This is a genomic window from uncultured Photobacterium sp. (assembly GCF_947502415.1).
GTDB lineage: Bacteria > Pseudomonadota > Gammaproteobacteria > Enterobacterales > Vibrionaceae > Photobacterium.
Genome location: NZ_CANMZV010000008.1, coordinates 115344 through 172491 on the forward strand (window position 1 = coordinate 115344; position 57148 = coordinate 172491).

61 protein-coding genes (2 of these 61 only partly in view) are annotated in these 57148 nt (G+C 43.1%); 39 read left to right on the forward strand and 22 right to left on the reverse strand.

Annotation, left to right across the window (positions count from 1 at the left end):
• The 3 genes from Q0852_RS10630 to Q0852_RS10640 form a co-directional block, all read left to right on the forward strand.
• Nucleotides 1–359, forward strand: partial view of a hypothetical protein gene (locus Q0852_RS10630; RefSeq protein WP_299018000.1) — the 3' portion only. Its footprint begins 355 nt before the window's first position; the window shows 359 of its 714 coding nt (coding positions 356–714); the start codon falls outside the window, past its left edge; its stop codon occupies nt 357–359.
• An 82-nt stretch (nt 360–441) separates the two neighbouring features.
• Nucleotides 442–1629, forward strand: coding sequence for a cystathionine beta-lyase (locus Q0852_RS10635; RefSeq protein WP_299018001.1), 1188 nt, complete (start codon nt 442–444; stop codon nt 1627–1629).
• A gap of 225 nt (nt 1630–1854) precedes the next feature.
• Nucleotides 1855–2190, forward strand: coding sequence for a hypothetical protein (locus Q0852_RS10640; RefSeq protein WP_299018002.1), 336 nt, complete (start codon nt 1855–1857; stop codon nt 2188–2190).
• Nucleotides 2191–2413: 223 nt separating this feature from the next.
• Here Q0852_RS10640 and Q0852_RS10645 read toward each other — a convergent pair whose 3' ends face one another.
• A complete protein-coding gene (locus Q0852_RS10645) occupies nt 2414–2701 on the reverse strand; it encodes a hypothetical protein (protein WP_299018003.1) in 288 nt (95 codons plus the stop codon).
• Between the two features lie 429 nt (nt 2702–3130).
• On the opposite strand from Q0852_RS10645, the gene Q0852_RS10650 reads away from it, so the two are divergent.
• The 8 genes from Q0852_RS10650 (at nt 3131) to Q0852_RS10685 (ending at nt 11666) form a co-directional block, all read left to right on the forward strand.
• Nucleotides 3131–3718 carry a DNA-3-methyladenine glycosylase I gene (locus tag Q0852_RS10650; RefSeq protein ID WP_299018105.1) on the forward strand — a complete coding sequence of 196 codons (588 nt, stop codon included), beginning with the start codon at nt 3131–3133 and terminating at the stop codon, nt 3716–3718.
• Between the two features lie 59 nt (nt 3719–3777).
• Entirely contained in the window at nt 3778–4701 is a 924-nt protein-coding gene (locus Q0852_RS10655) for a cation diffusion facilitator family transporter (protein ID WP_299018004.1), read from the forward strand.
• Nucleotides 4702–4867: 166 nt separating this feature from the next.
• A complete protein-coding gene (locus Q0852_RS10660; RefSeq protein WP_299018005.1) occupies nt 4868–5254 on the forward strand; it encodes a hypothetical protein in 387 nt (128 codons plus the stop codon).
• Between the two features lie 190 nt (nt 5255–5444).
• On the forward strand, nt 5445–6779 hold the full coding sequence (gene astB / locus Q0852_RS10665) for an N-succinylarginine dihydrolase (RefSeq protein WP_299018006.1): 1335 nt from the start codon (nt 5445–5447) through the stop codon (nt 6777–6779).
• A gap of 260 nt (nt 6780–7039) precedes the next feature.
• Nucleotides 7040–7420 (forward strand): hypothetical protein, encoded by a 381-nt coding sequence (locus Q0852_RS10670; protein ID WP_299018007.1) that lies wholly within the window; start codon nt 7040–7042, stop codon nt 7418–7420.
• Complete coding sequence (locus tag Q0852_RS10675) at nt 7417–8907, forward strand: LruC domain-containing protein (RefSeq protein WP_299018008.1); 1491 nt, start codon at nt 7417–7419, stop codon at nt 8905–8907. The genes Q0852_RS10670 and Q0852_RS10675 overlap by 4 nt, the downstream gene beginning before the upstream one ends.
• 198 nt (nt 8908–9105) lie before the next feature.
• On the forward strand, nt 9106–9627 hold the full coding sequence (locus tag Q0852_RS10680) for a DUF2058 domain-containing protein (protein WP_299018009.1): 522 nt from the start codon (nt 9106–9108) through the stop codon (nt 9625–9627).
• A gap of 329 nt (nt 9628–9956) precedes the next feature.
• Nucleotides 9957–11666, forward strand: coding sequence for a phospho-sugar mutase (locus Q0852_RS10685; RefSeq protein ID WP_299018010.1), 1710 nt, complete (start codon nt 9957–9959; stop codon nt 11664–11666).
• Nucleotides 11667–11773: 107 nt separating this feature from the next.
• Here Q0852_RS10685 and Q0852_RS10690 read toward each other — a convergent pair whose 3' ends face one another.
• Nucleotides 11774–12229 carry an exoribonuclease R gene (locus Q0852_RS10690; RefSeq protein ID WP_299018011.1) on the reverse strand — a complete coding sequence of 152 codons (456 nt, stop codon included), beginning with the start codon at nt 12227–12229 and terminating at the stop codon, nt 11774–11776.
• 247 nt (nt 12230–12476) lie between these two features.
• Between Q0852_RS10690 and mrcB the strand changes: the two genes are divergently transcribed.
• From mrcB to Q0852_RS10720, 6 genes are all read left to right on the forward strand, one after another.
• Nucleotides 12477–14804 (forward strand): penicillin-binding protein 1B, encoded by a 2328-nt coding sequence (mrcB, locus tag Q0852_RS10695; protein WP_299018012.1) that lies wholly within the window; start codon nt 12477–12479, stop codon nt 14802–14804.
• Nucleotides 14805–15016: 212 nt separating this feature from the next.
• A complete protein-coding gene (locus tag Q0852_RS10700) occupies nt 15017–16687 on the forward strand; it encodes a galactosyl transferase (protein WP_299018013.1) in 1671 nt (556 codons plus the stop codon).
• Between the two features lie 79 nt (nt 16688–16766).
• Nucleotides 16767–17309: an NUDIX hydrolase gene (locus Q0852_RS10705; RefSeq protein ID WP_299018014.1), complete on the forward strand. Its 543-nt coding sequence runs from the start codon at nt 16767–16769 to the stop codon at nt 17307–17309.
• A gap of 470 nt (nt 17310–17779) precedes the next feature.
• Complete coding sequence (locus tag Q0852_RS10710; protein ID WP_299018015.1) at nt 17780–19417, forward strand: methyl-accepting chemotaxis protein; 1638 nt, start codon at nt 17780–17782, stop codon at nt 19415–19417.
• 157 nt (nt 19418–19574) lie between these two features.
• Nucleotides 19575–20171: a YceI family protein gene (locus Q0852_RS10715; protein WP_299018016.1), complete on the forward strand. Its 597-nt coding sequence runs from the start codon at nt 19575–19577 to the stop codon at nt 20169–20171.
• 187 nt (nt 20172–20358) lie between these two features.
• Nucleotides 20359–20574, forward strand: coding sequence for a DUF3820 family protein (locus tag Q0852_RS10720; RefSeq protein WP_299018017.1), 216 nt, complete (start codon nt 20359–20361; stop codon nt 20572–20574).
• A gap of 60 nt (nt 20575–20634) precedes the next feature.
• Here the strand turns inward: Q0852_RS10720 and Q0852_RS10725 are convergent, their stop codons facing one another.
• The 3 genes from Q0852_RS10725 to Q0852_RS10735 all read right to left on the reverse strand — a co-directional run bounded on the left by Q0852_RS10725 (nt 20635) and on the right by Q0852_RS10735 (nt 23272).
• Nucleotides 20635–21057, reverse strand: coding sequence for a DUF3010 family protein (locus tag Q0852_RS10725; RefSeq protein WP_299018018.1), 423 nt, complete (start codon nt 21055–21057; stop codon nt 20635–20637).
• 94 nt (nt 21058–21151) lie between these two features.
• A complete protein-coding gene (locus tag Q0852_RS10730) occupies nt 21152–22741 on the reverse strand; it encodes an EAL domain-containing protein (RefSeq protein WP_299018019.1) in 1590 nt (529 codons plus the stop codon).
• A 24-nt stretch (nt 22742–22765) separates the two neighbouring features.
• Nucleotides 22766–23272: a YgjP-like metallopeptidase domain-containing protein gene (locus tag Q0852_RS10735; RefSeq protein ID WP_299018020.1), complete on the reverse strand. Its 507-nt coding sequence runs from the start codon at nt 23270–23272 to the stop codon at nt 22766–22768.
• Between the two features lie 242 nt (nt 23273–23514).
• Here Q0852_RS10735 and Q0852_RS10740 point away from each other — a divergent pair, with 242 nt between their 5' ends.
• Both Q0852_RS10740 and Q0852_RS10745 read left to right on the forward strand, forming a co-directional pair.
• Complete coding sequence (locus Q0852_RS10740; protein WP_299018021.1) at nt 23515–23967, forward strand: isoprenylcysteine carboxylmethyltransferase family protein; 453 nt, start codon at nt 23515–23517, stop codon at nt 23965–23967.
• 241 nt (nt 23968–24208) lie between these two features.
• Nucleotides 24209–25495, forward strand: a complete 1287-nt coding sequence (locus Q0852_RS10745) for a serine dehydratase subunit alpha family protein (RefSeq protein ID WP_299018022.1) — start codon at nt 24209–24211, stop codon at nt 25493–25495.
• Between the two features lie 77 nt (nt 25496–25572).
• Here the strand turns inward: Q0852_RS10745 and Q0852_RS10750 are convergent, their stop codons facing one another.
• Nucleotides 25573–26358, reverse strand: a complete 786-nt coding sequence (locus Q0852_RS10750) for a phosphoribosylglycinamide formyltransferase (protein WP_299018023.1) — start codon at nt 26356–26358, stop codon at nt 25573–25575.
• 234 nt (nt 26359–26592) lie between these two features.
• A complete protein-coding gene (locus Q0852_RS10755) occupies nt 26593–27375 on the reverse strand; it encodes a phosphoribosylglycinamide formyltransferase (RefSeq protein WP_299018024.1) in 783 nt (260 codons plus the stop codon).
• A gap of 272 nt (nt 27376–27647) precedes the next feature.
• On the opposite strand from Q0852_RS10755, the gene Q0852_RS10760 reads away from it, so the two are divergent.
• Nucleotides 27648–27977, forward strand: coding sequence for a hypothetical protein (locus Q0852_RS10760; RefSeq protein ID WP_299018025.1), 330 nt, complete (start codon nt 27648–27650; stop codon nt 27975–27977).
• A 108-nt stretch (nt 27978–28085) separates the two neighbouring features.
• On the opposite strand, the gene Q0852_RS10765 is transcribed toward Q0852_RS10760, so the two are convergent.
• The 3 genes from Q0852_RS10765 to Q0852_RS10775 all read right to left on the reverse strand — a co-directional run bounded on the left by Q0852_RS10765 (nt 28086) and on the right by Q0852_RS10775 (nt 30080).
• Entirely contained in the window at nt 28086–28436 is a 351-nt protein-coding gene (locus Q0852_RS10765; RefSeq protein ID WP_299018026.1) for a HopJ type III effector protein, read from the reverse strand.
• 129 nt (nt 28437–28565) lie between these two features.
• Nucleotides 28566–28958 (reverse strand): DUF2750 domain-containing protein, encoded by a 393-nt coding sequence (locus Q0852_RS10770; RefSeq protein ID WP_299018027.1) that lies wholly within the window; start codon nt 28956–28958, stop codon nt 28566–28568.
• A gap of 120 nt (nt 28959–29078) precedes the next feature.
• Nucleotides 29079–30080 carry a transporter gene (locus Q0852_RS10775; RefSeq protein WP_299018106.1) on the reverse strand — a complete coding sequence of 334 codons (1002 nt, stop codon included), beginning with the start codon at nt 30078–30080 and terminating at the stop codon, nt 29079–29081.
• 463 nt (nt 30081–30543) lie between these two features.
• Between Q0852_RS10775 and Q0852_RS10780 the strand changes: the two genes are divergently transcribed.
• The 6 genes from Q0852_RS10780 (at nt 30544) to Q0852_RS10805 (ending at nt 35267) form a co-directional block, all read left to right on the forward strand.
• Complete coding sequence (locus Q0852_RS10780) at nt 30544–31146, forward strand: hypothetical protein (RefSeq protein ID WP_299018028.1); 603 nt, start codon at nt 30544–30546, stop codon at nt 31144–31146.
• A 41-nt stretch (nt 31147–31187) separates the two neighbouring features.
• Entirely contained in the window at nt 31188–31520 is a 333-nt protein-coding gene (locus Q0852_RS10785; protein WP_299018029.1) for a carbon storage regulator, read from the forward strand.
• 198 nt (nt 31521–31718) lie between these two features.
• Nucleotides 31719–32291, forward strand: a complete 573-nt coding sequence (locus Q0852_RS10790; RefSeq protein ID WP_299018030.1) for a hypothetical protein — start codon at nt 31719–31721, stop codon at nt 32289–32291.
• A gap of 154 nt (nt 32292–32445) precedes the next feature.
• A complete protein-coding gene (locus Q0852_RS10795; RefSeq protein WP_299018031.1) occupies nt 32446–33120 on the forward strand; it encodes a C39 family peptidase in 675 nt (224 codons plus the stop codon).
• 8 nt (nt 33121–33128) lie between these two features.
• Entirely contained in the window at nt 33129–33644 is a 516-nt protein-coding gene (locus Q0852_RS10800; RefSeq protein ID WP_299018032.1) for a hypothetical protein, read from the forward strand.
• Nucleotides 33645–33923: 279 nt separating this feature from the next.
• Nucleotides 33924–35267 (forward strand): sigma-54 dependent transcriptional regulator, encoded by a 1344-nt coding sequence (locus Q0852_RS10805; protein ID WP_299018033.1) that lies wholly within the window; start codon nt 33924–33926, stop codon nt 35265–35267.
• A gap of 71 nt (nt 35268–35338) precedes the next feature.
• Here Q0852_RS10805 and Q0852_RS10810 read toward each other — a convergent pair whose 3' ends face one another.
• Together Q0852_RS10810 and Q0852_RS10815 are read right to left on the reverse strand one after the other, a co-directional pair.
• Complete coding sequence (locus Q0852_RS10810) at nt 35339–35470, reverse strand: hypothetical protein (RefSeq protein WP_299018034.1); 132 nt, start codon at nt 35468–35470, stop codon at nt 35339–35341.
• Between the two features lie 141 nt (nt 35471–35611).
• Complete coding sequence (locus Q0852_RS10815; RefSeq protein WP_299018035.1) at nt 35612–36589, reverse strand: endonuclease/exonuclease/phosphatase family protein; 978 nt, start codon at nt 36587–36589, stop codon at nt 35612–35614.
• Nucleotides 36590–37156: 567 nt separating this feature from the next.
• On the opposite strand from Q0852_RS10815, the gene nrdD reads away from it, so the two are divergent.
• The 3 genes from nrdD to Q0852_RS10830 all read left to right on the forward strand — a co-directional run bounded on the left by nrdD (nt 37157) and on the right by Q0852_RS10830 (nt 40334).
• A complete protein-coding gene (gene nrdD / locus Q0852_RS10820; RefSeq protein ID WP_299018036.1) occupies nt 37157–39277 on the forward strand; it encodes an anaerobic ribonucleoside-triphosphate reductase in 2121 nt (706 codons plus the stop codon).
• Between the two features lie 92 nt (nt 39278–39369).
• Nucleotides 39370–39852, forward strand: a complete 483-nt coding sequence (gene nrdG / locus Q0852_RS10825; RefSeq protein WP_299018037.1) for an anaerobic ribonucleoside-triphosphate reductase-activating protein — start codon at nt 39370–39372, stop codon at nt 39850–39852.
• Between the two features lie 218 nt (nt 39853–40070).
• Nucleotides 40071–40334, forward strand: coding sequence for a DUF2960 domain-containing protein (locus Q0852_RS10830; protein ID WP_299018038.1), 264 nt, complete (start codon nt 40071–40073; stop codon nt 40332–40334).
• A gap of 33 nt (nt 40335–40367) precedes the next feature.
• Here Q0852_RS10830 and Q0852_RS10835 read toward each other — a convergent pair whose 3' ends face one another.
• The 5 genes from Q0852_RS10835 to Q0852_RS10855 form a co-directional block, all read right to left on the reverse strand.
• On the reverse strand, nt 40368–41147 hold the full coding sequence (locus Q0852_RS10835; RefSeq protein WP_299018039.1) for a hypothetical protein: 780 nt from the start codon (nt 41145–41147) through the stop codon (nt 40368–40370).
• A gap of 96 nt (nt 41148–41243) precedes the next feature.
• A complete protein-coding gene (locus Q0852_RS10840) occupies nt 41244–41669 on the reverse strand; it encodes a globin (protein ID WP_299018040.1) in 426 nt (141 codons plus the stop codon).
• Nucleotides 41670–41829: 160 nt separating this feature from the next.
• Entirely contained in the window at nt 41830–42180 is a 351-nt protein-coding gene (locus tag Q0852_RS10845; protein WP_299018041.1) for a nucleotide pyrophosphohydrolase, read from the reverse strand.
• A 226-nt stretch (nt 42181–42406) separates the two neighbouring features.
• Nucleotides 42407–43318: an EamA family transporter RarD gene (gene rarD, locus Q0852_RS10850; RefSeq protein WP_299018042.1), complete on the reverse strand. Its 912-nt coding sequence runs from the start codon at nt 43316–43318 to the stop codon at nt 42407–42409.
• A gap of 152 nt (nt 43319–43470) precedes the next feature.
• Nucleotides 43471–44067, reverse strand: a complete 597-nt coding sequence (locus tag Q0852_RS10855; protein WP_299018043.1) for a trans-aconitate 2-methyltransferase — start codon at nt 44065–44067, stop codon at nt 43471–43473.
• Nucleotides 44068–44319: 252 nt separating this feature from the next.
• Here Q0852_RS10855 and Q0852_RS10860 point away from each other — a divergent pair, with 252 nt between their 5' ends.
• The 4 genes from Q0852_RS10860 to Q0852_RS10875 all read left to right on the forward strand — a co-directional run bounded on the left by Q0852_RS10860 (nt 44320) and on the right by Q0852_RS10875 (nt 46757).
• Nucleotides 44320–44673, forward strand: a complete 354-nt coding sequence (locus Q0852_RS10860; protein WP_299018044.1) for a DUF2750 domain-containing protein — start codon at nt 44320–44322, stop codon at nt 44671–44673.
• 205 nt (nt 44674–44878) lie between these two features.
• Nucleotides 44879–45127, forward strand: coding sequence for a hypothetical protein (locus Q0852_RS10865; protein WP_299018045.1), 249 nt, complete (start codon nt 44879–44881; stop codon nt 45125–45127).
• Between the two features lie 120 nt (nt 45128–45247).
• The gene (locus Q0852_RS10870; protein ID WP_299018046.1) at nt 45248–45838 is read left to right on the forward strand and encodes a TetR/AcrR family transcriptional regulator; all 591 of its coding nucleotides are present in this window, start codon (nt 45248–45250) and stop codon (nt 45836–45838) included.
• A 73-nt stretch (nt 45839–45911) separates the two neighbouring features.
• The gene (locus Q0852_RS10875) at nt 45912–46757 is read left to right on the forward strand and encodes an alpha/beta hydrolase (protein WP_299018047.1); all 846 of its coding nucleotides are present in this window, start codon (nt 45912–45914) and stop codon (nt 46755–46757) included.
• Between the two features lie 73 nt (nt 46758–46830).
• On the opposite strand, the gene Q0852_RS10880 is transcribed toward Q0852_RS10875, so the two are convergent.
• A complete protein-coding gene (locus tag Q0852_RS10880; RefSeq protein WP_299018048.1) occupies nt 46831–47586 on the reverse strand; it encodes a 1-acylglycerol-3-phosphate O-acyltransferase in 756 nt (251 codons plus the stop codon).
• Nucleotides 47587–48020: 434 nt separating this feature from the next.
• On the opposite strand from Q0852_RS10880, the gene Q0852_RS10885 reads away from it, so the two are divergent.
• Nucleotides 48021–49730 carry an amidohydrolase gene (locus Q0852_RS10885; RefSeq protein ID WP_299018049.1) on the forward strand — a complete coding sequence of 570 codons (1710 nt, stop codon included), beginning with the start codon at nt 48021–48023 and terminating at the stop codon, nt 49728–49730.
• Nucleotides 49731–50000: 270 nt separating this feature from the next.
• Here Q0852_RS10885 and Q0852_RS10890 read toward each other — a convergent pair whose 3' ends face one another.
• Complete coding sequence (locus tag Q0852_RS10890; protein ID WP_299018050.1) at nt 50001–50477, reverse strand: GNAT family N-acetyltransferase; 477 nt, start codon at nt 50475–50477, stop codon at nt 50001–50003.
• A gap of 217 nt (nt 50478–50694) precedes the next feature.
• Here Q0852_RS10890 and Q0852_RS10895 point away from each other — a divergent pair, with 217 nt between their 5' ends.
• Together Q0852_RS10895 and Q0852_RS10900 are read left to right on the forward strand one after the other, a co-directional pair.
• The gene (locus Q0852_RS10895; protein WP_299018051.1) at nt 50695–51204 is read left to right on the forward strand and encodes an NlpC/P60 family protein; all 510 of its coding nucleotides are present in this window, start codon (nt 50695–50697) and stop codon (nt 51202–51204) included.
• 113 nt (nt 51205–51317) lie between these two features.
• Nucleotides 51318–51830, forward strand: coding sequence for an aminoacyl-tRNA deacylase (locus Q0852_RS10900; protein WP_299018052.1), 513 nt, complete (start codon nt 51318–51320; stop codon nt 51828–51830).
• Between the two features lie 104 nt (nt 51831–51934).
• On the opposite strand, the gene Q0852_RS10905 is transcribed toward Q0852_RS10900, so the two are convergent.
• From Q0852_RS10905 to maoP, 3 genes are all read right to left on the reverse strand, one after another.
• Nucleotides 51935–53917, reverse strand: coding sequence for a flavohemoglobin expression-modulating QEGLA motif protein (locus Q0852_RS10905; protein WP_299018053.1), 1983 nt, complete (start codon nt 53915–53917; stop codon nt 51935–51937).
• Nucleotides 53901–54929: a glutathione synthase gene (gene gshB, locus Q0852_RS10910; protein ID WP_299018054.1), complete on the reverse strand. Its 1029-nt coding sequence runs from the start codon at nt 54927–54929 to the stop codon at nt 53901–53903. The genes Q0852_RS10905 and gshB overlap by 17 nt, the downstream gene beginning before the upstream one ends.
• A 131-nt stretch (nt 54930–55060) precedes the next feature.
• Complete coding sequence (gene maoP / locus Q0852_RS10915) at nt 55061–55417, reverse strand: DUF413 domain-containing protein (protein WP_299018055.1); 357 nt, start codon at nt 55415–55417, stop codon at nt 55061–55063.
• Nucleotides 55418–55580: 163 nt separating this feature from the next.
• Between maoP and hdfR the strand changes: the two genes are divergently transcribed.
• The 3 genes from hdfR to Q0852_RS10930 all read left to right on the forward strand — a co-directional run.
• Complete coding sequence (gene hdfR / locus Q0852_RS10920; RefSeq protein WP_299018056.1) at nt 55581–56441, forward strand: HTH-type transcriptional regulator HdfR; 861 nt, start codon at nt 55581–55583, stop codon at nt 56439–56441.
• Between the two features lie 299 nt (nt 56442–56740).
• Nucleotides 56741–56902 (forward strand): hypothetical protein, encoded by a 162-nt coding sequence (locus Q0852_RS10925; RefSeq protein WP_299018057.1) that lies wholly within the window; start codon nt 56741–56743, stop codon nt 56900–56902.
• A gap of 167 nt (nt 56903–57069) precedes the next feature.
• A protein-coding gene (locus Q0852_RS10930) for an ATPase (RefSeq protein WP_299018058.1) crosses the window boundary here: on the forward strand, nt 57070–57148 show its 5' end (the start). It continues 104 nt past the right edge of the window; the window shows 79 of its 183 coding nt (coding positions 1–79); the start codon lies at nt 57070–57072; its stop codon lies off the right edge, out of view.

Genomic DNA, 57148 nt, shown 5'->3' on the forward strand with positions numbered 1-57148 from the left:
ACAGTCCGGTCTCCCGTTGCGAGCTCCGTAACATGATTCGGCAGGCGAAGAATATTAATCATAATGTTTTCCAGCTATACCCGAAAAAGCAAGCATTGCAGGTATTACGGCCACAGGGAGCAAAACCTTGTTCAGTCGATGTTGCGATTGAGTTGCACCGTCATTTTGCTTATAAGGCGGTTTTGCTGACCGTACTTACTGCCAAAGTGGCTGGTGATATGGATGTAATGAGAGCATGTTTGAATTATCGCGCGCATCTGGAAATGATCGATCCCAATACTGCTGACCTTATTAATACACCCGTTTATAGCCAGCACGCGGGGGACCGCTCTGTACCGCATTATGTTGCGATGAGGTGATGATATTACCTCTGCTACCCAAGCCTTCGGTAATTGTGTTAGGTTTGTAGCATATAAGTTAAAGATGAAGCTTGGGTAGAATATGGAAAAGAAAAAGTTAGATACCAAAATAGTCACTGCTGGACGCTCAAAAAAGTGGACTCAGCATCTTGTCAATCCGCCGGTTAGCCGGGCATCAACAATTGTTTTTGATTCTGTTGAAGAGATGAAACATGCCACGGCAAACCGGGCCAATAAAGCCCTTTTCTATGGCCGTCGAGGCACCAATACCCATTTTGCTTTTCAGGAGGCGATGGTAGAGCTGGAAGGCGGTGTTGGCAGTGCCTTGTATCCGTGCGGGACCGCTGCAATTTCCAATGCTATTTTGTCGTTTGTGAAAACCGGTGATCATATCTTGATGGTGGATGGGGTGTATGAGCCGACACGGGGTTTCTGTGACAAGATTCTGGATAAGATGGGTGTGGAGACAACTTATTATGACCCGATGATCGGAGAGGGGATCAGAGATCTGATCCGGCCGAATACGACTGTTCTTTTCCTTGAATCACCATGTTCTATTACGATGGAAGTTCAGGATGTGCCAACTTTGGCCCGTATCGCCCATGAACATGATCTGGTTGTTATGCTGGACAATACCTGGGCTTCACCAATTAACTTTCAGCCATTTGATCACGGTGTTGATATCTCGATTCAGGCGGCAACAAAATATATCGTTGGCCACTCTGATGTCATGTTGGGTACTGCAACGGCCAATGAGCGCTGTTGGGATCAGCTAAGAGAAAATAGCTACTTGATGGGACAGTGTACCTCGCCAGATGATGTTTATTTAGCAATGCGAGGTTTGCGGACGCTAGGGGTACGACTTAAGCAGCATGAAGAAAATAGCCTGAAGTTGGCTCGCTGGCTTGCTGAACGTGATGAGGTGGATCATGTACGTCATCCTGCACTGGAAAGCTGTGAAGGTCATGAATTCTACAAACGGGATTTCAAGGGGTGCAATGGCTTGTTTTCTGTTGTGCTGAATCGCGGAAATACCGAAGCTTTGACGGCTCTGCTTGATGGAATGGAGCATTTCAGTATGGGTTATTCATGGGGTGGTTTTGAAAGTTTGATTCTGGCTAGTCAGAATATTAACGCCCTGCGGACGGCCAAGAAAAAAGAGTTTGCGGGTCCGTTGCTGCGACTGCACATAGGCTTGGAAGACCCGAAAGATTTGATCCGCGATCTTGAGCAGGGCTTCGAACGTTTCAATGCTGTATTGAGTCAGTAGTGCTACCAACGGTTCAAGTCTCTGGAACAGGCAGCAATTGCGGTCTGTTTTTCATTATGGCCGACTATTTTTTTATTCTGTTGTCTAGCTCACAAGGCACTTTAAAAAGAGTCAGTATTAACTCAAGTTGTTGTCTAGACTAAAATTATGTCGTGTGATGCTCTGAGCGTATCAAATGAGGATCAATGCTTGTTGTGGTAAGCATAGTGAGAGGAGCCAGAAAGTATGAAATATAGAGTAGTTGTAATTGCAATACTGTTATCTGGTGTGTTTGGCTGCAGTAGTTCGGATTATGAAAATTATCAGCTGTTTCCTGATGAATATGTGAGTGATGTTAAATACGACAGTATTTACCATTACGGTTATAACCAGGGCTGTGAAAGTGCACTGAGTACCAAAAGTGTGCCGGATATGAATTATTTGCGTGATGCTACATTGGATAATAAAGGAACTAAATTTGAGCAAGGCTGGGAGGATGGTCAGTCAGCTTGTAAAGATGGCGTCAGACGAATAATGGCTTCATTGGTGGTTAATGCTAATTCATCAAAAGAGAACTATTGAATGAATTATTATAAGCTACTTGTTTAATAGTGTTTATGTATTACAACAAATCAATATTATTAAGTGCGATTAGTATATTTATTAATGTTATTTAAAAAGAAAAAACAGACCTAAATGGTCTGTTTTTGTTCTTCTCTATTTAATTATCGGCAATGAGGGAATAACCTAGCCGGATTCGTTCTTGATCATTGTTTAAACCGATAATAAATCTGATTACAGATGCTTATGCTGCAACCGGTCCTGTCAGTGAGTATACCTTGCCTCCACGGAAAGCAACTGGTACAACCGCATGTACTTCAGGAAGCAATAGAAAGGCATCGCCATTTGCATCATTATTCATTTCAATAATGATTTGAAGATGTTGTTCTAGCGCTTTATAAAGATTAGGTGTACGTAGTTTATTCCCTTGGTTGCCAAACTGACTGTAGTGACCATTACTGGAATATACCCAGATATTGAAAGGATCTTTTCCCCTTTCAAGCTGCTCGATAAAATCGGCAATATGTCTCATAAAAGTCCTTTTTAAGTTTTCATCAATAACGCTGTATTGACGGTTCTTATTATGAAATGAAGAAATTAATTTTCAATTTTAATTCAGTGGTTTTCTTCAATTAATGTGATCTTTGTTGGGTTTTGTTTGAAATCTACAAAATGCAATAATTACATTTCATATATTCAGTGATGTCCAGCAAATAAAATCTTACGTATATATTCACAGTAAACATAAAATCAAGGTTTTATTAACTGTTAATGCAATCCATTTCAAATTATAAATTATTAAGTCGGTTGGGTGTTGGCATGTTAAATAGCTGATGAATTTAGTTCATTGTTTTGTGATATGTTGAGTTAGTTATGCATCCTCCGAAATTATAATGGCGCGAGTGAAATTTAAACGATGCAAAATGGATAAATAAAAAGGAAGGAAAACGTAATAATGACGATGGCTTCAGAAATGAATACCTGTGCATGGGCAATGCATCAACCATTAGAGAGGGAGTATCACGATGCAGAATGGGGGATCGTGAGTAAAGATGATAATTACTTATTTGAGTTTCTGACGCTAGAAGGAGCTCAGGCTGGATTAAGCTGGTACACCATTTTGAAGCGTCGAGATGCCTATAAACAGGCCTTTGATGCTTATAACCTGGAAAGGCTGGCTTTATATGACGAGGCCCGGACTGAAGAGATTATTACTAAGTATGATGTGGTTAAGCATCGGGGGAAAATTAATTCAGTGTTCAGTAACGCAAGGGCTGCGCTGCTATTACAAGAGGAGTATGGCAGCTTGGCTGCGGCTCTGTGGCAGTTTGTCGATTATGAGCCGGTTAATAATCGGTGGCAGGAAATGGGGCAGATCCCAGTATCGACCCCAGAATCAAAGGCAATGAGTAACTTTCTGAAAAAAAGAGGGTTCAAGTTTGTCGGTGAAACCATTTGTTATGCTTTTATGCAGGCTGTCGGGATGGTGAATGACCACATGGTCAGCTGTCCTTGTTACAGCAAAGCACTTGCAAGCCAGGCAGAATAGTTCATATTGTCGCCATTATTCGGGTATCATATTTGCACGTTCAGGAATGAGTTATAAAGATGGCAGAGACACCGGTAAAAGTTATTCAGAAAGCGACATGGGTCGGTTCTATTGCAAACGTTGGCTTGGCGTTATTAAAGATCACCGTTGGTAAGCTAACCGGAAGTCAGGCTTTGGTGGCTGATGGTGTGCATAGTTTTTCTGACTTGGTGACAGATACAGCGATTCTAATTGGTTCACACTATTGGACGGCTCCGGCAGATAAAGGCCATCCATATGGGCATGGTCGTTTTGAAACACTGACTAATATCTTTATTGGTGTATTACTGGCTTTGGTTGGAATTGGAATCGGTTGGGATTCGATTAATTCCCTTGGTCATGGCTCGACATCAATGCCGGGGATGCTGGCATTTGCCGCCGCAACGATTTCGATTTTAGTTAAGGAAGTGCTGTATCGTTGGACAGTGGTACAGGCGAAAAAAATTAACAGCCGTGCTTTGCATGCCAATGCATGGCATCACCGCTCGGATGCCTTGAGTTCGTTACCGGTTGCTGTGGCTGTAGTTGCTAATTATTTTATGCCGGATTTGCATTATTTGGATCAGGTCGCCGCGTTGATTGTAACGGCGATGATCCTGAAAGCCGGTTTTGAAATTCTGTGGCCGGCTCTTTTAGAGTTAACCGAGGCTGAAGCTGATAGCGAGATTGAGGCTAAGATTCAGCAATATGCTGATGAAGATAGTGATATTCGTGAAGTTCATGCAATTCGTAGTCGTCGAACTGGTAGTACGATTTTGTTGGATTTTCACTTGTTGGTTGAGCCGGCAATGAGTGTTGATCATGCGCATACTATTAGTGAAAATTTTAAAGCTCATATCCTTGAGCAAATCGACGAAGTGGTTGATGTCATTATTCACATTGAGCCATACACGTGCGCTGAGCGGGTAGTGAATCCGTGTTGTGAAGATAAAAGCTGCAACTAGCTGATTTTCGATTTATGAGATTAACTGACACCTGCCATTGGCAGGTGTCTTTTTATACAGGGTATTCTGTACTTTCTTAATCTTGAGATAATCGAATAGCTCACTTCTTCACTAGGCTAACTACAGGATTACACCGTGTGCTGGCGTTGTTAGGGAGTGGTGAAGTATGCCATTAGTTCGAATCAAATCCTTACCGTTTAAACAGGATGTAGCTATAGATCAGGTGCTTACAACCTTGTCTCAAGTGATATCTGATGCAGGGAAAATTGAGCAGCGACATATCATGCTGACGTGGGAATATTTAGTGAAATCCCATTATGTTCATCATGGAACAGTGGCGGATGTGCAACCAAATGACTCTCACCCTGTGCTGGTGGATCTGATAGCACCTAACTTCAATACGGAAGTTCAGATTGCTCAAACGTTAGAGCTTATCGCTAATACAATTGCTGAACAGCTGCCGATAGCTAAGAAGAATATTTTTATTAATTTTACTCCAGCTTATAGCGATGGTGTTTATGATGAGGGTCATGTTGTTGAGTGGGATATTTAGACTGTAGAGCTTTCGTTATTGCTGTCGACTACACAAAATGCCAGTTATTTAAGACTGGCTTTTTTTTGCGTTCTAGGATGGGTAAAGATGCATTTAGTCGCCACTTGCCAGCTGATAATTTGTACTACGCTTGTTTGAAATGTAAATGTTTTATTATCGTTAGGCGTTAACACACAAACACGGAATGTCTATGAAAGCACTTGAAGCAAATTTTGATGGGTTAGTTGGTCCAACCCATAACTACAGTGGATTGTCATTCGGTAATGTTGCCTCGGCAATCAATCAAGCCGCTCCGTCAAATCCGAAACAAGCTGCGAAGCAAGGATTGGCGAAAATGAAAGCCCTTGCTGATATGGGCATGGTGCAAGGCGTGCTGGCCCCTCAGGAGCGGCCGGACATTAAAACTTTACGTCAGCTTGGTTTTACCGGGAGTGATCAATACGTTATCGAACAGGCGGCAAAGCAGGCTCCGAAGGTGTTGGCTGCTTGTTGTTCAGCCTCTAGTATGTGGACGGCTAATGCGGCGACAGTATCTCCGTCAGCAGATACTTCGGATGGTCGGGTACATTTTACACCAGCTAACCTGACCAACAAATTTCACCGTTCGATTGAACATGAGGTAACCGGACGGATCCTAAAAGCGACGTTTCCTGATGCTAAGCACTTTGTTCATCACTCGTCGCTGCCGTCGGTTGAGCATTTTGGTGATGAAGGTGCTGCAAACCATACCCGTTTTTGTCATGAGTATGGTGAGCAGGGAATTGAATTTTTTGTTTATGGCCGCCATGCCTTCGATACCCGTCATCCGGCCCCCAAGCAGTTTCCTGCCCGTCATACCTATGAAGCTTGTGATGCTGTTGTTCGTTTGCATCATTTGGATAGCGGAAATGTCGTTTTTGCTCAGCAAAACCCTGATGTGATTGATCAAGGTGTATTCCATAATGATGTTATTGCCGTTGGTAATAAAGACATACTTTTCTGCCATGAGCAGGCCTTTTTGAATCAGCAGGGTGTCTATGACGAGCTGACCGAAAAAATGGCTGGCGATTTTACGATTATCGAAGTGCCGACCAGTGCGGTTTCGGTCGATGATGCAGTGTCCAGCTACTTGTTTAACTCCCAGTTACTGTCTGTACCAACGGGCGAAACTATGTTGGTATTGCCAGAAGAGTGTCGAGATAACTCGAAGGTCTGGACATATGTTCAACAGTTGCTTGCGGATAAACGAGGCATCGATAAAGTTGAAATTTTCGATCTTAAACAGAGTATGGCTAACGGTGGTGGTCCGGCATGTTTGCGGTTGCGGGTAGTCTTGAGCGAGGAAGAGCGTCAGGCGGTAAATCCGGCAACGTTGATGAACGATAAGCTGTTCAATCGCCTGAACCAATGGGTTGATAAGCATTATCGCGATCAATTGATGGAAGCTGATCTGGCGGATCCTAAGTTACTTGATGAATCAAGAGCGGCACTGGATGACCTGACACAAATTCTCTCCTTAGGCGCGATTTATCCTTTTCAGCGTTAAGAAAATCCTTCTGCGGCACAGTTATTGTGCCGCTATATCCTGTAAATTTTGTGCTTTCTGAATTTTGTAATGATTTTATTGTTTGATTTGGAAGACAATTTCTAATTAAGGAGGAGCTCCGAAATAGTATTTTTATTGCAAAATCAGTTTTGTATTGCGACAAAAAAATACCAACAAAACCTAATTCTATGAATGTTAAGGATTTATAACTTGGCATAAAAGATGGTTAGTTAGCCCTAAAGTAATAAAAGGGCGCTAGCATGAAGAATATTTTTTGGTTTTTTATTTTTGTTGTAGGGATCTTAGCTGGTTGCGGAGGTGGCGGGGGAGCATCCTCATCGGATACCGGTAATGTCTCAAGTACATTGCTCAGTGAAAACGCAGTTCCATCAAATGCTCGCTTTAAGCAGTATCAGAATCATCTTTTTGAGCTTCAGCCTCAAGAACTTGGCATGGCTGGAGATACGGTATTTCTCAAGGTTTACCTCTCTTCTGGTAGTGTGCTATTTCTGGGGCAAATAGATAAATATTCAAATTTCGCTCTGCCATTGTCTGTGCCGGTTCGGGATAAAGTGCTGAAATATGATTTATTCAGTGATTTCGATGGGGATCAAACCATTTCCGGGGAGGTGGTGTTATGAGTAGGATTTTCTTGAGTCTACTACTTACCACGTTTGTGTTGTCTATGCCTTTAGCGGGTGCTACCGAGCAGTCTGTACTTTTAAAAGACACTATTTCCCAAAATGGGAGTGGCAGTATTGATTTATTTAAGGCAAAGCAGAAAAAAAACGATCTATCAGCTGCGGACTTAGAAGCTATCAGGGCGGAAAATGATGGGGCGTTGGTTATTGCTGTTGATGTAAATGAAGCGGCGAATGGTACAGAGAAAGCGTCAAGTCAGGGAGTAGCAATTGAATCTGCTGTTCTGACAATTATCTCTGATGGAAACAGTTTTACCTTTACGGAGTTTTCGACGCCAACTCAGTCTGTGTTGGCTAAAGAGGGCTCTACAGTACGCTCAAAATATTTCACTTTAATTGGTCGTACAGGCTCTTCCTCGTTAACCCCGAATAGTGGCTGGGGAGGAACATCATTCGATGCGGTGATTACTATTCCGGTCAATATCGCTTTAGATAATGCAGCATCGGCTGTTTTGGATATATTTTTTTTGGAAACAAATACTTCATTAGGCGATCCGGAGGCTTTCTATGATTTTACTGCAGGGCCTGAAGATCTGGCATTGTTAAGTAAGGCCGATGCTGACACTTTGACGGCTGAAGCGCCTGGTCAGAGTGAAGCTCCACTCGTTATAACGCAAGGGCAGATAGAAAATACGACAGATTCCTGGGTGTATTACCCTTCGTCGGTTGAGTATTACATTGCGGCTTACGAGGATAACTACCCAGCCAAAAGTGACTATGACTTTAATGATCTTGTGGTTGGCTATCGGGTCGGTTATGGCATGGATGGAGATAAAGTCAGCTCTTTAATTGTTTACGGGTATTTGATTGCCCGTGGCTCTGGCTACACGCACGATTGGTATTTGCATATTGGTTTACCGGGGGAAGCTTCGGGGGAAGGAACTCTAAACTTGTTTAAACCGGACTCGGTAGAGCAAGAGAGTGGGTATCCTAAGTCATTTTCGCAAACAGGAAGCTTTGATCAACGCTTGGTGCAAGGGACTAAGGCTCTAATGCAGATTCCCGGGAAAGAGTTTGCTAATACTGAGTCGGATAGTAGCTTGATTAAAGGACATAAATTTAGCGTGGCATTTGATTTTGATATGCCGTTGGAGCTTTCGAGTATTGCTTTACCGCCTTATGACCCTTATTTGTACGTTAACAATACAGGCTATGAAATCCATTTGCCAGAGCACTCATCCAGGATGGGAATATCAGTGAATAACGCCGAAGTCGCTGGGGGATTTAAGAATAGTCAGGGATACCCTTTTGCAGTCATCATTCCTGATGATTGGGAGCCACCGCTAGAGCGGGTTGATTTGGGAGAGGCTTACTCTACTTTTCTTGGTTATGTGACCAGTGATGGTGAACAGGAGGCTTCATGGTATACGGCTCCTTCACAAACCAAAATTAAAGGGATCGGCAAAGCATTCTGGAAATGGGATTGATAGTGGTAAGTAAGCAGCTTTGAATGAGCGAGTCTTGGCCCTTTAGTCGGTCGTTGTATTAGTTTATTGCTCCAATGCTTGACCTGTTTCTTACTGCACAGTGATAATATAAGCATATGTAAAACCAGTCGGCATCTGGTATTGAAAGAGCTGATTGGTTTCACCGTTATATGAAACTGTGCCCGCGACGGAGTAGAAATGGCAAAGCTAACGTTACAAGAGCAGATGCTAAAAGCTGGTCTTATTGATAAGAAGAAAATGAAGAAGGCTGGGAAGTCATCGAAGAAGTCCCGCGTTCAGGCCAGAGAAGCCAAAGCCGCTGTAGAAGCAAACCGTGCAGCTCAAATCGCGCAGGATCAAGAGCTAAACCGCAAAAAGCAGGAAGAAGCCGATAAAAAAGCGATTGCTTCACAGGTTAAGCAACTTATTGAAATGAATAAAATCGACTGCAAAAACGGTGACATTGGCTATAACTTCACCGATGGTACTCTGGTTAAGAAAATCTATGTCGATAAACAAGTTCAGGACCAGCTGGTAAGCGGTCGATTGGCAATTGCCCGTTACCTTGAGGGTTATGCCGTTGTTCCTGGTGTAGTTGCTGATAAGATCAGCCAGCGTGATGAAGCAACGATTATTGTTAACAATACCATGACTGAAGATGAAATGGATGAAGATGATCCGTATGCAGACTTCAAGATCCCAGATGATCTGATGTGGTAATTGTTACTGACTATATTTCGGGGTGCTTGATAGCACCTCGTTTTTTCTAACGCTAATATATTTCACATTTCGTTTTTGCCTCTCTCTTCTTTCTTATACCGATAGTTATTTTGTGTTATTCCTTTGAAATTGTGCAGTTCGGTATTGCCTCTATACTTCAATCATTGGCTTCCTGTCAGACAAAGACATTTCTGATTGGTAGTAGCTTGAAACAGGTTATTGTTTGAGCGTTTGGAATGTCAGCTAATCAGATTTATCAATTACCTAATGCGAATGAATATCATTTGTAGTAGGTTGTAAATGTAATCTACTGCGTAGGAACATTAGTAATGAATACAGAAATAACTCGCTGGTTAGCGCGAGATCTTGATCCGAAAACACGAGAAGAACTACAACAACTTATTGATTCTAAAGCTGAGTCGGAATTGGCAGAACGTTTTTCCGGACGGCTGGAATTTGGTACTGCGGGGCTACGTGGTATTGTCGGGGCCGGGCCTAATCGCATGAACCGGCTTGTTATTCAGGAAACCGCTTCTGGATTGGGGAAATATTTACTGACAACAGAGCAAGATGCAGCGGAGCGAGGTGTGATTATCGGTTTTGATGGTCGCCCTGATTCGAAGCGATTTGCCCATGAAGCAGCTTCTGCATTGACGGCGCAGGGGATCAAGGTTTACATGACCACCCATGAGGCACCGACACCAATGGTAGCGTTCGGTGTTAAACATTTTGAAGCAGCTGCTGGTGTTGTGGTGACGGCAAGTCATAATCCACCGGAATATAACGGCTTCAAAGTGTATTGGGGCAACGGTGCCCAGATTATTCCTCCTCATGATTCTGGTATTGCGGCTCAGATTGATATTGCTGCTTGCGAAGAACTTAACCTGCTTGAATTGGAGCAGGCTAAGCAGCAAGGCTTACTGATTTGGTTAAGCGAGCCGTTTTACGATACTTATCGCCAAAACGTGAATAAGAGTAAGTTACTGTCGAACCATACTAAACCTGAAGGGATTAGCCTTGCTTATACGGCAATGCATGGCGTTGGGGCTAATATGGCGGAAGGATTGCTGGCAGATGCTGGTTTTACCAATGTGTATTCAGTTGCCGAACAACGTGAACCTGACGGACGATTCCCGACAGTCAATTTCCCTAACCCGGAGGAGCCGGGGGCTATGGATATGGTGATTGCTGAGGCCAAGAAACACAATGCGACCCTGGCTTGTGCCAATGATCCGGATGCTGACCGTTTTGCGGTGGCAGTGAGAACGGATGAAGGTGAATACCAGATGTTAACCGGAGATCAGGTCGGTGTGCTGCTTGGTCATTACTTACTGACGCATGCCGAGCCGGGACAGAATCTAGTGGGAGCGACGATTGTTTCTTCCACTTTGCTGGAGAAAGTCGCCAATTCGGTTGAAGCTAATTACTACCAGACGTTAACCGGGTTCAAGTGGCTGACTAATGTGGCCATGCAGCGTGAGACTGATGACAGTAGGTTCCTTTTTGCCTACGAGGAAGCATTAGGTTACACAGTGGGTAATGTTGTGTGGGATAAGGATGGTTTGTCAGCATTGGTGACATTCGCTCAGCTGACAGCTGAACTGGCAGCTAACGGTAAAAGCATCTGGGATCAGTTGGAAGCGATTTATCGAGAACACGGTTTGTACCAGAATGCGCAGAAGAGCATCGCCTTGCAGCCGGGTACGCCACCAATCGGCGATACGTTAAGAGCTACACCGCCGGAAACCATTGCCGGGCGAAAAGTTGTCGTGACAGATGATTTGAAGACATCGAAGAAAAGCTACGCTGACGGTAAGGTTGAAGCCATTGATCTGCCGGCAAGTGATGTCCTGATCTATCACCTTGATGATGAATCCAGGGTGGTTGTTCGTCCATCCGGTACGGAGCCTAAGCTGAAGTGCTACTATGAAGTGGTCGAAGTAATGACTCATGAAGAGACTCTTGACCATGCTCGGCAACGGGCACAAGCCTCAATGGAGGACTTGATCACTCGCCATCAGCAATCATTGTCCAGCTGATAGGAATGAAAAGCAAACCGCCGGATAAGGTTATTATATCCGGCGTTTTTTGTTTGATAAGCAGGCTGAATGAGATATTCCCATTGAGTGTGGGAATTTGCGTGGTATTAGTTCTGCGTTTTTCTCTCGTTTAACTCGGCATAGTTGTGCAGAAGTTCAGTCAGCACTTTTACCCAGCCAAACGCATCTTTCGGTGCGTTTTTAAGGACTTTTTCGACTTGCTCGCAATGTTGCTCCAGTGATACGGCTTCTTCCAGATTGAAAGACATCGCATAGAAGTGCCATAGGATCAGTCGGGTCATTCGTTCGGCATTTTGCTGGGCGTTTTCCGATTCAGAAAATGCAAGCTTGACTTCACCCAGAGCAATAGCCGTCATGCGCAGCATGGCATCAAATTGCGCCGACTTCATACGGTCTTCGCTATCTACTTCTTCCTGCTCGAAGGTAAACAGCTCTTGCATGACATCTTCAGGAACCATACGGCTAATGACTCTCAGGCTGAACTCTTCCAGTTCATGGCGTGGCATTGTCATTAGGCACTCTAGTTTGTAATCGCGTTCCATTTTCTTTCTCGGTTAATACCAAACCAAAATCTTATTCCGAATGAAATGGCTGTTCAGCTTGGCATGGGCTAAAACTGGGCGCGTATTTTGAGTGATTTTTAGTTGAAAAGCCAGTGAGTCTTGCTGGCTAAGGTGAAGCAGGAAAGTAAGGGAGTTTGACAGGAGTATGACATCATAGTTTTTTATTTTCGTTATTGTCGGCACCCAAACACCCCAGATCCACCAGCAATAAACGGTAGAGCGCATTATGGCAACACCAGATAAACAACCGCGGCAAGAACAGCTTCCTTCATCAAAGCAGACTAATCATATGGTTTCGGAAAAAAAGCGTAAGTGGTTGAAGTCCGCATGCATAGGTGGTGCTTTGCTCATTTGTACCGGAGTGGTCGGTTTGGGAGTTTTTTTAAACCAAGCGGTATCGGAAAAATTTGAAGGGCAGCTATGGCAGCTGCCGTCTGTCGTGTATGCCCGTGAATTGACTCTACAGCCAGGAGCACCGATTCGCTACGAGGATTTGCTCAATGAACTGGAGGTACTCAAGTACCGTAAGGTTAGCAGCCCACAGAAAAGTGGTGAATATACGACAAGCCGTTTGCGGATTGAATTTATCCGGCGTCCTTTTGAGTTCAGGGATGGTGCGGAGGAAGAGCGTCATGTGGTGGTTGAGTTTGGTTATTCGAAAGTAAAGCGAATTTACGAAGCGAATACGGGGCGTGAGCTCGGGATCCTCAGTGTTGAGCCTAAGTTGCTCGGTATGCTGGAGGCCAAGGCTGATGAGCAGCGGATCTATTTGCCGAAGGATGAAATGCCTGAGCCTCTGATTGATGCGCTAGTTGCGACAGAGGATCGGGATTTTTATCAGCACGATGGAATTTCGCCTGTTGCGATTGCCCGTGCATTTGTCGCGAACCTCAAAGCAGGGCGAACTGTTCAGGGCGGAAGTACGCTAACCCAGCAGCTTGCCAAGAATCTGTTTTTAAGCCGTGAGCGAAGTTTATGGCGTAAGCTGAAAGAAGCTTATATGGCGCTGATCATCGATTATCGCTATAGCAAGGATCAGATTTTGGATGCCTACCTTAATCAGGTCTATCTGGCGCAAAGCGGTGCTGATGCCGTCCATGGCTTTGCGCTGGGCGCTCGATTCTATTTTGGTTTGCCGTTGTCGGAGCTGCGGGTTGATCAGCAGGCATTGCTGGTGGGCTTAGTGAAAGGACCTTCTTACTATAACCCTTGGCGTTACCCTGAGCGTGCCAAGCGCCGCCGTGATTTGGTGCTTAAACTGATGGTGGAAAATGCTGAGCTGGATGAGGCTGATTATCAGCAGGCAATTAAGCAGCCATTGGATTTGCAGGCAAAAGGGTTAATCGCTAACCGTCAGCCAGCATATTTTGGTCAGTTACAGCGTGAACTTAAGCAGTATGTCGAGAATTATCAGCCAGGTTTGGGACTGCGTTTGTTTACCACGTTGGATCCGGCTTCTCAGGAAGAGGCAGAGCAGGCTGTTCGCCATATGGTTCCAAAATTGGAAAAGCGTGCGGGTAAGGAGCTTGAGAGTGCCGTTGTAGTTGCCGATCGGCTAAGCGGTGAAATCCGGGCGATGGTGGGAGGAAGTCGCCCTGGCTATGATGGGTTCAACCGGGCTGTTGATGCCAGACGCCCCATAGGTTCGGTGGCGAAGCCGGCGATTTACCTTGCGGCTCTTGAGCAGCCAGGACGTTTTTCGCTGGCGACCAGCCTTGAAGATCGTCCGCTGACCCTCAAAGGAGAAAAGGGCGAGAACTGGTCGCCGCGTAACTATGATCGGAAATATCGCGGTGAGGTACCACTCTATTTATCTCTGGCTAAATCCTATAACGTTCCGACAGTTAATTTAGGTATGGCGGTTGGCGTGGATGAGGTTATCAACGTGATGGAAAGGCTCGGCGTTGATCGTAATGAAATCCCGAACCTGCCATCAATGTTGTTGGGGGCATTTACCCTGACTCCGGTTGAAGTAACGCAGATGTACCAGACGATAGCCAGTGGCGGGCGGAAAAGTAACCTGACGGCGCTTAGTGCAGTTGTTGATAATAACGGCCAGATCCTTTACCAAAGTATGCCTAAATCGGCAAAAGTGGTATCTGAGCAAGCTGCCTGGCTTACCTTGTACGGGATGCAGAAAGTGGTAACCGAAGGAACAGGACGTTATCTGAACAATCTTTTGCCGTCTTCGCGGCTGGCTGGTAAAACCGGCACCTCTGATAAGGGGCGCGATAGCTGGTATGTCGGTGTTGATGGCCGTGAAGTTGTGACTATCTGGATGGGACGAGATGATAACCAGGAAGTTAAGCTAACCGGTTCGTCGGGGCCACTGCGGTTATATGCGGATTATATCCTGCGCCGAGACCCTGAGCCGCTGGTTATGCGAACACCGGCGGAGATCTCTGATTTTACTTACCGTAAAGATCAGCGGGGCAAATTGAACCAGGCCTGCATCGGCCAGATGTCATTACCTGCCTGGGATCCAAATGGTACCCTGAAACAAGGTTGTGTTAAGGATGTAGAAAAACTCTTTAAGCGGCTGTTTGAGTGGTAATGACTGCTTGAGTGATAATGAATGATAGTTGATTGGCAATTCAGGTAAGCAAGTTGAGGTTTAAATCAGCCTCAATTTGCTATGCAATAAGCAAAAAGTTTAGTTTATTACTTAAACTTTAAAATTATATGTTTATTTTCAAGTGATTATAGTTTTATCTGGTTGGTCTGTATCTTGCTGATTCTGATAGGTGCGAATAGCAGGAGCAGACTATGAGTATTATTGCAGGAATCTATACCTCCCAGTGGACACCTGAATTACATGATATTCAACAGCGGGTTGAACAATATATCTCACGTAACCCAGACGATGATCGACATTGCTACCATGACGACCATTTATTTTTCTGTCAGGTAGATTACCAGTGTTATGGAGGAGCTGCCCGAGCTGAAAATGAGCAGGTATTCGCTTCTGTTATCGGCCATCCGTTATTGTCTGCGTCTATTTCGCATGATCTTATAACTCTACTTACAGCAAAAGATTGGCAGGTTACGCTAAAGCAGGCTCAGGGCACATTTTGTGCTTTTCAATATCAAAAAGCCCGCAATGAGCTATTGGTATACTGCGATACTTTAGCATTGCGCCCTTATTACATTATGTCGTATAAGGGCGCTGTTATTTTTAGTTCCTGCCTGAGAATTTTTCCTGATCTTGGTGTTCAGCTTGATAATAACTTAGATGCTATATCTGAGTTGGCGACGCTGGGTTATACCTTGGGAGACAAGACCCGCTTTAAGCAGGTTAGCGTAGCCCGTCCCGGAGAGATGATGGTACTTTCGCCTGAGGGGATACAGCGAAAGCGGTATTTTCGATGGGCAGATGTTCCTAATGGCCATTGTTCAATAGATGAAGGTATTGAGAGGCTGGATCGCAGCTTTAAACAGGCTGTCAGCCTTTATCTGGGAAATGATCAGCATACGGTAAGCACCTTGTCCGGTGGTCTGGATTCTCGGTTGATAGCGACAGAGCTGAAACGGCGCGGAGCCGGGTTGGAGTGCCTGAACTTTTCTCGTGGTAACAGCCAGGATGAATTGTTGAGCCAGCGATTTGCTGATTCCCAGCAAATCCCCCTCCATCGCATTTATGTCTCAGACACCCAGACACTGACCGTTGAGCAGCGTCTGGGCGTTCATTGGAAAGTCGACGACTTTTCGTATTATTCCACCGTTAAGCGACCACGCCTGTTTTGGTCTGGCAACGGTGGTAGTGTTTGTGTCGGTCAGATTTATACAGACGATAAGGTGGTTGAAGCATGTCGGCGCGGGGATCCGGAACAATTGGCTGATTGTTATATCAATCAACAGATGGCGTATATCCCTTCGCGTTTGGTCCGGCAGGGAGATGAGCTACAGCAAAGATTGAGGAATAATATTCTGGATGCATTGTCTGAGTATGAACATCTTCCCTTACTTAAGGCTTATCAGCTTTTTTTATGGGAGAACGACCAGCACCATCATATTGCTTTGCCATTTGAAGAGATGGATCAATTCCAGTTGGATTTCTGTCTTCCGTTCTATAGCCGGGGTGTATTGGAGGCGATGTTTTCAATGGAGACAGAATGGGCGCTCAGGCACGGTATTTACATGAAGTGGCTTGAACGCTGTTACCCCCAAGCCTTAACCACGCCTTGGCAAACCTATCCGGGGCATATTCCATGTCCGCTCCCGGTTGAGACCGAATACTCGAATCAGTGGCAGTTCCGCACGCCTTTGCAAACCAAGGCCCGATTGATAAAACAAGGCGTACAGACGGTATTTAATCATCAAGCTGGGATCTATAACCGGCATTTTCTCGGGATGCAGTGTGCGCTGACGGCATTAGGGGTATATGACTGTACACCGAGCCTCAGGCTGGTTGAGCGGATGAATCAGCACATGGTCTGAAGCAGGCTGAGGCTGGCAATCGGCTCGATTTAAGATAGAATGCACGGCTTTGATAATGCAGATGTAGATGAGCAGAGCCATGCGATTACTTAAATCAACCGTTCACCCTGATATTGAAACGCTCGAAGGCAGTATTTTTCACCGCAAGGCCGCCAGGGGTATCATTCTTAATGGTGAAGATATCCTAATGCTTTATACCGAGCGTTATCACGACTATACACTGCCAGGTGGTGGTATCGATGAGGGTGAAGATGCCGTTGCAGGTTTGATCCGTGAGCTTGAGGAAGAAACGGGCGCATGTAATATCCGCGATATCGAACCTTTCGGAATGTACGAAGAATTTCGCCCATGGTATAAACCTGAGCACGATATCATGCATATGGAATCTTACTGTTATGTCTGCACGATTGATGCTGAATTAGGTGAAACTAAACTGGAAGATTACGAAATCAATAATGGTATGAAACCGGTTTGGCTGAATATCTATGATGCCATTGCCCATAATGAAGAAACCATCGCCAATAGTGATAAGAAAGGCATGTCGATCGAGCGCGAGACTTTCTTGTTGAAGCAGATTGCTGCTGAGCTGCTGCCAAGCAAGCTGCACCAGAAAGCATCTTAAACAAATTTACGCCTTAATTTATCCCTTCATTTTTAAGATATGTTCAGCCCTAGGGCTGAACATATATACCTTGATTTTTCGTTTGTTTTTGCCTTCCATCTATCCCTCAGCTTGAATCTTTTTGAACTCAGATATTGCCTGTTCATACTTTGAGCTACTTCAAAATTTAACAATATTATTACCTCTGATGCGTATTTATCCATTTATTGGTGCCTAATATGTATTTAATTACATAAAAAGTTCTTTTTAATAGAGCAATCAGTTGGCTAGAAATATGGGAATAGAGTTACGAGTATACTTGTTGTGCCGTTGGCGTTTTACTCAACTTTTCTTGTGTTGTTGAAGGGCGTGTTTTATTGGACTCATCTGCAGGAAGCCCTAACAGTTTTGGCCATGTCTGGCTTGCCTACACCTTAATTAACATTTGAGCTGACCCAGTTCGTATAGGGATAACAGAAGGGAATATTGTTATGAACAGCAGGCTATCCAGGTTGACAATCGCTGCGCGTGTTTGGGCGATCCTCGCTTTATTTGCTATCGGTTTAGTTGCCAGCACACTGATAAATGCGGCAAAAACCCGTGAACATATGAGAGAAAACTATGAGAGAGGTGTACTCACGCTGGTTGAAAGTGCTGTGGGTGTTGTTGAGCATTATTATGGTTTGAGTATTTCCGGAGTTTTGACGGAAGAGCAGGCGAAGCAGGCAGCATTGCAGTCGGTATCGGCAATGCGTTTTGATAACGGTAATTATATTTTTATCGGCGATGCTCAAGGTACTCAGCTTGCTCATGGTGTTCCGGGCTTGGTTGGCAAGAATGTTATGAGGTTGAAAGACCCTAATGGTGTGCCTTTTGTTCAGGAGATGTATCAAAAGGCGCGCAGAGGTGGCGGTTTTGTCAACTATGTATGGGCGAATAGTAACAACAAAGATCAGTTAGATCCGAAAACCAGCTATGCGATGGAGTTCGGGCCATGGAAGTGGCTGATTGGTAGTGGAATGAACATGGAGGCGTTACAAGCAGATATTTATCGCTCTGAGGCGGTTTCTCTGATTAATGCTGGTGTGATCCTTGTTGTTCTTGCTTTGATCGTTTCTTTCTTTATCCGTTCTATTACATTGCCACTTAAACTAACGGTTAGGGCGATGGAAGAATTATCTAAAGGAGAAGGAGACTTGACTCAAAGGTTGAAAGAAGAAGGAGCGGATGAACTTTCCGATTGTGCCAGGCATTTCAATCAATTTGTCAGTTCGATACAAAGCATGATGCAAAATATTAGCTCTGTGGGTGAACAGGTCGCAGCATCGTCCAAGCAAATGTCATCATCGATCAGTACGGTTGACGATAACCTGAATCAACAACAAAAGGATGTTGAACAGCTGGCCACGGCGATGACGGAAATGCTGGCAACGGTTGAAGAGGTTGGTCGAAGAACTGTGGAGGCCAGCGATTCAAGTGTCTCAGCAGCTAAAGAAACTCAGGGCAGTAAAAAAATCATTAACCGTAATATTTCAGAATCGCACTTGCTGGCAGAAGATATTACTAATGCAGGTGATGTTGTAACTCAATTGGCAGCAGATAGCCGTAATGTTGATAGAGTGCTTGAAGTGATACGCGGTATTGCGGAACAAACGAATTTATTGGCGTTGAATGCAGCAATCGAAGCCGCTCGTGCCGGAGATGCCGGTAGAGGATTTGCTGTTGTTGCTGATGAAGTGAGGACGCTTTCACAGCGAACTCAGGAATCGACGCTGGAAATTCAAACTATTGTAGAGAAGCTTCAGACTGGTGCGGAAAATGCTGTCAGAGTGATGAGCAAAGGTGCAGAGAAAGCAGATAATGCATCGAAGATTTCGGCATCGGCTGGTGATGCACTGAATAATATTAATGATGAGATGCAAATTATTCAGGAAATGAATCAACATATCGCCACGGCGACAGAAGAGCAGAGCCTCACTGTTAACGACATTAACCAAAATGTTGTGAGTTTAAGAGACATGTCATTGTCGGTATCTCAGGAGTCAGCACAAATGGCGAGCGCCAGTGACAATCTGAGAACTGTGTCTGCGGAACTGATAGGGATGATTAATCGATTTAAACTTGGTTAGTATTGCGCTTGGTAATATGTCTGGATTTGGACGCCTGCCTGTGCAGGCGTTTTCTTTATCTTGCTGGCTTTCAATAATACCAAATTGAATAATAATGATTGGTACAAATTTGTGGCCTATATTTATGAGATTCTTCCGTTTATATAGGACTTTGATTATGCATGTTAGCTACCGGTTATTGCGTGTCTGTTCTTTGATATTTGTTCTTGGGTTGGGGGTTAACGTAAGCGCGCTGGCTGACTGGCGGCTCGATAATACGCAGTCAACTATTAACTTTTCAACGGTGAAAAATGGCTCGGTGATTGAGTATCATCATTTCGGTAATATCGGTGGATCGATTACCAAAGGTGGTGAAGTCAGTATTACCATTGATTTGACCAGTGTCGATACCAAGATCCCAATCCGGGATGAGCGAATGAAGAAAGAATTGTTTGTTACAGAACGTTTTCCGTTGACTATTTTGTCATCGAAAGTTGATTCCGTGATGCTGAGTGACATGATCCCAGGGAAGACTAAGTTGCTGGATGTGGATTTTACGCTTGATCTTCATGGTATCAAGCAGCAACTTGCTGCGAAATTACAGGTAACCGGGTTAGAAAATGGCGGTTTACTGATTTCTACAACTTGGCCGGTTGATGTTAGCGCTGAGAAGTTTGGCCTTGATAAAGGCATTGAGATCTTAAGAGATATTGCTAAGTTGAATTCGATCTTGCTCCGTGTACCTGTTAACGCTCAACTGATTTTTGTTAAGTAGTGCATTGAGCCAGCATGTAATACAAAACCGCAGCAGCTCCTTGATCAAGTACAGTCATTCATGAGCCTGCAAGGTGGTGACATTGCAATGACAGAGAGACCTGCTGGGGGAATAAGCCGTGTGATGAGTGAGTTATCACTTGAATCGCTATAGGTGATCAGGGATCCTGATATATGAGGAGAGTATCATGTTTCAGAAAGAACACCTGATCAAACTGGCAAATGTAAAAATGCCGTTTGGCAAATATAGCGGCAGAGTGATTATTGACTTGCCGGAAGAGTATTTATTGTGGTTTCAGAAAAAAGGCTTTCCGGAAGGGGAGCTAGGTACGTTGATGGCACTGGCGCTGGAGTTCAAGATTGAAGGGCTGGAAGATGTTATCAGGCCTTTAAAGCAACCTTAGTGATAGAGACTGGGTTATAAACGGAAAAGGGGGAATAGATTTCCCCCTTTTTTTGCCTGCTTAATTGCTTAGGTAAGCGTAGCCGGTAGTAAATGCTGCTTCTTGGAACTGGCGCAGATCAGTGCTGCGGAAGTCGATAGACAGCGGATTACGTTTTAGTTTCTGTTTGATTTCAGTATTGCTAATAAAATCAACGTGAAGGTCGTCAATAAGCTGGATTGCAGACTCTAGCTTAAAGCCTACTGCGCTGCCTGCAAATTTACCGCGAGTCTCTCGGGTACGAATGACTACGCGATCAATTTTGTAGTCTTCAACCAGCTTTTTAAATGCGAATTGAAAGTCTCTCATCTGAACGTTGTCGAGAGAATCTTGCATGATGAACTTTTGAGTTCGGCACTGAGGGATATCAAACAACCCATTTGATAGTGAAAGCAGGCAGATCACAGCCTCGTTGCTTCTTAGCTCAACAGCACAAATTTTCATGTAAACACCTAAATATTTAATTAGCGGTATATTGTAGGCTAAAACTTTGGCCTATGTCAGATTTTTAGTTAAATCTTTATCAGGAAGACACTTGTTAACAGTGTATCAATTGTGCTTGTTTTTGCTTTAGCTGAACTCTAATCCCTTCAGCACATAGTGGCTCGCAAAGGTAATGGCCCTGTAATAGCGCATTTTCGACTGGTATCAATCGATTGAGTTGCTGTTCGTTTTCGATACCTTCGATAACTAGTTTGGCGTCGATGCTTTTCGCAAGAAATGCAACGGATGATATGATTTCGAAGTTATTGTTTATTCGATTCATTTTGACTACATAACTGCTATCGATTTTTATTTGTCGAACAGGCAGGTCGCTTAGCATGGTCAGGCAAGTGTAACCTGCTCCAAAATTATCGACGCATAAGGTAATCCCCAGTTGGTGGAGCGCATTCATAACTTTCTTGGATGATTGGATATCAGTCATCATCGCACTTTCTGTAATCTCCAGAATGATAAGCGCAGGATCAATGTTAAACAGGGTAACCTGAGCTGAGAGATAGTCTGCGAGTTCGTTGTCGCGTAAATCATGTGCCGAGAGGTTGATTTGCAACCGAGGTGACAGGCCTTGTGTTTTCCAATTAGCTAATTGTTTTAGTGCCTTGTGGATGACTTGTCTAGTAATGGCTGATATGAGTCCGGCTTTTTCTGCTACGGGAATAAATAGTGATGGCGAGATAAAACTGCCATCGGCTTGCTTCCAGCGGATTAGCGTTTCGACACTGTAAACCGTTTTGTGATTTGGTGAGAAGATGGGCTGATAGTATAGCGAAAATTTATCGTTATCGATGGCATTGCGGATCTTATCAATCAACTGCATATGCTGTTTCGAGCTTTGTTGATAGCTGGAAGAGTAATGACAGAAGCTATAGTGGCTTTTTTTAGCCTCGTACATTGCCAGATCTGCACATTTGATGAGTTCGGTAATTGATCTGGAGTGGGATGGGCAACAGGCAATGCCGATACTCATATCTACATGAACGACAGTTCCTCGAACCAGAAATTTGTGCCTGATACTGTTTTGTAGTTGTTTGATGCCGTTATCGATATCTTGACTATCACGATAGGGTAGTATTACCGCAAATTCATCACCACCGAGGCGGATAAGTTCAGCATTAGATGATAGGTTGGCTTGCATTCGTGAAGCAATGGCTTTGAGAAGAGCGTCACCGGACAGGTGGCCAAAAGCATCATTGATTGGTTTGAAGTTATCAAGGTCGATCAGCATTAAGGCGAACGGATGGTTATTCTGAATTTTGCTTTTCAGGCTTTGAATCATGTATTTACGGTTTTTTAAGCCAGTTAGTGTGTCGTGAAGCCCGTAGTATTGCTCTCTAACTGCTGCTGTTTGGTATTTGTTGATACTCTTTAAGCTAAGGTGGGTGATTAGGTGCACATAAAAGCTGCCAAATAAAAAGACAAAAGCAATTAACAGCTCTATTTTGCTAAATGGCTGGCTTATAAGGATGTATGCGTAACAGGCGTATGAAACGACAAAAAGAGAAGTCATGGCTGCTACAATGCGCCACCCGATACGTTTGTCTTTCTGACAAATAGATAATGTTGGCTTTATGGATAGCAGTAGTATCGAGGTACCGATAATGACAAGCAAAGGCGCAATATTATTCATAACTGCTTCTCTTTTTATTATTTATCAAGGGTATATCTGGCCTGAAATATCCAATTGGGTTAGGAATAATCGCATGTCAAATTCAAGCTGGTGGTAATCTGGCTCCATATAGCAGCACAGCTTATAAAACGCCTTGTTGTGTTCTTTTTCCCTTAGATGCGCCAGCTCGTGGACAACGATCATTCGTAAGAAAGGTAATGGCGCATGTTTGAACATTGAGGATATTCGTATTTCGTTTTTGGCTTTCAGTTTGTTGCCCTGTACTCGAGAGACAAAAGAGTGCAGTCCTAGGGCATGGTTTATCACATGAATTTTCTTGTCATATACTACTTTGCTAACGGGAGCCGATTTTTTCAGGTACTCGGATTTAAGCTCTTGAACATATTCATATAGAGCTTTCTCTGTCTTAATGTCATGGCAATGCGGGTACTTCTTTAGCAAGAATTGTTCAAGCTGTTGCTTATCAATTAAGCTTATTACCTGTTCAGTCAGTGATTTAGGGTACCCTTGTAGGTATTTTAGTTCTGGCATGATATTAATAACAGAATGATATGTTGTTTAAGTGTTAATTAGGTGAATTCTATAGGGCTTATAATGCCTTCGCAATTGATTACTATGTTATCAGCATTTGTCTTTTAAATTCAGTGTATTGTAACTGATATGCATGTTGTTTAATCGGGTCATGTTTACTTTGCACTGAGTTGCAAAGGTACTAAGAAGCTGTTGTACAATCTATATGTAGTGTTTTTTGTGGAGTTTGGAGTTTAGCGAAGATGTACCTGAAATTACCCCCTCCAGTATTATTGCTTGTGACATTGGGTGGCATGTATTTATTATCCGTTTATTGGCCGCTTTGGGTTTTCTCATTTATTGGCCAGTCTGCGATGATAATCTTGCTGTGTCTGGTCGGGGCTTTATTGGGTTTGGCCGGTATTGTTTCTTTTGCCAAAGCTCGAACCACAGTTAACCCACATAACCCCCATAAAACATCAAAGTTAGTCACCTCTGGGATTTATCGGTTTTCTCGTAACCCAATGTATTTGGGACTTGCAATATGGCTTATTGCTGCATTCATTTATTTTTCAGCACTTTCAGGAATTGTCATGATTCCTTTGTTTGTTTTTTATATGAATAACTTTCAGATTGGGCCCGAAGAGGATGTACTGGAAGCGATGTTTGGTGATGAGTACCGTCAGTATTGTAAGGCAGTTCGTCGTTGGTGTTAGTCCCTGAGGTTTTCCTTTGGATTTTCTTTGTGCATAGCGTTTTGTGTATTGAGCTATTGACCTCGGAAATGTGGTGGATGTTAGTAGTGCTATTGTGAATATAGAGAAAATATTTCTCTATATTTGCGGTATCATAGCAAATAAGGCAAAACATTTTCCTTCGGACAGGTGTAAATTAACCCTATAAAACAAAAGGTAATTTCTTAATCCTACATTCCATCTGTTTTTTGAAGGGAATAACATGAAAAAGCATCTCTGGACCGGTTTTATTGAAACAGTTAAGAAAGAAGTAGTTCCAGCTCTTGGTTGCACCGAGCCAGTTTCTGTTGCTCTTGCGGCATCTATCGCCACCACACATCTTAACAACAAGCCAACTCGCATTGATGCGTTTGTTTCGCCGAACCTGATGAAAAACGGTATGGGAGTCGGCGTACCTGGCACTGGTATGGTGGGGTTACCAATTGCGGCAGCTGTAGGTGCTTTGGCCGGCGAGTCTGAGGCTGGGCTGGAAGTTCTGAAAAATATTACCCCCGACGACGTAGCTCTGGCTAAACAGATGCTGGATAAGCAGCAAGTCACGGTGGGTGTAGCACCCGTCTCTAATATTCTTTATGCCAAGGTGACAGTTAGCGACGGCCAGGACGAAGCCTCGGTCATTATTGCTGATGGTCATACCAATGTAGTTTCTGTCGATGTTAACGGTAAGACCCTTTTTATTGCCGACCCGAAGCCTGCTACAGCCGAAGCACAGCCAAAAAATATTTTCTCTGAAGCGACTGCCCGCGATATTTATGACTTCGCACTTAATGTGCCAGTTGAAGATATTAAGTTCATCGTACAGTCTGTGGAACTGAATGATGCGCTGTCGAAAGAAGGCCTGACAGGGAAGTATGGCTTGAAGATTGGTGTGACATTCCAGCGTAATGTGGAACGTGGCCTGCTTTCCGGTGGCTTACTGACAGATGTGCTGTGCCGAACCTCTGCAGCTTCTGATGCGCGAATGGATGGAGCTATGAAACCGGCAATGAGTAATTCAGGTTCCGGTAACCAAGGTATTGCAGCAACAATGCCAGTTGTGGTGGTGGCTGAGCACATAAAAGCCGATGCTGATACAACTGCGCGCGCATTGATGTTGTCACACCTGATGGCGATTTACATTAAGAGTTATCAGAATAAGTTGTCGGCCTTGTGTGGTGCGACGACGGCTTCCATGGGCGCTGTCGCAGCGATGACATGGTTACTCGGTGGTAAATTTGATCAGATCAGTGCAGCAATTTGCAGCATGATCGGTGATATCACGGGTATTATTTGTGATGGCGCGAAAACCAGTTGTGCAATGAAAGTTTCCTCTTCAGCCAGTGCGGCCGTTAAGGCAGCATTGATGGCCCTTGATGGTATCCGTGTTACTGGTAATGAGGGAATTGTCGCAGATGATGTTGATACATCCATTCGCAATATGTCAGCCTTGGCAAATGGTGCGATGACCCAGACAGATGTTCAGATCCTCGATATCATGGTTCATAAGTAAGCCAATCAGTTAGATTTGATAGTCGTTAAAGAGCGCCAATTGGCGCTCTTTTTGTTTGTTCTGTTGGGGGCGAGTAACTAACTTGCCAGAGCTTCTGGTTGGAGGTACTGTTGCCATGCAACCTGATACAGCTTTGTTGAAACTTTTCGCAATTGGGCGATTTGAGCTTGTTCAAATTCAGACAGTTTACGGTTTTGTTGCATACCAATTCGTTCAATATTCTGAATCTGCTCGTAAATCTTATGTTCTTCACCGTTTTTTACTGTTGATATCGCATCCAGGTGTAATTGAACTTCTGCCACTATTTGACTTTTCGGCAATTGTACTAGCATTTTCAGATCACGGTAGCCGGAATCGGTAGGTGATTTGAAGCGGTTCTTTACGGCAACGACGTGGCTTTCTTTACCCAGTAACTCAAATGCTTGAACCAGACTAGGAATATCATTGGCTACAAGAGAACCTCGGGCAAGGTCGGTGATCTTATTTGTTTGTCCCTGAAGTTCTGTTTCTATTTTCGCTTTGGCACGGTGTGCCGATTTAATGCCTGGCAGAATAGCTTGTGTATCGGTAATCAGGCTAACTTCGCGTAATAGATTGTCGAGTTCCTGCTGTGCCACTGATGCCTGATGGTAAAGCTGCTCGAAATCAGTGTAGGGTTGGGTTATAGCCATATCTTTCCAACTGTCGATGCTGTAAAGGCCGCTCAGGCTACGCTGGAATGATTTTTTACTTGCTTCTGACTGGTTGGACGGTGCCTCGAAATCCGGATCAGAGTAATTTGCAACCGGTGCTGCAACTACAGGGCCGCGACCGAATACAAAAAGAAGAATAAAGCAGGTTCGAAGTACAGATTTAAGATCCATTAAACAACTCCAGTTGTGCTGGTTAGCCCATTGATGGGCTACAGCAACGTACGTAATACGGTGATATTCAAATCAGAGTTTGATAAAGGTGACGTACTTAGCTGTTGAGTAACTTCTCGTTTACGGGGGATAGAATAACAAACCAAACTGAATGGAAGATGAATTGATGGGCTTTGTTATTACATCAGCCTGAGCTTGCGGGCCCAGACTGATGGTTAAGTTGGAGGACGTTGTTTAGCCGACCATTGTTTCAGGCTGAAGGTATTGATGCCAAGCGGTTTGGTAGAGCGACTGTGACTGGGCTCGTAGTGATTTTAGTTTGGCTAACTCAAGATCAGTCAGCTCTCGTAGTTCTGCTTTGGCTAGACGTTCGATGATTTGGATCTGCTCGTAAATTTTATGTTCTTCACCGTTTTTAATATCCGATATTGCTTCAAGGTGTAACTGAATTTCAGCGATGTGCTGTGATTTTGGTAGGCGTACAAGCATTTTTAAGTCACGGTAGCCTGAAGGTCCTGGCTGTTTGAAGCGGTTTTTTACTTCCAATACGGTAACTTCGTGAGATAGCTGTTCAAATGACTGCACAAGGCTGCTGATGTCTTTTGCAACGAGTGAGCCGCGTGCTAAATCCGTAATTAGTTCGGTACTGCCATTTAGCTCTGTTGCAATTTTATGTTGTGCCCTGGCTTTGGACTTAATGCCAGGTAGCCGTGGCTGGTTACCGGTAAGTAGGGCGACTTGATTGATAATTTTCTCTAGCTCGCTCTGTGCCTGTGTAGCTTGTTCGTAGAGAGTATCAAAATCGGTGTAGTTTTGATAAAGGGTTATCGCATTGTAGCTTGGGATGGAATAAAGGCCGCTCAGTGAGCACTGAAAGGTTTCTTTGCAGCCCTGAGTCGGGGATGGGTGTTCAATCTCCGGGTTGTTATATTCAGGTATCATGGCAGAAGCGACAGGGCTTCGACCAAGAACACATAGTAGAACAAAGCAAGTTCTAAACAAGGATTTTGCAACCATTGAAACTCCTTTAATAACCACTTCGGTTGTAAGTGGTAACGGAACTATTTTCTAATCCGCCCAATTAAGATATCTGTCCTACAGAGGTATTTTCAATGATGATCACCTCAAAATTGCCGCTTGATGTTGCGAGATTGTGACAACCTTCCCATTCTGACTATTTTTGACGGTTTGATAAAAAAAGATGACAGAGTCGGCAACATGCTATGAGGCTGAGTTTTTAATTGGCTGTGTTAAACTTTCGCAGTATCCAGATCGAGTAGGTGTTCATTGTGCAACAAGACGTGTTAGTTACTTTTGCTATTGTTTGGCTGGCGTTATCAGTTGGGAGCTTCATGCTTTTCCAACGAGGTTCTGATGTTGAGCGTAAGCGTAAATTATGGCCGATTTATACAATTTTCAGTAATGTTGTTATAGGTAGCGTGATTATCTACATGCAGCCACCATTACTGATGATGATGGGTTTACTGGCATTTATGGTGCCTTTGACATGGTTGACGATTCGTTCAACTAAGTTTTGTGATGCTTGCGGTCATGCTACCCGTGCGCCATTTTTTGTTAAACCACCAGAAAAATGTTCACATTGTCACCAATCACTATAAATGACTGAGCATCCTATAAGGTGTAATTGGTGTTCAGCCTTTATAGGCAACGGGATTTAAATAAAGATAAAGAAAGGGGGGCGTCAAAGCCCCTTATTATTTGAGTTGTTATTTTTCTGTCAGCGCAATGCCGGAAAATTGAATGCCTTGCCAGCCATACTTCATGAAATTTCGAATATTTTGGTGACTTTTACCGCCAGGGTTTTGTAATACATCTTCACGATAAAAGTGCCCGAAGCAAGCCAGTGTTTCAGCTTCTGAAAGTTGTTTTTTAAGCGCAAAGGCGAAGATCCGGCATGATCCCTCATTACAGCCAGCGCTGTTGGTTAACGTTTCTTTGCCTAATCCGTTATTGAAAGATGTCGGTGTATAGTGGTAGTGGCGATTGATGGTATTAATCACGACATCAAATCCAACTTGATCGGGGTAATGCTTAAGTGTGTTGAGTAGCGCATCCATGGCGTTACATCTCCCTTATTTGTAAGGTTGAAAATTAGCACAGGATCGAAAGCGTAAAGAAAAGGGCTATCGTCGCCCTTTTCATAATAAATGGCGAAGTACTTAGTAATTCACGATACAAAACTAGCGTTAGTTTTGCTTACGAGCCTGTTGCTTGAGCTCAAAATCCAGTTCGTCAGGAAAGACAACCAGCCCATCTTCGTCCTGGTTAGGGAAAATGACAATCGCGAGCTCATCATCTTCCAAACCATGGGTCCAACGGCTATGCCACTTATTTAATGAAATAGCTTCAGCTTTACACGATTCCCACTCACCCGTAGCCCATGCTTCAGCAAACTCTTTGTTAGGCCATACAGGCACACAATCTTCATCATCAGTATTTAACATGACGCAGCCGTGCTCATCAGTCAGAATCCAGATTTGGCGACTAGTGACAACCTCTTTAACCAAGTACTTATAACGTTTTTCTGCATCGTAACCTTGGATGGTCTCGATCTGGCTCTCTTCTAACGGGTTGGACATGTATTCATTCCTGTTACTACTTATTTTAAGCGTTATAGCATAGAGGAAAATTAGACTTTAGTCATTGAAGATGATCCCCGGAGATAGTGTTGTCCGGGGATCTGAATGAAGGGATAAGTGTTATTTGAGGGTATAAGGTACGCGTACGCTCAGCTGGAAGTCCGGAGCATCGGCTGTGAGGCCAGCTGATGCGCCGATATTAATGGTTGTATCACGGTCTATAGCGTAGTTAGCGCCAAATGAGAGGGAGTCTAGCTGTAACAGTTTGGCATCATCGGCAGTAGAACCATTAATTTTAGATTTCAGGATTGTTTTGTGGCTAAGGCCGATGCTGAACGAGAATTTTGGGTTAACGGCAAATCCCATGCCGGCGCCAAAGCTGATAGTATCACCGAGGTCGATTGTATCAACTCGGATCTGCTGGTCATCCTGTTCTTCGTCACCCGGAATTGTGATATCCACTTTTACATCATCTTTAATATTCCAGATGTAGCTGAAATTCATAAAAATAACAGCGGGATCAATAGGCATGATCATCGTAATGCCAGGTTCAATACTAGGAAAACCTGAACCTGTTGGGAGTTCTTCAAAATCATTAAGTTCATTGATTGGAACATCATAAGGGGATTTTCCTGTGGTACTTTTGAAGCGCAGGCTACCGATCCAATAAGGCGCTTCTGCCATGTTGATTTGATATTTAAAGGCGGCTTCGATGTCTCCGATGTCACTACCGTCGACAGTGCGCAGGGTAGCTTGATTTGAGCCGCTGTTGAGCTCACGTTCGGAAATGGAATCAGTACGGTAAACCCATGGCACTCTAGCCTCGACTTCAAGTCGGTTGGTGATCCCGTAACGCCCGGTGAGCCCGAAAGTGAGGGTTGTTCGGTCTATATCACTGGCTCGTATAAGGCCGACGATTAGAGAAGGTAAGACTGTGTAACCGACGACGGAAACAGAGTTTGATGAATTTTGGGTATAGGACAAAGAGGTGTCCAGAACAAAGGAGCCTCTTGGTGTTAATACACCGGGTTGTTCAAAAATATCTGCAACGGTTTGAACTCGCTTGGGTTTTTGATTCTCTTGAGATTCCGCTGATTCATTCGCAATTGCTGGCCCTGAAATTAAAGCAAGAAGCGCTATTAAGCTTTTATTATTGAAAGTACTCACGATTTCCTCTCTTACTTCGCGTTTAAATGCCCCTAAGAGGTGTTGTACTGGCAGTTTTTATAGTCATCTGAGCTGATAGGAAAAGGTTAGTATAAGTGAGAATAAGTTGTGAACTGAGAATCTCAAATACTTGTCTTATGGGTGAGAAAAAATCAACTCATTATTATTGGTAAGATTAATAATAAAAATATTAAGAATGACATGGATAATTTAAATGTTGAGAAAGATTATTATCGATAAAACAATGTATAACATGGTAATTAACTGGTAAAAACTTATATTTAAATAAAACTTGTTTTATCAAAAATAATACAAAGGTATGGGGTGCGAAAACTATGATTAAGTTATCTCGTGTTTGTATGCGAGAGATTATAAAAAATAACAACTCAACACAACTCAACATATTTGGAGTAGGATTATGCGTAAGACACATATCGCACTATTAGTAGCAGTTGTTAGTTCTCCTCTAGCATTCGCGGATGGTCATGACCCATATGATTATGATTATGACCCGTACTCTGGTTCTGGCAGTGAAAGTTATGACAGCGATGAAGCTGGCACAACTGTTACTGATTCTTTCAATAAGGATATCGATAAAACATTAACAGTTACGTATGAAAAAGATATTTCAATTAAAGATAGTTACAATGAAGATAATGACTATATGTCTTTATACGATGTAAATAATAAAGATATTTATAAGTTTACAGACAATAGTAAGTATGATAACTCAAAAGATATCGAAATTGATATTGAAGAAAACTACTATATGGCAACGTCAACGTTGGAAGGTACTGTTACCTACAGCGAAGTAACTTATGGTGGTGGTTGCTGCAGTGGTTATGGCCATGATTACAGTTATGGTGATCCTGTTCCATCATCATTGACAGTTACACAAACTAACACGATGCAAGATGCCTTTACAGGGGCTTCCGGTATTAACATTGCCGGTCAGAACGCAGGTAATAACTCTCTTGTACAGCAGAGTGCTAGTACTAATGCGATGTTAACTGGTCAATAACACATAGCTGAGGGCTGTTGTTCAGCCCTCAGGAGGATGTCATGAAATATTTAACACTGATAGCAATAGCTCTAATATCAAGTGGGGTGGTTGCAGAAGAGTTGGATATTCTAGCAAACTCTGAAACCTTGTCTGAAAATATGATGAATCATTCTCGTGGTGGTCAATACGAGCTGAAGATTGATAATATTCATGCAAGCTCAGATATGTATGGCGATGTTGCAGGTAATGGTGCGTATAACAACACAACTGGTGATAATGTTATTGATGCGTCATCATTCAGTGATAGTTCGGGTGTGTTAAATGTCGTCCAAAACACTGGTAACAATGTGTTAATTCAGAACGCGACCGTGGTTAACCTGACATTGAAGTAAATTGTTAGTCTATCTATGCTGACATATCTAAATATGTCAGCGACAAAATCCATAATTATAATTAATTGGATTTCGCAGGACAAAGTAACAATAATTCTTCAGTATTATGGTTATGTTATTACCTGATAATAAAAAAAAGGTAATGGCAAAAAATCATAGAGCATGGATGTGAGATAATTTTTAAATTTGGAGTATATCATGCGTAAAACAAATCTTATGCTTATTGCAGCGCTTGTGGCTTCACCGTTAGCTTTGGCTGATGACCATGGTTATGGTTATTACGAGCATGATGGTGATCTGGTTATCGACAATAGTGGTAATTTGTATTTAGATAAAAATGCAGAATTTACAGCTACGAAAGATATTTATAAGAAAAATGTCGGAAACGAAGATAATGATACATTAAAGTTGGATAATGTAGGTAACCTTCATAAAGTAGTAAAAGAGGATAATAAGGAAGTTGATAACAGCTTCGAAAAGGATTTGGACTATGAGCTAAATAAATATCTAGCAGACTCTAAATTGTATGGCCATGTAATGGGTACATCCGTAACATACGGTGGCGCTTGCTGTGGTGGAAATGCTTCGCCAACGGACATCTTAGTAAATCAAGATAATATGATGAACCGTGTATTTGGTGATGCATCAGGCATTAATGTTGCGGGTCAGAATGTGGGTAACAACTCGCTTGTACAGCAAAATTCAAGTACAAATGCAGCGCTTGTTGGCTCAGGTGGTGACGCTGTCGGTGGCGTTGGTAGCGGTTATTAATAATAGTGAAGGGCCGTTATGGCCCTTCATTCTATAAATACCGATCCTGAAAAATATTGATACTAATATTTAAGGATTGATGTGAATAATACATATGGTTGATTTTAGTTCATGGCGTAAGCCATAGGGCCACAGAAGTGGAACGGTATAGATTATGAAAAAATCGACATTGTTTATTTTAGGCCTATTAGTTAGCAGTAGTACTTATGCGCTTGATTACTTTCCTAATCGAGGGGCATACAATGTTGATGTGAAAAGTTATCAAGAGAAGTTATTTGGTGACGTTTTTAGGCAGCAATATGATTTTAGTTGTGGCTCGGCTGCTGTTGCATCATTAATGACATATCACTATGGTTTAGATACGTCAGAAGATGCCGTGTTTAAATATATGTTTGATAACGGGAATAGGGAGAAAATTGAAAAGGAAGGTTTTTCTATGCTTGATATGAAAAACTACCTTACATCACTTGGGTTTGATGCTAATGGTTATAATATCCCTTTGGAAAAGTTTAAAAAAATAAGAATACCTGGAATAACCATTGTAAATTTTGATGGTTATATGCATTTTGTCGTCATCAAGGGAATCAATAACGAAAAGGTAATAATAGGTGACCCCTCCCGTGGAACTGTAATTATGCCAATTAAAGAGTTTAAACAATATTATAAAGGCGCAGTTTTGTTAGTTAAAAGCCATACAAAAAAGGGGCGGGAAAGCTTTATTACAGCAGATAATTACAATATATATACGCCATCGCCAATGTCAGAGGCGGTTGCTAGAGATTCACTTGCAACGTTTAGTATTACATTGCCAGGCGCAAATGATTATTAGAGGCTAGCATGAAAAGATTAACTCGTATTTTTGTCGCATCAACGATAGGTGGGGTTGCGCTTGTGGCCAATGCCTCCATGAGCTTTCCGGTTCTTGATGAGATGGGACTGACTGCATTATCTGATAGTGAAATGTCTTCAATGCGAGGTGGTTTTGTTTCAACAAATGATAGTGTTATAAATATAGGTCTGTCGATAACCACAGCAATTAACGGGGAAACTATACTTTCAACGCATATTGCAGATTTCACCATTAATAATGGGCGGCTGGTGAGTCAATCAGGTAGTGATTCTATTCCATACGATGATCCCGTTAAGTATATTGCAATAGGAGAGCCTGGAACGAACATTAATAATGCGATACCAGGTTCTAATAGTATTGGGTTTATTATTCAGAATACTGCTGATGGTACTCATATCAATACCCAAACCATAATGGATATTGAAGCGGATATTAGTGGGTATACGCAGCAATCTATATATCGAGATAGGTTGGAAAATTCTATTTTATATAGTGGTTATTAGTATTATTGCATATTGGTTTTTTGTCATGTTTCATAAAGGTACAACAGAAATGTTGTACCTTTTTTGCTTTTTATAAGCTTCCATAATTGAAAAGTTACATTTGTATTGTGTTTTTTATTATTAATAACATGCTGATAAGTATCACTTATTTCAAGTGATAATTAGAATCATGGTGTTTCAGAGATTATTCTTACATCTGATACCCTGCAAAAATGAGGTTTATTGCCTATATTTTTAAGACATCAACAATAATATGTGCATTGAAAGAAGGTGACTTCGATGGTGGCTCAATGTCAAAATAAATCAATTAATGGTCGTTTGGTTGCAATTGGTTGTAACTATGAACCTTGGATTGCGCTTCTTGAACAATCAGGTTGGAAAACTCACTGCTGCTATGACCTACGTACGGCTGATTCAATATTGGAAGAGTTCAGTCCATGTATTTGTATTGTTGATTTAAGCAATAATGATTTTAGCTTAAATAGCATTTCTTTAAGGGCAAATAAAACAAAACAAGTGAAATGGATTGCGATAATCAAGAAAGAGCAGTTGAAAACTGATGCTATTTGTCAGTTTATTAATAACTTCTGTGTTGATTATTTTTCAGTTCCAATTCCTGGTAGTCATTTATTGGATACTGTGGGGCATCAACTAGGGATGCTGGAGATTGAAGCAAGCTCATGGGTAGAGATTACGTCTCAGCATGATATGGGATTGTTCGGGGAATCAAAGTCAATCAAACAATTACGGGATATGGTACGCCGGGTAGCATTGACCGAGGTAAATGTTTTTTTAACCGGTGAAAATGGTACAGGCAAAGAATTGATAGCTAAGTCTATCCATAATTTGTCAAAGCGAAAAAATGCACCATTTGTTACGGTGAATTGCGGTTCGCTGTCTATAGATGATGACAAAATGGCTTTTTTGGATCGGACCCAGACTCAAGAAGATGGTTCGTATTTTAATGGAACAATTTTGTTAGATAATGTCGAAGAGCTTTCAAAAGAACTTCAGGATGAGTTGCTTTCATACTTACAGGTTCCTGCCGGGGATTCCCTGGATGAAGATTCTGCATCCGATGTCCGTATTATTGCGTCATCCAGCGCAGATCTTGAAGTTGCTGTGACGAATGGTGAATTTAGCAAAGAGTTGTACTACCGGCTAAACGTATTCCACATAAAAGTGCCAACTTTGCGGGAGCGTGGTTCAGATATTTTCCTGCTGGCGGAGACGTTTTTAACTAAATTTGCCCGAGAGTACAGTACGATGGCGTCGTCATTTTCTGAAGACTCTAAGCAATTGCTTTTACGTTATAGCTGGCCTGGAAACGTTAGGGAGCTGATAAATCAAGTGAAGCGGGCAGCGTTGTTGGCGGAAGGCAATGAGGTACGAGCTGAGCATTTCGATTTGCCTAGTAAGGCCAACTTGAAACAGAGCCTACGTAACATTAAGGATGAGGCTGAAAAAGATGTTCTGGTTGCTGTGCTAGAAACTCATCGAGGGCAGGTGGCTTCAGCCGCGAAAGATCTGGGAGTATCCAGGGCTACAATGTATCGTTTGCTGAATAAACACAATATTGTTCCTGATGTCCGGCATTACAATAATGGGTATGCGCGAGAGTAAGCTCCACAAAAAAGCCCGGTTAACCGGGCTTTTTTTATGATTCATTTATTCTCGCATTCTCAGGTTAACTGCTAGTTTACGATAATGATGTCGTTAGCCAGTTCATCGTCGCTGTCAACAGAGAGATAAAGCGTGTCTGGTTGCTCTGCCATGAGCTCATCTTCAGTTGGCGCAACAAACGTATATAGGTTCAAAGCGTCCATATTCATCCTCATATTAGCTGCACATACGTGCGCTCTTAATCCTTATCTATAAGCCTAACCCTACAAACATTAAATGACAGTAATATGAAAGGGAGATCGTGATCGCAGGAATTTCGAGGTGTTGTTTGAAAAACAGCCAGCTCAGAGAGGGAGGTGGAGTATCAACGGACAATGATCCGAGAGCTGGTGCTGGTTTATAGCTCCAGCCGGATATTGATACTGAAAGATATTGCCGTTTGGGATGATAAGTTGAGCTATTTTGTCTGAGCCCAACGCGTGATCAATCAGATAGCGGTAGCGTCGTCGTTTCTTACGTCCATTTTTGTTGGAATAGCTGATGGTACATTTAGCAGTAATTTGCTCACTCAGTAATATCGCGGGTTTCGACAGGGATGCATTTATTGTTGAAAGTAACCACTGATGCTTGCTGTTTAGGTGATGGTTGAAATCACCTAGTACCAGGTAGCTCTCATTGCGTTTATTTCGTGTTTTTATCCAATTATTAAGGATGTGGCCTTGCTTGCGTAGAACGCGGCAGGGAGTGCTTTTGAAGCTGGATTTTTGGCTAAAGCAACCAGACTTGAGGTGGACGTTGAGAATATGGAACTCTTTCGAATTCGTGGTTTTAACAGTGATGTAGCTACCGTATCTTAGCTTTCTTGTGTTTTTTCGTCGTTTCTGTTTGCGACTAAAGGGCAGGTTTAAGTCCCTGAGGTCGGGATTATCAGTGACACGCAGCGAATTTTTGACTGCAAAACCGGTAAATTGGTTTTGGACTGGAAAAATCTCGTCAGGTTGCTGTGTGCGGGTCGAAAGCAATATTTTGTATCCACTGGTAGGGAGTATTGCCTGAATCGCTTCTAGGTTATCAACTTCTTGGAAGGCAAGAATATCCGGTGAAATATCTGTTATGAGCTTGGCTAAGTAAGCCATATCTGAAGATGTTCTTATGATCTTCTTCGTCTTTCCTTTCGCTACGCTAAGCCATTGCAGGTTCCAGCTTACGATGATGAGCTGATGCTGTTGAGCATTATTTGAAGGTCGTGGATTTGCTGCAATCACAATATCTGTAATGAACAGATAACAGATGGTGAGCAAAAAGGTTGGTAATAAGCGCATATTAATGGATGTTTATCTCAGATATAGAAGGAAATACTGACTAAAGGTGAAGGTAGCGCTCTTAGATGGAAAAATATTGTAGTTTGATTCATAGCTGGAATCGAGTATGAACTGGAATGAAATGGAAGGGCTCTCAGTTACAAGTAAATGGGATACTAGAAAATGCTTGTTGTCTAATACTCAACCGTTATCGGTGGTGGGGTGGTTTTAGTTTTCGAGCTTGAAGAATCTGGTTTAAAAAATTTGATCTTGTGGTTGGGCAGAGATTGTACTGAAGCAAAAAATCGTGAGTGCTGATTCCATAATTTGCAAGGATATTTTTTTTAAAAAGGCGAGCTAAAAGCAATTAAATTTGTTGACAAAAAGCCGCAATAAAAAGCTTACATTTAAATTTTTGTACCATGTCAAAATCATCGGTTGTTCCCTGTACGGCCTTTGCGAAAAAGTGATCTAGATCAATGTTTATTTCCGCGATTTCTCGCCTAATACCCCACATCTTGTATTACCCCAATCACTAGACCCTATATTTTGTGTTTAAGTGACAGTGTCATTTCGTAGGAGCCCCGTGTGAAACCAGTTGTGATTAAGCGTGATGGCTGCCGTGTACCGTTCAATACCAAGCGTATTAAAGAAGCGGTACTAGGTGCAGCTAACTCACTTGAAGTTATGGATGAGGCGTATGCTGCGTCTGTAGCTGAAAATGTGCTTTCTCAGTTTGAATCTGTAGAGGAAGTCGATATTCACGCTATTCAGGACGCGGTTGAAAATCACCTAATGACGGGGCCGCATAAAGAAGTTGCGCGTGCATATATCGAGTATCGTCATGATCGTGATATTGCTCGAGAGAAGAAAAGTCAGTTGAATGGCGAAATTCGCGGTCTGATTGAACAAAGTAATGCGTCTTTGCTTAATGAAAATGCAAACAAAGACAGCAAGGTTATTCCGACTCAGCGTGACTTGCTGGCTGGTATTGTTGCTAAGCATTACGCTAAACAGCACCTTTTGCCTCGTGATATTGTCAAGGCACACGAAGTAGGTGATATCCACTTCCACGATTTGGATTACTCGCCGTTCTTCCCGATGTTTAACTGTATGCTGATTGATTTGAACGGCATGCTTACCCACGGCTTCAAAATGGGTAACGCTGAAATTGATACACCAAAGTCAATTTCAACAGCGACAGCGGTAACGGCGCAGATCATCGCCCAGGTAGCTAGCCACATTTATGGTGGTACAACGATCAATCGTATCGATGAGGTACTGGCTCCTTATGTTACTGTAAGCTATGAAAAGCATTTGGCAGTAGCAAATGAGTGGGGAATTGCCGATCCTGAATCGTTTGCTAAAGCGCGTACTGAGAAAGAGTGTTACGACGCGTTCCAGTCTCTGGAGTATGAAGTAAATACCCTGCACACAGCAAACGGTCAGACCCCGTTTGTTACGTTTGGCTTCGGCTTGGGCACTTCTTGGGAATCACGTCTGATTCAGACATCGATCCTGAAGAACCGTATTGCTGGTTTGGGTAAGAACCGTAAGACAGCGGTTTTCCCTAAATTGGTTTTCGCCATTCGTGATGGCCTTAACCATAAAAATGGCGATGCTAACTACGACATTAAAAAGCTGGCATTGGAATGTGCGTCGAAGCGTATGTATCCGGATATCCTGAACTACGACAAAGTAGTCGAAGTGACGGGGTCATTTAAAACTCCGATGGGATGCCGTAGTTTCCTTGATGTATATGAAGAAAATGGTGAGTTGATCCATGAAGGTCGTAACAACCTAGGTGTTGTGAGCCTGAACTTACCACGAATTGCCCTTAAGGCTAAAGGCGATGAAGCTCGTTTCTTTGAGCTGTTGGACGGAAGATTGGCTCTGGCTCGTCGTGCTCTGGAAACTCGTATCAGCCGTTTGGAAGGCGTTAAGGCCCGCGTTGCACCAATTCTGTATATGGAAGGAGCGTGTGGTGTTCGTCTGAATCCGGACGATAATGTGTCGGAAATTTTTAAAAATGGCCGTGCATCGATTTCGTTGGGTTACATTGGTATTCATGAAACGGTTAATGCTTTGTACGGTACCGGCGAACATGTGTTTGATAATGAAGAGTTGCGCGAGAAAGCGATCGCTATTGTTAAACGTCTGAAGCAGGCAACTGAAAGCTGGAAGAAGGAAACTGGTTACGGTTTCAGCCTTTACAGTACGCCAAGTGAAAACTTGTGTAGCCGCTTCTGTGCCATTGACACCAAAGAATTTGGAGTAGTTGATGGTGTAACGGATAAAGGTTATTACACCAATAGCTTCCACCTTGATGTTGAGAAGAAAGTAAACCCGTACGACAAGATTGATTTCGAGATGCCATATCCGGAAATCGCAAGCGGTGGCTTCATCTGCTATGGTGAATATCCGAATATTCAGCATAACCTTGAAGCATTGGAAAATGTATGGGATTACAGCTATAGCCGCGTGCCATACTACGGTACCAATACACCGATTGATGAATGCTATGAATGTGGCTACATGGGTGAGTTTGAATGTACTAGTAAGGGCTTTACTTGCCCGAAATGTGGCAACCATGATCCTGCAAAGGTTTCTGTGACTCGCCGAGTGTGTGGTTATCTAGGTAGCCCGGATGCGCGTCCGTTTAACTTCGGTAAGCAGGAAGAAGTGAAACGTCGCGTTAAACACATGTAATTTGTACCCTCACTCTTTTCTATAAGTCGCATTGTGTCCGATGAATTTAGAAGTGCCTTTCCGGCACTTCTTGTTTTTGGTGAATGAATAAGATGAATTACCATAACTATTATCCTGTTGATATCGTAAATGGTCCTGGTACGCGCTGTACCTTGTTTGTTTCTGGCTGTGAGCACCAGTGCCGGGGTTGCTATAACCAAAGTACATGGCGATTAGACAGTGGGCACCCATTTACTCAGGAAATGGAAGATCAGGTTATTCGTGATCTTAATGACACTCGGATCAAGCGACGCGGGTTGTCACTCTCTGGTGGTGACCCACTTCATCCAGCTAACGTCGAAGCCGTTTTGAAGTTAGTACTGCGAGTGAGGGAAGAGTGTGAAGGGAAAGATATTTGGTTATGGTCCGGTTATTTACTGGGTGAGCTGACGGATGCACAGCGTGAAGTAATAGCGCTTGTTGATGTAATGGTCGACGGAAAATATGAACATGAAAAGCGCGACCCTTCGCTGGTATGGCGAGGCAGTGATAACCAGATGATTCACTATTTCAATTCGGATGATGTCGGTTGTTAGATTTTTGTGATCAAATTACTGATATTAATGTGAGTTATCCACTGTTTCTGTGTATAACTGTGGGAAAAGAGAGTGCATGAAACCATACACTCTCTGATTATTAAAATATTTTCATTGCTACTCTGTGATTAATCAAGTCTAGGCTTTGGCTGGTTTCGCTTCCATCCTGTGACCAGTTAAGGTAAATTTCACCCCTCTTTTTTGCTGTTGGAGGCGTTATGTCGCGCACCATTATCTATACCTATAAGGAACAAGAGAAACAGTTAGCGTTTTCTTATAGCCAATACCGAACCATTCATGAAGCTGTAGCTGCTGCTGAAGGTATTGATTTGACTGAGTACCTGAGAATGGAACAGCAAGTTGAAGCTGTCTCTTCTGGCTCGAAGGCAATGAGAGATTATCGTGACAACCATTTTAAGAAGCTAGGCTTCGGTAAGATCACGCTTGCTAAGAAAGAAAATCGCGGTATTGGCGAAAAATAATCGTGGTATTGAGATATTAAAGAAGGGGGCTTTTTAGCCCTTTTTTAGTTTTGAGCGTTTGATTAATCCCCAATAGACGAAAAATCCCCCTAATGCGGCAAACAAGTGCTTAATACTGTGCCCGCTTATTTCTCCTGTTAGTTGATATAGAAAATCATCATTGGATTCAGCCCACTTAGCCAGAGCGTATGCAATCAATGCATAAATATAGAACCGACCGTGGCTAAAGTTTGAAGTAAACAGCCATACCGCAAGGGGAAGGTGAACAATAGGGATAACCTGAACCAAGATATAGGCAGATAAATCTCCTCTGCCCGTCAGGGTGTCGCTGATGTACCAGTAGAGCACGGCAAGCATGCTATAGGTGATAAGCGGAAAGAGCAGTCGTTGGCCTAGTGTTGGTGAAATATATTCAGTCAGCACTATGCAATAAAGGGCTATAAAGGCTACGCTGAGGCTGATTCGGTCGAGCATCAGGCTAAAAGCGTCGGGCACTAGGTGATAGTAGCTTGAGCCAAAAAAGATTGCGATAAGCCCAACAAAGAAAGTCATATAGCTTTTATTGGCTATTGGCTCAATAGAGAGTATTTTTTTCCTGTTGTATTTATTCAGCCCAAGGATGCCAACGATGAGAAAAGGTAGATTGGTGATGACATTCCAGAAATTCGGAATGCCTAGTAAAGTGCGCTGATCGGCGTAATTGTAGAAGTTTCGGCTTTGCCGGATAGGAGCAAAATACATGGCAAGGGCAGCGAGTACCAGTGCTGAGATTATTAGAACCCAAAATCGGTATTGCTCTTGTTTTTTTGTCATGGGATTCACGTTAATGAATAGATGTGTTGGTAAACATTCCTTTATACTTTATTTACTAAAGCGTAAATGATTGGTCTTCTAACTCTATCGTGCTAGTTAAGAAGTGGCGGGATTTGAGTTTTGGGTTATACATTCCTCTTTCATAATAGCAAGTCCCAGGTTGAAGCACTCTCGCCAAGCTTGTTCAATTTCTTTGTTATAGTACGGATCGCAAATTTCGACGGCTTCTAGTAGGCTATTGAACCAGACATCGAAATCCAGTGGATCAACACCAATACCATTTGGTCCGTGTCGTTTGCCGAAATGACGAAGCGACTCTCTTGCACCTTCAGAGGTCGATGCTAGCAGAATAATGGCAATCGAAGCTTTTAGCATTTTCACTTGTTTTTGCATATCAACGTTAGCAAACTGCTGGCGGAACTTATCGTCCTTGTTCCAGAAGAGTTCGTAGAACAAGAAGAGAAAATTGGGGTCGTGATTACACCTAGCGTAGCTATCGTTAAATGTTTCGTGAAGGTCCATTCCATACTCTCCTAGTCTGCTCATACCAAATTGAGTTAAGGATAAGCAGTTAACTACTATAGTAGATTATGTACTTGAATTGCCAATGTGCAACCAGTCTATCATGGAGTGTGAGCGAGACATTTTTTTAGTGCGAAGAAAAAGCCCCTGGAGATCAGTGTTAGAGCTCATTATATTTCCTGGCATTGCCAAAGCATTTTTCAACAGGATATTTTTGTGTGTTTTTTACTAACTTTTTTTCGCATGCTTTGATGACATCAATATCACATTGGTCTGCGAGCCTTACTAAGTACATCAGAACATCAGCAATTTCTTCTTCAAGGTGAGCTTTTTTATCCTTCGGGAGTTGCTTGCTCTGCTCCGGGGTTAGCCACTGAAAAATTTCGGTGAGCTCACCGACTTCACCGCTCAAGGCCATAGCCAGGTTTTTTGGAGTATGAAATTGCGCCCAGTTACGCTCAGCAGCGAATTGTGCGAGTTGTTGTTGAAGGTGTTTAATTTCAGAAGACATGTGTATTTCACTTTATTTCTTGATTTGACGAAGCACCGTCACCGGTACGGTGCTTTGTTAGTAATTATACCAATCAGCATAAGTATTTGATCATTCTTGCTGTTTAAAATCACCTATTACAGCGTTAGAATTTTGTAATTAGCGCCACTAGTTACTGTAAATTCTTTCTTGTCCTAGGCGATTTTCTCTGCGCAATTATCTGAATACTTACATATCTCGGTTGTTATTACAGGCTGGTACTTTCGATTGGGTTGAATTTTCTGCGGTACATGCCTTGCAGAGCTTCTAGGGTACAGAGTAACAACCCTAGCCAGATGAAGCTAAAGCTTACCGCTTTTACTTCATCAAAGATTTCGCCGAAAAGCATAATGGCGAGCAGGAACTGCAGGGTAGGTTCTATGTATTGCATCAGGCCGACCATCGTCAGGCTGGTACGGCTTACTGCCAGAGCAAAGAAGATCAGCGGTGCAAGGGTTACCGGAGCAGATCCTATATATAGCAATAAGGTGGTCATGTCTGACGATAGAACGATACTATCGCCGTCAAGCCCGCGCGTAGCCATGTAAATCAGTGCAAAAGGGACCAGAATGGCTGCCTCTAAGGTCACTGAAGTTAATGCATCATAGCGTATGTATTTCTTACTGAGTCCATACAGTGCGAAAAAGCTGCCCATTATCAGCGAGATCCATGGCAGTTCTCCGTAGTGCCATACCTGGTAACCAATGCCGGCAATAGCCAGGATAACGGCAATGGATTGGGCTCGCGATAGCTGTTCTTTGAGGAAGATAACGCCGAGGGCTATTGCAAATAAAGGATTGATAAAGAATCCCAGACTGGCAGCCAGTACCTGATCATGAGTAAGAGCCCAGGTAAACGCATACCAAGAAATGCACATGATTGTACCTGCAATTGCCGACATGATTAGAGAGCGCTTGTCTTTAAGTATGGCTTTGACGGTAGGAAAAGGTCTGCGTAATAGCCAGATAGCGAATAACATGAAAGGCACTGAAAAAATAATTCGCAGTGCGAGTAGTTCATTGATATCTGCCTGAGGTAAATATTGGTAATAAAGCGGTAAAATGCCCCAAAGGACGAACGAAAACGCCGCTAAGGCATTGCCGGTGCGATGAGATTGCATACGGGCTATCCAAAAAATAATAGGGTGACAGAGGAGATTAAGGCGGTATTTTGTCACTTAATTAGTTTTGGATAAAGATATTTATATTACAAATAACTTGCTGATATATATCAGGTAAAAAATAAGTCTTATAAGAATTGATGGAGAGGTGATTATTTTTTCATGGCGATAATTGTGTGTACTAACCAGGCTCGTTTTTCGCCAGTTAACTGGGCAGAAAATTCCTGCTTTTCTTTCCAGGAAACAATGTAAAAAGAATTAAAAAGTTGCTCTAGTTCATACTTGGAGTGAGTGAGGACAGGTAGCTTTTCATCTATGTTTCTATTAATAACACTGATAAAGTGGCCGCAAAATACGCCGCCGCTATAAAGGCTTTTTTCGATATTTTTCCAAAGCGGGTTAAATTCATGTTTCGGGCAGAAGAACAAGCAGGCACTGGCGTTGATAAGGTGTGAGCGAGGAAAGGTGAACTCACTAAAATTGCAAATCTGAACATCCAGCTTGGGCGTTGCAGCGGCCAGCGGGTGGTTCACGAGGGCTTCGAGGCTACGCATGTCGTTATCAAAGGCATAGACCTGATAATTTTTTTCTAACAGATAAATTGTATCTCGGCCTGTACCGCAGCCACAGTCAACAGCAATACGACGTTGGGTCATGTTTCCTAAAAAATGATGGGCTTCGATGATATGCGCGCGAGGAGCGAACACTTTTTGATTATTTAGGTAATTCAACCAATCAACTGTTGCCATGCTTGTTTCCTCTTTCACCTTTTATCGCGCTAACTATAAAGTATAAGGGTATCAAGGTTTAATTATCGCTTAACTATTAGAATATAGAGTACAGGCGGCAAGTTGGTATAACTGCTCAGCAGATAACAAATTAGATCACGCTAGAAGTCTGAATTTTGCTATGATGCGTCTACCGCAGACGATAAACAATGCGTTGAGTTAAGTTCCTGTTGTGATTGTATGCCAGCAGGCAAAAAATGAAGAGAGAATAGAATGACTAAGTTAACCGCAGATATTCAAGCGAACTGTGACCTGTTTGTTACTGAAACTAAAGAAACCCTGAAAGTCTGGGGCTTGTGTAATGAAGAGGGTGACTGGTTATCTGTTGATTCTAGCGAGTTTGAAAACTCTGAAGTGATGCCATTCTGGTCGAATGAAGCGGATGCGAAGCATCACTGCGCCGATGAATGGGAAGAGTTTCATGCTGTGATGATCCCACTGGATGTTTTTGTTGAAGATTGGATGATTACGCTTTCTGAAGACGGTGTACTGGTTGGCGTGAACTGGAATGAGCAGCTTGAAGGTACAGAGCTTGAGCCTTCAGAGCTAGCAAAGCGCTACCTGTAATTTGAAGTTGTACTTGTAACGTTTTGTACTTCTAATGTATAGCTAGCTTGCCACCGGGAAGTGTTGTACTTATTGTGATAAGCCGTATCTGATTGATACGGCTTTGTTATATCTGGGACTTTGTTCGGAGCCGCCACTCTCACTTTTTTAATATTAGATATATCGACTATATTTACAGTGAGTCATCAAACATGAGGGTAGCGTTATGGTCCTTTCAGAATGTCGCCAAATGATGGCAGAACATACCATTGTTGAAGCTCGGTTAGTGCATGATTTTTTAACTGCTGGCTGGGGGGTTAATTTCAGAGATGCTGAGGGTAATGAATACCCAGTAACAGATACCTATGGAATACCATGTAGTTATAATTCTATGAAACAGGCGGAAGACATTGTCCACCAGGTAGGGGATTGCCCAATTTCGATTGATAGCCTCTTCCGTTTTTACGAACGCTAATTAATAGCTGTTGGTAGCCATAGCAATAGCATTGGAGGGTTGAAATAATCCATACTGGTTATTGCTTATAAAAGTACGATCGTGCTAAAAATGGTGGGAAGCCACAAAATGAGATGAGAAATGAGCAAAGGCCGAACAACACGTGAGCATATCTTAAAGACGGCCTTTGAGCTGGCCAGTAAAGATGGCTTGGATAGCCTGACTATCGGTCAATTGGCCAAAGCCTCAGGGATGTCAAAAAGCGGGCTATTTGCTCATTTCAATTCAAAAGAAAATTTGCAAATTGCAGTGTTGGAATACACTGGTGAGTATTTCTCTTACCGTGTTATTCAGCCTGCTCGGCAGGTTGCCCCGAAAAATATTGAAACAAAACTGCGTTTATTGCTACAGAACTGGCTAGATTGGAACCAGTCTTTTCAGGGAAGTTGCATGTTTTTGGATGCATGGAAGGATAGCTGTGTAAGTCAGGATCCTGTACAGCAAACCCTTACAGATATAACGCGCCGCTGGTTGAACTATCTATGTCGTCAGGTTGATAAAGCCAAACAGAGCGGCGAGTTTAAAGCCGGTCTCGATACTTGGCAATTTGTCTACCAACTTTATGGGGTCTACCTCAGTAGCCACTTATTTCGTTCATTGTCATTAGAGACGGCTGAACACCAGCGATTCTGGATAGGGATTGATACCCTGTTTGATGCGTCGCGAAAATAAGGGTATTAAAAACACCTCACTGCAAGGGCTATTTTCACAATAAAAAGTACGATCGTTCTATTTGGAGAGAAAGATGAGCAGCAAGATATATTTCGCTCAGAGTAAAGGGTTTAATTTTCGCAGAGCGATGGTGGGGGTGACTACCCGTTTGCATCATACTTTGGCACCTCAACATGCGAGGAAAATGGCCAGAAAGCTGCTCTTGACCCCTGAGCGTATGAGCCGAAATGTTGCTGAGCCTGCTGGTTTACAACGGCGGAAGGTTGATACGCCTGAGGGGAAAATGATGACCTACCAGTTGGGTGAAGGGCCTACTTGGGTGCTAGGTCATGGTTGGTCAGGTTCTGCAAGTCAGTTTTATGTATTGATGGAGCATATTGCGGCATCAGGCTACACCGCGCTGGCTTTCGATAACCCGGCGCATGGTGAAAGCGAGGGTAAATTTGGTCACTTGCCGGGATTTGTTAACGCGTTTGATAGCATATTGGATCAGCAAGGCTGTATTGCAGGTGTCATAGCCCACAGTATGGGAGGTGCAATGGTATTGGAAAGCCGCCACCCACTTTTGAAAAACAAGCCAATTCTGCTTGTAGCTCCCGTGTTGAATTATACTGAGAACTTAGTGGATACCGTGCAGCGCTCTGGTTATTCGATGAAGTTGTTTAATGAAGTGGTGGGAGAAATTGCTGAAACTTATCAATACCCTTTTGATGCGATAAATCCCATGGGGCAGTTGGAATCGCATTTGGAATCGGCGGTAATCGTACATGATAAGGGGGATCGTTTCGCTCACTTCCAGCATTCGGAGCGGGCAAGCCGTTTGGAGCATGTTCAGTTGATCGCGACGGAAGGCTTGGGGCATGGTCGAATTTTACAAAGTGCTCCATTGAGAGAAGCCTTTGATGCACTTATTAGTTAAAGAAAAAGAGCATCGATAAGATGCTCTTTTTTTACGTCGAATCACGAGTAATATTTATGCAAGTTGGTATAAATTAACTGGATTTTGCTTCAACCTGCATACGTTCAAGTTCAAGTTGCTCAACTTCGGCATCAAGTTCGGTGATTTTGTTTTGCATCAGAGCGTGGCAATGATCGGCAAGCATGCGGGCGTCTTGCATGTCGTATTGAGAAACATCAATTGGCTCTAGCATTTCTGCAATGACGATACCGTTGTCCCGACGATTCAATGAAATCTTGTCATGAGTTGAGCTGACACACATTGGGATGATAGGCACTCCAGCTTCGATAGCCATGCGGAATGCCCCGGTTTTGAATGGTAGTAAGCCGCGTCCTTTGCTTCGAGTGCCTTCAGGGTACATCCAAACGGATAAGTTGCGCTTGTGAATAGCTTCAGCCACTTGCTGGATAGTGTTCCTGGCTTTTGACTTGTTTTCCCTATCAATCAGGATATTACCTGTGATCCAGTATAGTTGGCCGAAGAAGGGTATCCATAAGAGGCTTTTTTTACCAATAGAGACGGTGCGCGGCTCAAGCATGCCAGGAGAGGTAACAAAATCGAATATGTTCTGGTGGTTAGAAATGTAGACACCATTTTTAACGTCAGTAACGTTGCCTTTGCCCCGTTGAATAACTTCAAGGCCGATGATCTTGTGAAGTTGATTGAACCAGCGGCAGAAAAAATACACATGCTTTGGGTCCCGAGGGCTGAATAGGCAGTAAACCAAGGCAAAAAGTGTGGTGAATATAATAAATATTGCCCCTAATACCAGGCGGATAAAAGAAAGCACAGTTACTCCTTTGTGTTACTTGCACATCTGTCTGATGTATACAGGCATACCTTACAGAAGAGAACAGAGGAGTTGTAGTAGTTTTATAAAAATACTACAAGTCTGCCTGCAGATAACCATAGCCTGAAGTAATCAGAACATCTGAAACTTATCTTAAAAAATACATTATCAAGTCAGTTACTAACCTGGTCTGTTTGATTGCATTATGAAATGAATTTTACACCATGACCAGTTGATAATGTTGTTCGCAAGTGCAACTTGGTTGCAATGTTTAATAATTGACCAAGTTTTGCGCTATTGGTAACCAGATAGAAAGGATATATCAAAAAAATAGAGATTGAGAAATTTGAACTATTGAACCCGGCTCAGTCTTTTGTTCATATACAAGAATTAATAAGATACATAATGCATATTTGTTGGTGATTTTTTTGAAAATGAAACGGGCACTTCAGCTGATTACTATTGCGTGCTGTTTGAGTTCATCGGTTGTTATCGCAAAAGCCCTTCCTTATGCCGATACGGTGATTATCAATGCTAATATTTACAGTAAGGTAGGCATGGACGCGATTGCCGTGACTGACGGGATGATTAGCTATTTAGGGAAAGTCAGTGAGATCGAGAAAAAAATCTCCGACAGGACTCAGGTGATAGATCTCGACGGGCGTTCAGTTTATCCAGGTTTCATTGATTTGAATAATCCGATTTTTGAAGAGGGACTTGCTGCTGAAGGCAGTTGTCCGTTACCTCCGGCGTCTGACTTCTCCCGCGTGAGCAAGGTATTAGAGAGATGTATTGCTTCAGGAGTAACGCAGCCGTGGATTATCGGTTTTACTCAATCATTACCTGAACTTAATCCTCCTGAGCTGAACGACCCTGAATTGATGCCAAGAGCATGGCTGGATCAGTTATCACCGGAGCGTCCTGTCGCAGTGATTGAACTGAACTCGGACATGGTGTGGGTAAATACTGCTGCGCTGGATGCTGCTCAGTATCATCGTTATAGCCTCAATCCCCCTGGCGGGATGATTATCAAGACACCAGATAAATCCGTGTTGACAGGGGTATTGCTGGGTTCAGCCGGTGAAGAGGTGATTAATTTGGCGAGAAAAGCGCACCCTGATTTATGTAATATCAGTTATCTAAGCCTACTTCAGGGGCTGGCAGCTGTGGCTAAGGACGGTATTACTACATTGGGAGATGGGCGGACCTATTGGCATCGTGGATGGAATCAGATGTGGGAAGCAGCATTGATCAATGGTGACCTGTCTGCTCGTATAACAGTTCGTCCATGGCTTTATCCTCATTTATCTATGAAAGAACAGCTAGACTATTTCTCGGCGATTGGGCGCCATGATCTGACATCGAAGCTAATTGTTAATCAGGTTAAGCTTAATCTTGATGGAAGCTATGTTGCCGGAACAGCAAAGTTATCAAAGCCTTATCCAGCAGAGACGTTGGCCTCTAAGCCTCAGGGGATGTTTTATATTTCTCCACCAGATATGAGTGTTTGGTTGGAGAGGTTGGATAAAATTGGCTTTGGTGTACATGTTAATGCCATGGGTGATGAAGCAGTAAAAGCGGCTTTGAATTCGATCCAGAACATCCGTCATCTTGAGGTTGATCAGGCGTATTCTATCTCCCAGCACGGGGAGTTAAACCCAACAGATATACCTCGCTTTGCAAGTTTAAGTGTGTCGGCGGACTTTCAGGTAAGTGATGATTCACTATCAGTGCCCTCATCGTTACAGAAGGGACAATTGTTTTCAGGTAAATTAACCTCGGGGAAGGGGGCATTACAGGCGTTATATCAGGCCGGAGCAAATATTACGTTAAGCAGTGGTTGGGGAGCCCCGCGTTTTGCTCCACTGGAAGGGATAGCACGAATTCTTTCGCTGGGCAGCAAAGGCTTACCTGATATCGATGCTGCTATTGCGGCCTATACGATTAACCCTGCTAAAGCTTTGGGACTTGAGGGTATTACGGGTAGCATTGATGTGGGTAAGTCTGCGGATTTTGTGATCCTGGAGCAAGATATTACCGTGCTTGCGCCGGAGCAGCTTGCTCAAGTTGAGGTATTGATGACAATGCTTGAAGGTGAAGTTGTTTACAGTAATAACGGCGATAGCAATAGCATAACTATTTAGTTAGTAATAGAACTTAGATCCATAAGTTCTTTTATTTCAAACGGGTTATTTCATTTGAGGCGTGAAGTTAATCGCAGCTGTGCTTATAAATGCAAATAACGCTGGAAAATTGTCATGATAAACGTGATAAAGAGACTAGATTTTGACACAGCAAGTAAATAAGCATTGGTTCATGCAGCTCGTTGTGCGAAGTCTCTTCTGTTGTGTGGAGTTTAGAGGCGAGCAGTGTTTCGCCTCTTTTTTTGTTTAACTTGCGGCAATTACCGTTAGTTACAAAATTTTGACCATATTATAGCGCTCGAACGGGATATTGTTTCGTAGCGACACTTCCTCTTCAATCAGCTCAAATCCCTGCTGCTCAAACAGTGTTTTTGAAACTTTACTTGCAGTGGCACTGAGGCTGGATTCTCCTTTGTTACGCGCAATAGCTTCTAGTGCTATATAGAGCTGTTTTCCTAGCCCCTGCCGTGAATATTCAGGTAAAACATAAAGTAGAGTCAGGTGGTTTGCTGGATGGAGCTGACCAAATGCGATTGGCTGGTTTTTTTCATCAACCGCTACCAATGTGTGTCCTTGGCTAAGGAGCATTGTGAATTCTTCAAAATGATTTTGGGGATAGTCTGCCCAGAGGGTAATTTGTTCAGGGCTGTAATAATGGCGACCGAGTTTGCTTGCTGCGTTGTGATAGATCTTTGCGACGTCATTGATATCATCACTGATGAATCCCCTGAGTTGAAAAAGCGGCATTTTGTATATCTTCGTTGATTTATGGATGGTGAATAATATGTCTTATTTTATAGCAACTTATGTCAAGTTTAAGTAGAGCCAGTAGCCATTCTTCCGGATTCTTGTCACTTTAAAGCAGCGCTGAGCAACGGCCTTCAGCCATAATTGATGGCTATATAGTATTTTAGCTGTACACTTTCATGATTGTCTCTCTGGCAGCAAACAGTTTGATTGGATAATGAAGAAGTATCTGTTTTGGGCGGTTATCTGTGTTTTTTTGATGGTGCTTTCGGGGTGCGCATCAGCACCTTCTGAGGAAAAGAAGAGTGAATTTGAAGGTATCGTAAGAGAACAAAATAAAAATACCGTCAGTCCGGGCAGAGCTGCTTTGTTTAATGTTGTTTATGAGTCCTGGAAAGGTACGCCATATCGCCTGGGAGGCAGCAATAAGCGAGGTATTGATTGTTCGGCCTTTGTGCAGGTTGGTTATTCCACCGTTTTTAATTTGAAGTTGCCTAGGACAACGGGCGAACTGGTGAAAATGGGTCAATGGATCCCCTTGGTTGAGGCAGAAGAAGGGGATTTAGTCTTCTTCAAGACAGGGCGAAGGCTCCGGCATGTCGGGATCTACTTGGGAAATTTTGAGTTTCTTCATGCTTCAACTTCTAGAGGGGTCATAATCTCGAGGTTGGATAACCCTTATTGGCGAGGAACATTCTGGCAAGCTCGGCGAGTACGGATGTTGTAGTGATTGGTGTTTTCTCTTTACGAAGAAAAATTGATATATGTTCTCGCAAAAATAGCTAACGCCTCCCATACTTTTGCTGTAGGTACAACTTCCCTCTGGAGGTGAATATGGCCATGGCAATTACAGTAGGAGAATTCCTCAATAGTCATAATGTGGACTTCAGTCTTACTCGACACCGTCATACCGACACATCTTTCAGCTCAGCTATCTCTGCGCATGTGCCAACATCACAAGTAGCTAAAGCCGTTATGCTCAAAGATCAGGATGGCAACTATCTGATGGCAGTTGTTCCGTCTAACCGGCGGGTGATGATAGACAAAATTGGCCGGATGATGGGTAAACAGTTCTTCTTGATTAGTGAACATGAACTGTCAGATATATTTCAGGATTGTGAGCCAGGTGCGGTTCCATCTTTGGGGCAGGCCTATCAGATCAGTATGCTGGTGGATGACCTGCTTCTGGAACAAGATGAGCTGTATATTGAGTCGGGGGATCATGAAAACTTGATCCATTTAGATAATAAGCAGTTCCATAAAGTGATGCATGATATCCCGCATCGAAACATTAGCGGCTACCGCATGATGTTCTCTCAGGAACATGAAGGTAGGCAATGGGAATGGGAATAAAATAAGTTGTTTAATTCGTAATGAGTGATAAGAAACACCCGCAAGTTAGCATGCTCTTGCGGGTGTTTTATTTACTACCAGATAGAACCTAAGGTTATTGCTGCTTACTTGATACAACGGAGCATGAAATCGATGATGGGATCATCAAATTCTGGTTTTATCAGCGCTTTGGGCATGAAGGCTGGTTTGCGCAATATCTCTCTGGCGATTAGCTCATCAAGCAGTGGCTTAAATTCGAATCCGGTTTTGCCGACAAACAGTGAAGTAAGATCTTCTTCTTTGTAATGCATCAACGCATCTCTTAGCCCCTTTAAGTAGAGATAGTCTTTCGTGAAGCCTCCTCCACGGTATGCTCGGGCTGTGATTGTAAAAGCGTCATCCTGGCTCAGTTGGTACTCGGCTTTTAATTTGTTAAATGTATCGCCGAAGTTTTCTCCTTTAACCATTTGCTCAACAGCCAGTACCCGCAGTGCCAGTGTTTTTAATCTGTGTAGTGGAAAACTGCCCGAGAGATGCTCACACAAAATTGCCAGCCCTTCCTGCGTATGGGTATTGCCAGGAAGCCCCAGCTTTAGCACCTTAAGCGGCTGCTTGTCGGCATTCACACTAGTGACTAAATGTACTCCAAGTTCATGGTGGATCAAGGCATTAAGATCTTTGGCTGAGAACCGACTGTTCTTGTTGATCTTGATGGATCGTCCACTCACCATGGCACGGGCTATCAGCTTTTTTGAGCCGATGATTTTACATGGAATATTGTAGTCCCTGGCCGCTTCGTGAAACGCTGCTATAGCATCTTCGGCATTCAGGGACTCTGAAACTGGCTCCTCGTATTCACTTGCATGAAGGATAAAGTTGGCATTGGCGATATCCTTTTCATCAGGTTGCCCATAGTAGCGAAGCGAGTTATAGAAAAACTCGTCATGGCCAATACTGGTCAGTAGATCTATGCGAACAGCAAGCTGATCAATAACCTTACGGTACATTTTCTGGATATCGGCATCGCGAATATCCTCGACCGGCAGTCGGTAGAGCTTTTCTCTGAATTTGTACGGGTCAATGTCCAGTTGGCGGTAGGTAAACCGGGGCTGATATTCGTGCGGTTTCAATAAGAAACGTCGTTTTTCTTGCTTGAGGTTCAATGGGTTGATATAGCTCAGAGTATTGATCCCTCGCGCGATTGAGTACAGCTGGCGATCTAGCTTGATAACTTCACGTGGTAGTGCTGATGCAAGCACATCGCTGCTGCTCATTCGCTTGACCTTTGTCCGCCGGGTAATGGTTTCCGCAGCATGCTCTGTTAGCACGGTTTTCATCGCTTCCTTGAGCTTTTCTATAACCAACGGGAAACTTTCTCCTCTGCCTTCATCCATATAGATTTTTTTCACCTCTATTGGCATGATCAAAGTATTGGAGAAGTTGTCACGAACAAATGTTGCCTGATAGCCCATGCCCTTAAATACATCATTTGCCTTCGCTGAAATTTCGATATTTGGCAGAACGATCTCTTCAAGCCGGGTAATAAGTTGATTTAACTCTTTGTGCCATTTACGGGTATTGACCTGCTTAGTTCCCAGGTTAAAAACCGGCGCGTTTTTTTCTATTCGCTGATAGTTATATGAATGAATGTCATACATCAGGCAAAGCCCGAAGCGACTTTCCAGGGTATCGATTAAGCAGCTAAGGATGCGGTAGTAACATGCATGCTTTGCTCGGGAAATTGACTGTTCTGCTTCTGTCAGCTTCTCCATCCATACTTTTTTCCCCCATGCATCTTCGTAAATACAACTTTCTTGTGGGCGATTGAGATCATACTCATAGCGTGAGTCTTCACCTTGTATTACAACTGGCAGAGATGAAATAAAGTCGCCGGTAAAGGGATCCTCTTCAAAATATCGTTCATCTTCGTTTAAGCGGCATTTAGGGATCAGGTCACCGCGAAGGCGGTGACCGTGATGGATAGCTGTCGCAATATAAGGCTGGTATTCGCTGATACGAATAGTCAGACTTCCGTCAGTAAGTTGCGCTTCAAACGGAACACCATGCCGGATTTTTTCCAGCACTTCAGTTTCAGTAAGTTGCAGCATCTGCAATCACCTGACGGTATTCGTTTTTACGGGCAATACAGACTTCTTTTGCTACAACGACACTTTCAACGAAATCCAGTACGTTGCGCTGTAGTTTGGCGCGGTTCAGGCGGTTGATACGAGTGATACCGCCCGGGCTCAGTACATTGACTTCAACTAACTTGCCCTTGATAACATCAAGACCGACAAAATACAGGCCATCGCGTACTAATTTAGGGCCTATGTGTTTGCATAGACGCAGCTCCTGTTTGGTCAGACTGTGTTTGACCTCTTTACCGCCGGCATGGATATTTGAACGCACATCGCCGTTAGCCGGAACACGGCGCATCGCACCGATTGGCTCACCATTTAACATCATGATGCGCACATCGCCTTCCTCGGCACCTTCGATATAGTCCTGCAAAATCACGTAGTTTTTATCGTCACCAATATAGAAGTCGAGCAGTGACTTAACGCTTGATTTTGCACTTTTCTCTACCAGGATCACCCCTTTGCCGCCATAGCCGTTCAACGGCTTCATGATCATGCGGTCATTGGTACTTTCTTCCAGTACTCGCTCCAGGTATTCACGGTTTTTTGATACATGAGTAACTGGAATAAATTCGTTATTCGGATCCGGTAGTGATGTTGTGTATAGCTTGTTATTGGCAACACGGAGCCCGTCGATATCATTCATAATGAAGGTGTCATCACGAACAGAATCCAGAAAGTTCAGTGCCATGGTGTCTAGCGGCGGGTTAGCACGCATAAAGATGACATCGAAACCGGCCAATGGTAGCTGGGCTTTGCGAAACTCAGCTTTACGGTAAAAGCTTGGAATATTGTTTGAAACTTCCCCCGGCTTTAATACATTACAAAATGCAATAGCCGTGCTGTGGCGCATGGTCAGGTTATTGGGTGTTGTAATTGCAACCGTGTGACCACGGCTGGCAGCTTCATGGATCAGGCGCAAGGTTGAGTCTGATTCGGCGTCAACTTTTTCCCACGGATACATTACAAAACAAATTTTCATATAAGAATTACCAGCAAATCTGTCGTGTTAGACAGGCAATACAGAACTAAGCCATCGCACAGGTGTGAATGGCTTAATTGTTTTTATTAATAAAATGGAGAGGTAATTAATGCTTAATTACCCGGAGAGCATTAGTAGTTGATGTCACTATCGCCGTCGTTTTCGCTCTCGCAGTTATAGTCTTCGTAGTTACTTGCAAATCTACGTTGAGAAACACACAAGGTATAAGTCCTTACCTTGCCGGATATTTTATTGAGATATTTCATCCAGCATTTTGCGAAATCGGATCGAACATCAAGCTGGCCGCGAATTTCGGCAACAAACTGATGTTCAGATTCACTAACAGGTTCAAGGATTCCGCTTGCCAGGCCGTTCATAGTTCGACCGTAGTTTTCAAGCAACATGGCCTCACTAATGGTGAAAACACCGGAACGGTTGAAGCCGCGTGGGAAATTTTTATCGTCGTAAAATTTACCTTCACTTCTCATTAAATTGCTTCCTGACGAAATTTTCGCTGATATTCAGGCAGCATGCAGATGTTGTAAAACAAATAATTTTCGTCGTGATGATGAAAAAAATTGATTAAGCTTTATATTAAAGCAGGGTGTACTATATTACCTTTTAAATTCTTTTCACCAGTTGAGAGTAAGAGTGGACACTGAATTACTCAGAACTTTTCTTGAAGTGACTAAAACACGTCACTTTGGCAGGGCTGCTGATAACCTTTTTTTGACTCAGTCAGCGGTTAGCTTTCGAATTCGTCAGTTAGAATCTCATCTTGGCAATGAGTTGTTTTCAAGGCAGCGGGGGAATGTACACCTTACTGCGGCGGGAGAGCGCTTACAGCCTTATGCAGAGGCGATATTGCAGGCTTGGGGCCGGGCTCGGCAAGATGTGGCGTTGTCTGAGAGTTTGAATACACAGGTGACAATTGGTGCTTCTCCGATGTTCTGGGAGTTCGATGGTATATCCGACTGGATTAACCGTATCTATGGTGCTGTAGAAGGGCTTGCGTTACGGCTCGAATCTGTTCCGCGTCAGAGCATGGCCAAGCAGCTTTTGGATAAAAGCATTGATGTATCGATAACCAGTGATCCTCCCCGGATTGAGAATCTTCAGGTTACCAAGGTGCGTGACTTTCAGTTGCAACTGGTGACCCAAGACAGCAGTTGCACGATGGAAAACGTGAGCTCATTTCCTTTGGTGTACCTTGATTGGGGAACCCGTTTTTCGGTTGAGCACGGGCGTATAAGTGAGTTGCAAAAGACGCCGGTAATGCATACCCATTCGAGCCGAATGGCCCTGGAATATTTGTTAAGTAACCGAGCTGTCGGATATTTGCCATCTCCTGTTGTTGCTCAGAGTGTTGATGAGGGAGTATTGCATACGGTGTCAGGAGCCCCGGTAATGGAGCAATCGCTTTACTTAGTGTGGCGCGAGGATAGTGATAGGTTGAGTTTGTTGGAAACGATGCTCGCTGTACCGTTTAATACCGTGATTGAGAGTGTTTAATCAAAATTACTGTTTGTCAGAAATAAAAAATCTTGTTGTACATTAGCTAGTTTTTTTTCGTACTCTCCGCAGTTGAGGAGGGTAGCGATATAGTTGATGCAGATACCAAAGTCCTTATTTTTTATACTGGTTTCAGTACTTTTTCTGTCTGGACCAGTGTGCCTTAGTTTTTTTGTAATATACGACTATTATTATTCGATGAAAGTCAGTAGTGATGTATCGCTTTTAGCGTACATCGTTGCAAGTGTTCAATTAATCAGTAGCAGTTTTTTACTCTGGAGTTGGTTCAGGAAACGAGCATGGCTAAGTTAGATCAAAAATTCAGCAAAGGGTCTAAATCCAAACAGAAATTTGAATTTGAGGATAATCTTCAAGATTTTAATCAGCACTCAAGGAAGAAAAAGCGTCGTATTGCGCGACAGCGTGATGAGTTTCCAGAGTATTATGAAGATTCTTATTAATTAGGACGCTTTGTAGCGTGACTGTGTCCTTCTTGAGTTGAAGAAAGGGTAATTAAAACCGGAGTCCAAAGATCCGTTTTTTGTTGCTTCAGTACTCGTGATCAATGTTTCTTGGCGGCTTTGGTGTATACTGACGGCAGTTAACTTGAAAAAGCAAGAGTTATTACATGCTAGAAAATCTTAATATACCGGAAGGTATTGAGAAGGAACCAGAGCTACCGCTTCCTTCGATTGAGGAGCAGCAGC

Coding starts and splice junctions, on each gene's coding strand:
- Q0852_RS10800 (WP_299018032.1), top strand. CDS start 33,129: ATGAAAAGATTAACTCGTATTTTTGTCGCATCAACGATAGGTGGGGTT.
- Q0852_RS10740 (WP_299018021.1), top strand. CDS start 23,515: ATGTACCTGAAATTACCCCCTCCAGTATTATTGCTTGTGACATTGGGT.
- Q0852_RS10650 (WP_299018105.1), top strand. CDS start 3,131: ATGGCTTCAGAAATGAATACCTGTGCATGGGCAATGCATCAACCATTA.
- Q0852_RS10890 (WP_299018050.1), bottom strand. CDS start 50,477: ATGCCGCTTTTTCAACTCAGGGGATTCATCAGTGATGATATCAATGAC.
- Q0852_RS10845 (WP_299018041.1), bottom strand. CDS start 42,180: ATGTCTTCTGAAATTAAACACCTTCAACAACAACTCGCACAATTCGCT.
- Q0852_RS10710 (WP_299018015.1), top strand. CDS start 17,780: ATGAACAGCAGGCTATCCAGGTTGACAATCGCTGCGCGTGTTTGGGCG.
- Q0852_RS10715 (WP_299018016.1), top strand. CDS start 19,575: ATGCATGTTAGCTACCGGTTATTGCGTGTCTGTTCTTTGATATTTGTT.
- Q0852_RS10725 (WP_299018018.1), bottom strand. CDS start 21,057: ATGAAAATTTGTGCTGTTGAGCTAAGAAGCAACGAGGCTGTGATCTGC.
- Q0852_RS10745 (WP_299018022.1), top strand. CDS start 24,209: ATGAAAAAGCATCTCTGGACCGGTTTTATTGAAACAGTTAAGAAAGAA.
- Q0852_RS10870 (WP_299018046.1), top strand. CDS start 45,248: ATGAGCAAAGGCCGAACAACACGTGAGCATATCTTAAAGACGGCCTTT.
- Q0852_RS10735 (WP_299018020.1), bottom strand. CDS start 23,272: ATGCCAGAACTAAAATACCTACAAGGGTACCCTAAATCACTGACTGAA.
- Q0852_RS10635 (WP_299018001.1), top strand. CDS start 442: ATGGAAAAGAAAAAGTTAGATACCAAAATAGTCACTGCTGGACGCTCA.
- rarD (WP_299018042.1), bottom strand. CDS start 43,318: ATGCAATCTCATCGCACCGGCAATGCCTTAGCGGCGTTTTCGTTCGTC.
- Q0852_RS10815 (WP_299018035.1), bottom strand. CDS start 36,589: ATGCGCTTATTACCAACCTTTTTGCTCACCATCTGTTATCTGTTCATT.
- Q0852_RS10750 (WP_299018023.1), bottom strand. CDS start 26,358: ATGGATCTTAAATCTGTACTTCGAACCTGCTTTATTCTTCTTTTTGTA.
- Q0852_RS10885 (WP_299018049.1), top strand. CDS start 48,021: ATGAAACGGGCACTTCAGCTGATTACTATTGCGTGCTGTTTGAGTTCA.
- Q0852_RS10685 (WP_299018010.1), top strand. CDS start 9,957: ATGAATACAGAAATAACTCGCTGGTTAGCGCGAGATCTTGATCCGAAA.
- Q0852_RS10805 (WP_299018033.1), top strand. CDS start 33,924: ATGGTGGCTCAATGTCAAAATAAATCAATTAATGGTCGTTTGGTTGCA.
- Q0852_RS10765 (WP_299018026.1), bottom strand. CDS start 28,436: ATGGATGCGCTACTCAACACACTTAAGCATTACCCCGATCAAGTTGGA.
- Q0852_RS10660 (WP_299018005.1), top strand. CDS start 4,868: ATGCCATTAGTTCGAATCAAATCCTTACCGTTTAAACAGGATGTAGCT.
- Q0852_RS10755 (WP_299018024.1), bottom strand. CDS start 27,375: ATGGTTGCAAAATCCTTGTTTAGAACTTGCTTTGTTCTACTATGTGTT.
- Q0852_RS10855 (WP_299018043.1), bottom strand. CDS start 44,067: ATGGCAACAGTTGATTGGTTGAATTACCTAAATAATCAAAAAGTGTTC.
- Q0852_RS10670 (WP_299018007.1), top strand. CDS start 7,040: ATGAAGAATATTTTTTGGTTTTTTATTTTTGTTGTAGGGATCTTAGCT.
- Q0852_RS10780 (WP_299018028.1), top strand. CDS start 30,544: ATGCGTAAGACACATATCGCACTATTAGTAGCAGTTGTTAGTTCTCCT.
- mrcB (WP_299018012.1), top strand. CDS start 12,477: ATGGCAACACCAGATAAACAACCGCGGCAAGAACAGCTTCCTTCATCA.
- Q0852_RS10790 (WP_299018030.1), top strand. CDS start 31,719: ATGCGTAAAACAAATCTTATGCTTATTGCAGCGCTTGTGGCTTCACCG.
- Q0852_RS10830 (WP_299018038.1), top strand. CDS start 40,071: ATGTCGCGCACCATTATCTATACCTATAAGGAACAAGAGAAACAGTTA.
- Q0852_RS10865 (WP_299018045.1), top strand. CDS start 44,879: ATGGTCCTTTCAGAATGTCGCCAAATGATGGCAGAACATACCATTGTT.
- Q0852_RS10840 (WP_299018040.1), bottom strand. CDS start 41,669: ATGGACCTTCACGAAACATTTAACGATAGCTACGCTAGGTGTAATCAC.
- Q0852_RS10690 (WP_299018011.1), bottom strand. CDS start 12,229: ATGGAACGCGATTACAAACTAGAGTGCCTAATGACAATGCCACGCCAT.
- Q0852_RS10900 (WP_299018052.1), top strand. CDS start 51,318: ATGGCAATTACAGTAGGAGAATTCCTCAATAGTCATAATGTGGACTTC.
- Q0852_RS10875 (WP_299018047.1), top strand. CDS start 45,912: ATGAGCAGCAAGATATATTTCGCTCAGAGTAAAGGGTTTAATTTTCGC.
- Q0852_RS10895 (WP_299018051.1), top strand. CDS start 50,695: ATGAAGAAGTATCTGTTTTGGGCGGTTATCTGTGTTTTTTTGATGGTG.
- Q0852_RS10785 (WP_299018029.1), top strand. CDS start 31,188: ATGAAATATTTAACACTGATAGCAATAGCTCTAATATCAAGTGGGGTG.
- Q0852_RS10705 (WP_299018014.1), top strand. CDS start 16,767: ATGCGATTACTTAAATCAACCGTTCACCCTGATATTGAAACGCTCGAA.
- Q0852_RS10675 (WP_299018008.1), top strand. CDS start 7,417: ATGAGTAGGATTTTCTTGAGTCTACTACTTACCACGTTTGTGTTGTCT.
- maoP (WP_299018055.1), bottom strand. CDS start 55,417: ATGAGAAGTGAAGGTAAATTTTACGACGATAAAAATTTCCCACGCGGC.
- Q0852_RS10700 (WP_299018013.1), top strand. CDS start 15,017: ATGAGTATTATTGCAGGAATCTATACCTCCCAGTGGACACCTGAATTA.
- nrdG (WP_299018037.1), top strand. CDS start 39,370: ATGAATTACCATAACTATTATCCTGTTGATATCGTAAATGGTCCTGGT.
- Q0852_RS10680 (WP_299018009.1), top strand. CDS start 9,106: ATGGCAAAGCTAACGTTACAAGAGCAGATGCTAAAAGCTGGTCTTATT.
- Q0852_RS10905 (WP_299018053.1), bottom strand. CDS start 53,917: ATGCTGCAACTTACTGAAACTGAAGTGCTGGAAAAAATCCGGCATGGT.
- Q0852_RS10795 (WP_299018031.1), top strand. CDS start 32,446: ATGAAAAAATCGACATTGTTTATTTTAGGCCTATTAGTTAGCAGTAGT.
- Q0852_RS10720 (WP_299018017.1), top strand. CDS start 20,359: ATGTTTCAGAAAGAACACCTGATCAAACTGGCAAATGTAAAAATGCCG.
- Q0852_RS10810 (WP_299018034.1), bottom strand. CDS start 35,470: ATGGACGCTTTGAACCTATATACGTTTGTTGCGCCAACTGAAGATGAG.
- Q0852_RS10730 (WP_299018019.1), bottom strand. CDS start 22,741: ATGAATAATATTGCGCCTTTGCTTGTCATTATCGGTACCTCGATACTA.
- Q0852_RS10655 (WP_299018004.1), top strand. CDS start 3,778: ATGGCAGAGACACCGGTAAAAGTTATTCAGAAAGCGACATGGGTCGGT.
- gshB (WP_299018054.1), bottom strand. CDS start 54,929: ATGAAAATTTGTTTTGTAATGTATCCGTGGGAAAAAGTTGACGCCGAA.
- astB (WP_299018006.1), top strand. CDS start 5,445: ATGAAAGCACTTGAAGCAAATTTTGATGGGTTAGTTGGTCCAACCCAT.
- Q0852_RS10770 (WP_299018027.1), bottom strand. CDS start 28,958: ATGTCCAACCCGTTAGAAGAGAGCCAGATCGAGACCATCCAAGGTTAC.
- Q0852_RS10645 (WP_299018003.1), bottom strand. CDS start 2,701: ATGAGACATATTGCCGATTTTATCGAGCAGCTTGAAAGGGGAAAAGAT.
- Q0852_RS10925 (WP_299018057.1), top strand. CDS start 56,741: ATGGCTAAGTTAGATCAAAAATTCAGCAAAGGGTCTAAATCCAAACAG.
- Q0852_RS10640 (WP_299018002.1), top strand. CDS start 1,855: ATGAAATATAGAGTAGTTGTAATTGCAATACTGTTATCTGGTGTGTTT.
- Q0852_RS10835 (WP_299018039.1), bottom strand. CDS start 41,147: ATGACAAAAAAACAAGAGCAATACCGATTTTGGGTTCTAATAATCTCA.
- Q0852_RS10860 (WP_299018044.1), top strand. CDS start 44,320: ATGACTAAGTTAACCGCAGATATTCAAGCGAACTGTGACCTGTTTGTT.